General features: G+C 66.8%; 52 protein-coding genes (2 of these 52 only partly in view). 22 read left to right on the forward strand and 30 right to left on the reverse strand.

Features of this window, described 5'->3' with window-relative positions; translation table 11 throughout:
• On the reverse strand, nt 1–1,289 hold the 5' portion of the coding sequence (locus I6J77_RS11975) for a serine hydrolase (RefSeq protein WP_204109164.1). Its footprint begins 229 nt before the window's first position; 1,289 of the gene's 1,518 nt are visible here — the first part of the coding sequence; the start codon lies at nt 1,287–1,289; its stop codon lies beyond the left edge, outside the window.
• 245 nt (nt 1,290–1,534) lie between these two features.
• Between I6J77_RS11975 and I6J77_RS11980 the strand changes: the two genes are divergently transcribed.
• Entirely contained in the window at nt 1,535–2,698 is a 1,164-nt protein-coding gene (locus I6J77_RS11980; protein ID WP_204109165.1) for an epoxide hydrolase family protein, read from the forward strand.
• Nucleotides 2,699–2,845: 147 nt separating this feature from the next.
• On the opposite strand, the gene I6J77_RS11985 is transcribed toward I6J77_RS11980, so the two are convergent.
• Together I6J77_RS11985 and bla are read right to left on the reverse strand one after the other, a co-directional pair.
• Nucleotides 2,846–3,316, reverse strand: a complete 471-nt coding sequence (locus tag I6J77_RS11985; RefSeq protein WP_204109166.1) for a hypothetical protein — start codon at nt 3,314–3,316, stop codon at nt 2,846–2,848.
• 243 nt (nt 3,317–3,559) lie between these two features.
• Complete coding sequence (gene bla, locus I6J77_RS11990) at nt 3,560–4,417, reverse strand: subclass B3 metallo-beta-lactamase (protein WP_204109167.1); 858 nt, start codon at nt 4,415–4,417, stop codon at nt 3,560–3,562.
• A gap of 449 nt (nt 4,418–4,866) precedes the next feature.
• Between bla and I6J77_RS11995 the strand changes: the two genes are divergently transcribed.
• Complete coding sequence (locus tag I6J77_RS11995) at nt 4,867–5,424, forward strand: cupin domain-containing protein (protein WP_204109168.1); 558 nt, start codon at nt 4,867–4,869, stop codon at nt 5,422–5,424.
• 417 nt (nt 5,425–5,841) lie between these two features.
• Here the strand turns inward: I6J77_RS11995 and I6J77_RS12000 are convergent, their stop codons facing one another.
• Nucleotides 5,842–6,732: a LysR family transcriptional regulator gene (locus tag I6J77_RS12000; protein WP_204109169.1), complete on the reverse strand. Its 891-nt coding sequence runs from the start codon at nt 6,730–6,732 to the stop codon at nt 5,842–5,844.
• Between the two features lie 74 nt (nt 6,733–6,806).
• Between I6J77_RS12000 and I6J77_RS12005 the strand changes: the two genes are divergently transcribed.
• From I6J77_RS12005 to I6J77_RS12020, 4 genes are all read left to right on the forward strand, one after another.
• Nucleotides 6,807–7,535: an NADPH-dependent F420 reductase gene (locus I6J77_RS12005; protein ID WP_239308953.1), complete on the forward strand. Its 729-nt coding sequence runs from the start codon at nt 6,807–6,809 to the stop codon at nt 7,533–7,535.
• 93 nt (nt 7,536–7,628) lie between these two features.
• A complete protein-coding gene (locus I6J77_RS12010; protein ID WP_204109170.1) occupies nt 7,629–8,363 on the forward strand; it encodes an SDR family NAD(P)-dependent oxidoreductase in 735 nt (244 codons plus the stop codon).
• A gap of 61 nt (nt 8,364–8,424) precedes the next feature.
• Entirely contained in the window at nt 8,425–9,057 is a 633-nt protein-coding gene (locus tag I6J77_RS12015; protein WP_204109171.1) for a class I SAM-dependent methyltransferase, read from the forward strand.
• Nucleotides 9,058–9,181: 124 nt separating this feature from the next.
• Nucleotides 9,182–9,937, forward strand: a complete 756-nt coding sequence (locus I6J77_RS12020) for an oxidoreductase (protein ID WP_204109172.1) — start codon at nt 9,182–9,184, stop codon at nt 9,935–9,937.
• Between the two features lie 125 nt (nt 9,938–10,062).
• Here I6J77_RS12020 and I6J77_RS12025 read toward each other — a convergent pair whose 3' ends face one another.
• A complete protein-coding gene (locus I6J77_RS12025) occupies nt 10,063–10,740 on the reverse strand; it encodes a class I SAM-dependent methyltransferase (protein ID WP_204109173.1) in 678 nt (225 codons plus the stop codon).
• A gap of 50 nt (nt 10,741–10,790) precedes the next feature.
• Here I6J77_RS12025 and I6J77_RS12030 point away from each other — a divergent pair, with 50 nt between their 5' ends.
• Together I6J77_RS12030 and I6J77_RS12035 are read left to right on the forward strand one after the other, a co-directional pair.
• Entirely contained in the window at nt 10,791–11,243 is a 453-nt protein-coding gene (locus I6J77_RS12030) for an Rrf2 family transcriptional regulator (protein WP_204109174.1), read from the forward strand.
• On the forward strand, nt 11,233–12,120 hold the full coding sequence (locus tag I6J77_RS12035) for an NAD(P)/FAD-dependent oxidoreductase (RefSeq protein WP_204109175.1): 888 nt from the start codon (nt 11,233–11,235) through the stop codon (nt 12,118–12,120). Before I6J77_RS12030 ends, I6J77_RS12035 begins: the two co-directional genes overlap by 11 nt.
• Nucleotides 12,121–12,214: 94 nt before the next feature.
• Here the strand turns inward: I6J77_RS12035 and I6J77_RS12040 are convergent, their stop codons facing one another.
• Together I6J77_RS12040 and I6J77_RS12045 are read right to left on the reverse strand one after the other, a co-directional pair.
• A complete protein-coding gene (locus I6J77_RS12040; protein ID WP_204109176.1) occupies nt 12,215–12,877 on the reverse strand; it encodes an N-methyl-D-aspartate receptor NMDAR2C subunit in 663 nt (220 codons plus the stop codon).
• Nucleotides 12,874–13,482: a TetR/AcrR family transcriptional regulator gene (locus I6J77_RS12045; protein WP_204109177.1), complete on the reverse strand. Its 609-nt coding sequence runs from the start codon at nt 13,480–13,482 to the stop codon at nt 12,874–12,876. The genes I6J77_RS12040 and I6J77_RS12045 overlap by 4 nt, the downstream gene beginning before the upstream one ends.
• A 105-nt stretch (nt 13,483–13,587) precedes the next feature.
• On the opposite strand from I6J77_RS12045, the gene I6J77_RS12050 reads away from it, so the two are divergent.
• Nucleotides 13,588–15,093, forward strand: a complete 1,506-nt coding sequence (locus I6J77_RS12050) for a 2OG-Fe(II) oxygenase (RefSeq protein ID WP_204109178.1) — start codon at nt 13,588–13,590, stop codon at nt 15,091–15,093.
• Between the two features lie 80 nt (nt 15,094–15,173).
• Here the strand turns inward: I6J77_RS12050 and I6J77_RS12055 are convergent, their stop codons facing one another.
• From I6J77_RS12055 to I6J77_RS12090, 8 genes are all read right to left on the reverse strand, one after another.
• Entirely contained in the window at nt 15,174–15,989 is an 816-nt protein-coding gene (locus tag I6J77_RS12055; RefSeq protein ID WP_204109179.1) for an inositol monophosphatase family protein, read from the reverse strand.
• Between the two features lie 4 nt (nt 15,990–15,993).
• Nucleotides 15,994–17,340: an MFS transporter gene (locus tag I6J77_RS12060; RefSeq protein ID WP_204109180.1), complete on the reverse strand. Its 1,347-nt coding sequence runs from the start codon at nt 17,338–17,340 to the stop codon at nt 15,994–15,996.
• Between the two features lie 152 nt (nt 17,341–17,492).
• A complete protein-coding gene (locus I6J77_RS12065; protein WP_204109181.1) occupies nt 17,493–18,989 on the reverse strand; it encodes a CoA-acylating methylmalonate-semialdehyde dehydrogenase in 1,497 nt (498 codons plus the stop codon).
• Nucleotides 18,990–19,147: 158 nt separating this feature from the next.
• Nucleotides 19,148–19,960 (reverse strand): 5-deoxy-glucuronate isomerase, encoded by an 813-nt coding sequence (gene iolB, locus I6J77_RS12070; protein ID WP_204109182.1) that lies wholly within the window; start codon nt 19,958–19,960, stop codon nt 19,148–19,150.
• Nucleotides 19,960–20,850: a myo-inosose-2 dehydratase gene (iolE, locus tag I6J77_RS12075; protein WP_204109183.1), complete on the reverse strand. Its 891-nt coding sequence runs from the start codon at nt 20,848–20,850 to the stop codon at nt 19,960–19,962. Before iolE ends, iolB begins: the two co-directional genes overlap by 1 nt.
• Nucleotides 20,847–22,679, reverse strand: coding sequence for a 3D-(3,5/4)-trihydroxycyclohexane-1,2-dione acylhydrolase (decyclizing) (iolD, locus tag I6J77_RS12080; RefSeq protein WP_204109184.1), 1,833 nt, complete (start codon nt 22,677–22,679; stop codon nt 20,847–20,849). The genes iolE and iolD overlap by 4 nt, the downstream gene beginning before the upstream one ends.
• Before the next feature lies 1 nt (nt 22,680).
• Entirely contained in the window at nt 22,681–24,618 is a 1,938-nt protein-coding gene (iolC, locus tag I6J77_RS12085; RefSeq protein ID WP_204109185.1) for a 5-dehydro-2-deoxygluconokinase, read from the reverse strand.
• A gap of 87 nt (nt 24,619–24,705) precedes the next feature.
• Nucleotides 24,706–25,596 (reverse strand): MurR/RpiR family transcriptional regulator, encoded by an 891-nt coding sequence (locus I6J77_RS12090; protein ID WP_056716346.1) that lies wholly within the window; start codon nt 25,594–25,596, stop codon nt 24,706–24,708.
• A 146-nt stretch (nt 25,597–25,742) separates the two neighbouring features.
• Between I6J77_RS12090 and iolG (I6J77_RS12095) the strand changes: the two genes are divergently transcribed.
• On the forward strand, nt 25,743–26,726 hold the full coding sequence (gene iolG, locus I6J77_RS12095; protein WP_204109186.1) for an inositol 2-dehydrogenase: 984 nt from the start codon (nt 25,743–25,745) through the stop codon (nt 26,724–26,726).
• Between the two features lie 13 nt (nt 26,727–26,739).
• On the forward strand, nt 26,740–27,717 hold the full coding sequence (gene iolG, locus I6J77_RS12100; protein ID WP_204109187.1) for an inositol 2-dehydrogenase: 978 nt from the start codon (nt 26,740–26,742) through the stop codon (nt 27,715–27,717).
• 57 nt (nt 27,718–27,774) lie between these two features.
• On the opposite strand, the gene I6J77_RS12105 is transcribed toward iolG (I6J77_RS12100), so the two are convergent.
• Together I6J77_RS12105 and I6J77_RS12110 are read right to left on the reverse strand one after the other, a co-directional pair.
• On the reverse strand, nt 27,775–29,094 hold the full coding sequence (locus I6J77_RS12105; RefSeq protein ID WP_204109188.1) for a histidine-type phosphatase: 1,320 nt from the start codon (nt 29,092–29,094) through the stop codon (nt 27,775–27,777).
• 103 nt (nt 29,095–29,197) lie between these two features.
• Nucleotides 29,198–31,603: a TonB-dependent siderophore receptor gene (locus tag I6J77_RS12110; RefSeq protein WP_204109189.1), complete on the reverse strand. Its 2,406-nt coding sequence runs from the start codon at nt 31,601–31,603 to the stop codon at nt 29,198–29,200.
• 258 nt (nt 31,604–31,861) lie between these two features.
• Between I6J77_RS12110 and I6J77_RS12115 the strand changes: the two genes are divergently transcribed.
• From I6J77_RS12115 to I6J77_RS12135, 5 genes are all read left to right on the forward strand, one after another.
• Nucleotides 31,862–33,922 carry a phytase gene (locus I6J77_RS12115; RefSeq protein WP_204109190.1) on the forward strand — a complete coding sequence of 687 codons (2,061 nt, stop codon included), beginning with the start codon at nt 31,862–31,864 and terminating at the stop codon, nt 33,920–33,922.
• A gap of 98 nt (nt 33,923–34,020) precedes the next feature.
• Nucleotides 34,021–34,311, forward strand: coding sequence for a hypothetical protein (locus I6J77_RS12120; protein ID WP_056716359.1), 291 nt, complete (start codon nt 34,021–34,023; stop codon nt 34,309–34,311).
• On the forward strand, nt 34,308–35,084 hold the full coding sequence (locus I6J77_RS12125) for a biotin/lipoate A/B protein ligase family protein (RefSeq protein WP_204109191.1): 777 nt from the start codon (nt 34,308–34,310) through the stop codon (nt 35,082–35,084). The genes I6J77_RS12120 and I6J77_RS12125 overlap by 4 nt, the downstream gene beginning before the upstream one ends.
• Before the next feature lie 100 nt (nt 35,085–35,184).
• A complete protein-coding gene (locus I6J77_RS12130) occupies nt 35,185–36,567 on the forward strand; it encodes a pitrilysin family protein (RefSeq protein WP_204109192.1) in 1,383 nt (460 codons plus the stop codon).
• 20 nt (nt 36,568–36,587) lie between these two features.
• The gene (locus I6J77_RS12135) at nt 36,588–37,994 is read left to right on the forward strand and encodes a pitrilysin family protein (RefSeq protein ID WP_204109193.1); all 1,407 of its coding nucleotides are present in this window, start codon (nt 36,588–36,590) and stop codon (nt 37,992–37,994) included.
• A gap of 249 nt (nt 37,995–38,243) precedes the next feature.
• Here I6J77_RS12135 and I6J77_RS12140 read toward each other — a convergent pair whose 3' ends face one another.
• Both I6J77_RS12140 and I6J77_RS12145 read right to left on the reverse strand, forming a co-directional pair.
• On the reverse strand, nt 38,244–38,639 hold the full coding sequence (locus I6J77_RS12140; protein WP_204109194.1) for an NUDIX domain-containing protein: 396 nt from the start codon (nt 38,637–38,639) through the stop codon (nt 38,244–38,246).
• On the reverse strand, nt 38,636–39,124 hold the full coding sequence (locus I6J77_RS12145; RefSeq protein ID WP_056767711.1) for an 8-oxo-dGTP diphosphatase: 489 nt from the start codon (nt 39,122–39,124) through the stop codon (nt 38,636–38,638). Before I6J77_RS12145 ends, I6J77_RS12140 begins: the two co-directional genes overlap by 4 nt.
• Before the next feature lie 97 nt (nt 39,125–39,221).
• On the opposite strand from I6J77_RS12145, the gene I6J77_RS12150 reads away from it, so the two are divergent.
• Nucleotides 39,222–40,037 carry a phosphodiester glycosidase family protein gene (locus I6J77_RS12150; RefSeq protein WP_204109195.1) on the forward strand — a complete coding sequence of 272 codons (816 nt, stop codon included), beginning with the start codon at nt 39,222–39,224 and terminating at the stop codon, nt 40,035–40,037.
• Nucleotides 40,034–42,445: a penicillin acylase family protein gene (locus tag I6J77_RS12155; RefSeq protein WP_204109196.1), complete on the forward strand. Its 2,412-nt coding sequence runs from the start codon at nt 40,034–40,036 to the stop codon at nt 42,443–42,445. The genes I6J77_RS12150 and I6J77_RS12155 overlap by 4 nt, the downstream gene beginning before the upstream one ends.
• 39 nt (nt 42,446–42,484) lie before the next feature.
• Here I6J77_RS12155 and I6J77_RS12160 read toward each other — a convergent pair whose 3' ends face one another.
• The 9 genes from I6J77_RS12160 to dapD form a co-directional block, all read right to left on the reverse strand.
• Nucleotides 42,485–42,865, reverse strand: coding sequence for a response regulator (locus I6J77_RS12160; protein ID WP_204109197.1), 381 nt, complete (start codon nt 42,863–42,865; stop codon nt 42,485–42,487).
• Nucleotides 42,865–44,310 (reverse strand): sensor histidine kinase, encoded by a 1,446-nt coding sequence (locus tag I6J77_RS12165; protein WP_204109198.1) that lies wholly within the window; start codon nt 44,308–44,310, stop codon nt 42,865–42,867. Before I6J77_RS12165 ends, I6J77_RS12160 begins: the two co-directional genes overlap by 1 nt.
• A complete protein-coding gene (locus I6J77_RS12170; protein WP_204109199.1) occupies nt 44,307–44,960 on the reverse strand; it encodes a YfiR family protein in 654 nt (217 codons plus the stop codon). Before I6J77_RS12170 ends, I6J77_RS12165 begins: the two co-directional genes overlap by 4 nt.
• A 4-nt stretch (nt 44,961–44,964) precedes the next feature.
• A complete protein-coding gene (locus I6J77_RS12175) occupies nt 44,965–46,899 on the reverse strand; it encodes a TonB-dependent siderophore receptor (protein ID WP_204109200.1) in 1,935 nt (644 codons plus the stop codon).
• 196 nt (nt 46,900–47,095) lie between these two features.
• Nucleotides 47,096–48,229, reverse strand: coding sequence for a succinyl-diaminopimelate desuccinylase (dapE, locus tag I6J77_RS12180; protein ID WP_204109201.1), 1,134 nt, complete (start codon nt 48,227–48,229; stop codon nt 47,096–47,098).
• A gap of 62 nt (nt 48,230–48,291) precedes the next feature.
• Nucleotides 48,292–49,356: a VIT1/CCC1 transporter family protein gene (locus I6J77_RS12185; RefSeq protein ID WP_204109202.1), complete on the reverse strand. Its 1,065-nt coding sequence runs from the start codon at nt 49,354–49,356 to the stop codon at nt 48,292–48,294.
• Between the two features lie 5 nt (nt 49,357–49,361).
• A complete protein-coding gene (locus I6J77_RS12190) occupies nt 49,362–49,859 on the reverse strand; it encodes a DUF2165 family protein (protein ID WP_204109203.1) in 498 nt (165 codons plus the stop codon).
• Nucleotide 49,860: 1 nt separating this feature from the next.
• Nucleotides 49,861–50,223, reverse strand: a complete 363-nt coding sequence (locus I6J77_RS12195; protein ID WP_204109204.1) for a Spx/MgsR family RNA polymerase-binding regulatory protein — start codon at nt 50,221–50,223, stop codon at nt 49,861–49,863.
• Nucleotides 50,224–50,418: 195 nt separating this feature from the next.
• On the reverse strand, nt 50,419–51,252 hold the full coding sequence (dapD, locus tag I6J77_RS12200) for a 2,3,4,5-tetrahydropyridine-2,6-dicarboxylate N-succinyltransferase (protein WP_204109205.1): 834 nt from the start codon (nt 51,250–51,252) through the stop codon (nt 50,419–50,421).
• 143 nt (nt 51,253–51,395) lie between these two features.
• Between dapD and I6J77_RS12205 the strand changes: the two genes are divergently transcribed.
• The 4 genes from I6J77_RS12205 to tssA all read left to right on the forward strand — a co-directional run bounded on the left by I6J77_RS12205 (nt 51,396) and on the right by tssA (nt 54,078).
• Nucleotides 51,396–51,950, forward strand: coding sequence for an NADPH-dependent FMN reductase (locus I6J77_RS12205; protein ID WP_056716402.1), 555 nt, complete (start codon nt 51,396–51,398; stop codon nt 51,948–51,950).
• 225 nt (nt 51,951–52,175) lie between these two features.
• Nucleotides 52,176–52,460 (forward strand): hypothetical protein, encoded by a 285-nt coding sequence (locus tag I6J77_RS12210; RefSeq protein WP_056716405.1) that lies wholly within the window; start codon nt 52,176–52,178, stop codon nt 52,458–52,460.
• Between the two features lie 88 nt (nt 52,461–52,548).
• Nucleotides 52,549–52,866 carry a hypothetical protein gene (locus tag I6J77_RS12215; RefSeq protein WP_204109206.1) on the forward strand — a complete coding sequence of 106 codons (318 nt, stop codon included), beginning with the start codon at nt 52,549–52,551 and terminating at the stop codon, nt 52,864–52,866.
• A 174-nt stretch (nt 52,867–53,040) separates the two neighbouring features.
• Nucleotides 53,041–54,078 (forward strand): type VI secretion system protein TssA, encoded by a 1,038-nt coding sequence (gene tssA / locus I6J77_RS12220; protein ID WP_204111478.1) that lies wholly within the window; start codon nt 53,041–53,043, stop codon nt 54,076–54,078.
• Nucleotides 54,079–54,144: 66 nt separating this feature from the next.
• Here the strand turns inward: tssA and I6J77_RS12225 are convergent, their stop codons facing one another.
• On the reverse strand, nt 54,145–55,257 hold the full coding sequence (locus I6J77_RS12225) for a hypothetical protein (protein ID WP_204109207.1): 1,113 nt from the start codon (nt 55,255–55,257) through the stop codon (nt 54,145–54,147).
• A protein-coding gene (locus I6J77_RS12230) for a filamentous hemagglutinin N-terminal domain-containing protein (RefSeq protein ID WP_204109208.1) crosses the window boundary here: on the reverse strand, nt 55,254–56,849 show its 3' end. Its footprint extends 8,874 nt past the window's final position; only the last 1,596 of its 10,470 coding nucleotides appear in the window; its start codon lies off the right edge, out of view — the gene reads right to left on this strand; it ends in the stop codon at nt 55,254–55,256. Before I6J77_RS12230 ends, I6J77_RS12225 begins: the two co-directional genes overlap by 4 nt.

Below are 56,849 nucleotides of genomic sequence, written 5' to 3' on the forward strand. Positions count from 1 at the left end.
TCCTCCTTGCCGGGCGTCCACGACCAGCCTCCCCAGGACGGATCGGCGCGCGATCCGGCCATGGCGCGTGCACGTTTATCCACCGTCTTGGCCAGACGTGACGGGAAAGCCGCCACCACCGCATCGAGCCGCGCGGCTTCTCCATCCTGTCCCGTGGCCAAGCCGATGAACGCCTTCATGACCTCAAGTTCAAAGCCTTCCATCGCGCTATCGCTGTTCACCACCAGCGCAAGGCCGGCATGCGCGGATGGCACCAGTACCGTGACGGAAACCGTGCCCACGTAGCTGCCGGGGTGCATCAGCGCCTGCTGGCCCTTGTAGCTGCAGCTGTACCAGCCCAGGCTGTAACCGTCGCAGTTGATCTGGCCATCGGACATGTGCGCGACGGCGACGGATTGCTGGGCACGCGCGAAATCGGAGGGATCAAGCGCCCCACCGGCGCCGGCGGACCCCAGGTTCGCCTGCATCCAGGTCGCCATGGCTTTTCCGGACGCGAACAGGCCACCCGCGGCGTGCATCAAGGCGTCCGGCTTGGGCGCAAGCGCGTGCCACGCCTTTCCATCCCACTGATGGTTCCATGCGAAGCGTCCGGGCGACATGCGCGATGGTCGCGAGGTGATGCCATGGTCCAGCCGTAGTGGCTGCAACACTTCCGCGTCCAGCCAATCGTGCCAGTTGCGGCCGGTACGCGTTTCGAGTGCCGCGCCATAGATCAGGTCACCCAGATTGGCGTAACGGAAGCCCGGGTCGCGCGTACCGGTTTCGGTTTCCAGCCAGTGCGGATACTCCGCGGCCGGAATATCGCGCACGTAGGCCGTGACGTTGTTGAGCGTGTCGGTGGTCAGCCCCTCCTGGTGCGACAGAAGATCGGCCATGGTGATGCGGTGCGGGTCTGCCGGTGCCGGCAGACGCAGCTGTGGCCAGATCCCGGACAGCGTGGTGTCGAGTGGCAGTACGCCCTTCCGGTCGAGCACCGCTCCGAGCAGGCCCATGAACGACTTGGTCTGCGAGGCCATGTAGAACAGCGTGTCGGCGTCGGCCTCGGCAGCCTGATCCGCCTTCAGCCGGCCACGGATATGTATCCAGGGCGCCGCGTTGCCCTGCACGATCACCGCGGAAACCGCAGGGTATGCGCCAGGCACGGCCTGCAACTTGTCGACGGCCTGCTGGATGGGGTCGGTCAACTCGGTCGAGACCTTGGCCGGCGCAACGGTCCCCTGCGTTGCCAGAACGGGATGGGCAAGCGCAGATACCAAAACGATCATGAAGGTTGTGGCTGGACGAAGCATGGCAGGAACCTGTGTGAGCGAAGTCAATGCCATGGATACGTCTTGCGACAAGGCAGTTGCATTTTCCTGGCGGCACGCTGCTTGAATCCGACCTTGCATGGCTGTCGGCAAGAGCGGGGTCAGGTTCCTCCAGGTTCGGCTGGCAGTGAACCCGGCCCCGTTTTTGGAACGGAGTAGCTTGTACGTCCGTGTGCAGTGCGTAGCGTTGCGCTGTCCAGCGAGGCAAACGCTCAGGAGTACAGGCAATGACCGCATCGACGCCCGCCCCCTCACCTCTCGTCCGTCCATTCACCATCGCGATCCCGGATGCCGAGATCAGCGACTTGAAGCAGCGACTGGCCAGAACGCGTTGGCCGGATGCGGAAACCGTCGCCGACTGGTCGCAAGGCGTCCGCCTGGCCCATGCAAAGTCCCTCATCGACTACTGGGAGCACGAGTACGACTGGCGCCGATTCGAGTCCGAGCTCAATCGTTTCCCGCAATTCCTGACCGCGATCGACGGGCTGGATATTCACTTCATCCACGTCAAGTCGAAAAACCCGAATGCGATGCCGCTCATCCTGACGCACGGGTGGCCCGGCTCGATCGTCGAGTTCCTGAAAGTGATTGGTCCACTGACCGACCCGGAGGCGTTCGGGGGAAACGTCGACGATGCATTCGACGTCGTCATCCCGTCGCTGCCCGGTTTCGGGTTTTCGCAAAAGCCGACTGAAACGGGGTGGTCTGTCTCGCGTATCGCCGCCGCCTGGGTGGAACTCATGAAGCGTCTTGGCTATACGAAATGGGCCGCGCAAGGCGGTGATTGGGGTGCCGTCGTCACCTCCGTCCTCGGGGTCATGCGGCCCGACGGGCTGCTCGGCATCCACTTGAACAGCCAGTACGCCTTTCCCGCGCAGATACCCGACACGCTGTCACCCGAAGAGCAATACGCCGTGGACAGCCTGGCCCTCTACAACGGCGACATGGGCGGCGCAAATCACCTTCAGGGCACGAAGCCGGCGACCATCGGATTCGCCCTGGCGGACTCGCCGGCGGGCCAGGCGGCCTGGATCTACGACAAGTTCCAATCCAAGACAGACAACCACGGACTCGCCGAGGACGCCCTCGGCATCGATGAGATCCTGGACGCGATATCGCTCTACTGGTTCACGAACACGGCCGCGTCGTCCGCGCGCATCTACTGGGAGAACAAGGCCGGCAGCATGGCCGGCCCCAAACTGACGCTGCCGGTCGCGGTGACCGTGTTCCCCCGCGACATCCCGCGCCTGCCCCGAAGCTGGATCGAAGACACCTACACCCACTTGATCCACTACGGCGAGGCCGACAAGGGCGGACACTACGCCGCCTTCGAACAGCCCGAGATCCTGGTCAGCGAAATCCGTGCCGGCCTGAGAAGCCTCCGCTCCTGAAGCGAACGCAAGATGCGGCTTGAAACCGCCAAGCAGCGGTACGACGTGCGGAACGCAGTCACGGTGCTGGCCGGGTTCGGAATTTAATTAGCCACGTCCCCATTGATCCATTGATCGCCGACAGCAGTCCGGGCACCATGACGACGCTCATGGTCGGGGCACATGCTCGAAGGTACGCATGACCATAACCCGGTCATTTTCGTCAGCGAGGGTTCTGATGGCGCTTTCCGCCGAAGCGTATGAACTTTCATGCTGTGCAAGCTCGCCGGCGGCATGCGCCGCGTTGGCGTGGATTGCGTGCGCAAAGGCCAGCTCCCAGTCTGGCGTAGAAGGTTCACTCAAAAAGTACGCACGCATTTCGTTGGCATAGAGCAAGGCACTTGACCCGAAACCGGCAACGGCATGCGCCTGGGCAAGAAGCATGATGGCGCGCTGTTGATTCAGAACGTTTCCGACGGCTTGCCAGTGCCAGGCCGAGGCGTGCGCAGCATTCAGAAGCGCCAAAGCATTTACGCGAGAATGAGACACTTCAGCTAGTGTCCATGCTTCGTTGTTCGCCTGAGCTGCGAAGAATCGATGCCAGCTATCGGAACTTGTGTCTTCTGGCGTCTTCGGCATAGCACTCTCCCATCTCCACGGTGGCTGAGCTTGGTGGCGCGGGTTTTCGCGTGCCCGCTGGAACAGATTGCTGGGCGCGCTATCCGGAACGTAAACCTCCTTGGATAAGTAGCCGGGTATCCCGGGCTCCGACTCTTGCCAGAACCCTCCATTCCCCGACGCGCAACAACCCTCTGCCCACTGTACCGTTGTCGGCGCCAGGAAATTCCAGGTTCCGGATGACCCTGCCGGCGACGACCCGCTCTATCGGCCCGAAATCGGCGGCCGCCGTCGGTTTGTCGAAGCAGCATCCGCACGCTGCTTCACCAGTTGCGTCTCGAAGCTTTCGCGTGCGTCTTTCGCGTAAGCGCGGCACCCCGTGGGGTCTATCAATGCATCCACATCACCCTGCTCATGCTTGGCCACACGCTCCCAGAAATTCACCATGCCTGGATGTGGAGCGAGCGGGATGTCGCAAGGCAAAGCCGCGACCACCGCAAAGCTATGCTCGAAGTCCTTGAGGATGTCTGGGTACTTTGGATTTCCGATCAATGCGAAACCAGGCGCCGACAGGCTGCCGACATCAACCAGATGCAAGCAGTGCGTGCCCTCGCATGACACCCATGTCCAAGTCGTGTTGCCCTTGGTATGCCCTGGTGTCGAGTACGCAGTTAGCAGCAGCCCCCCCAAGTGCAGAACCTCACCGTCGGTCACCGTGCGTGCCACGTGCACCGGCGGAATCGGGAATCTGTCGCCGTATTGCGGATCGTCGCGACCGCCGCGTTCCAGCAACGGGGCATCCGCTGCATTCGCGATCACCTGCGCACCTGTGTCGTGCGCGAGTTGCGCCATGCTTCCTGCATGGTCGGAATGTGCATGCGAATTGAGAATCCATTTGATGTCGTGCAGATCGACGCCTAGATCCCGGATATTCGCTTCGATCAATGGCGCATCACCCGGCACACCACCGTCGATTAGGACATCGCCCGTACGCGCAGTGACAAGGAAGATGCCGAGGCCACGAGGCCCGACATACCACGTGTTGCCATAGATGCGGAACGGCTTCTGCGGGGCCGTCCATGAGGGATTGTCTGCAATGTTCTTTCGCTCGGATGCAGGCATGCGGAACGGCCCTGGCAGCCCCATCCGCGAGGGGCTGCTCACGGTGCTCTTTTGCCCAGGTGCAGGCACCTGCGCGTACGCCCCCTGCACGAGCGAACTACAAAGGAGAATCGCAGCTATCGATAAGCGCATACGTGACTCCGACTTGGGGAAAGCCACAGGATGAACGCCCAACATGACCCGCCGCGGGCGTAACCATGAAGTTTTGCGGGCCGAGGGACTTGACCGCCTCGGCAACGCTGGACACAGTCGCGGAATTTGAATCGCAACAGGCGACTTTTGGCCAATTTCGTCCCCATCAGGCATCGAATTACTGAATGGCCGAAGGAGCCCGATCTCATCGCAATGCTGCCGCGATCTTGCCCGCGTAATGCCACACTTTCATTTTAGTGTCGGGCGGTTCTTGTAGCTCCACCGAGCCACCACTCGCCACTTTCAAGGAGGTCGACGTGAATCCCCATTTCGCAAGTTTGACAATCGTAGGCTTCTTTACTGCTTTTGGACTCGCGCCGCTCAGCCGCACTGCCCCGGATCCTTCGCACCACGCACAGGCAGCGCTCGAGGCTCCCGCACAACCCGACGCGGAGAAAAGTGATATTTCAGGAACGATCGTCGCGCTCACGGGTGGGGGCGGGGCTGCGCACAACCCAACGCCCGCAAAGCCCACCGCAGTTTTGCAACGCGTCGCCATACCCGGGACCAATCGCCAGATGGGTATGGGTATTGCAGAGTTCCCACCAAATGCTTCAAAACCGCTGCACAAGGCAAGCGGGCCCGAAGTCTGCTATGTGCTGGAAGGCGAGGTAACCGTGCAAGTGCGGGGCAAGGCTGCCGCACAGTATCGCCGGGGCGACACTTTCCAGTTTCCGACCGGTGTTGTGCACGTCACCACCGCCGGCCGCCGAGGCGCGAAGGTCCTTGCAGTCTGGGCGTGGGTGCCAGGCGAGCCATTCAATACTCCGGTCGCGGCGACGCCCGCTGCTGAGACGAACAGCTCTGCGAATTGAACACTCTCAGACAAACCACAATGGGCTGACACGCAGCGCGTGTTCAGCCCATCCGGTTCCAACGGGCCACTGGCAGCAATAGCCCACGTACGAATCGTTGGCTTGGATTCCCCACCGTGATCCGGAAATCGGCCAACTAAAGAACTAAAGGGGACGTGGTGGCCAATTAAATGGAAGTTCGACTGCCCTGAAGCGCCAAGAACGGAGTCAGTTCCACTTCGTCAAGCTGGAACTGATCCTGACCCTCCCGGATCTGGGCCGTGAAATGGGGTCAGCCGCGCGGCATGCTGACTGACGAGAAAAAGAGAAAAAGGGGATGCGGCCAATAAAATGGAGCGCGGCTGTCCATCGGCGCCCGAACCGTGGACGTCCATCCAAGAGCAGCAATCCATACGGGCGCCTGCGACTCGCACGAACCTAAGCCTCCCCAAGCAACTCCACCAACCGCGCCTCACACGCCGACAAATCATGCCCCCGCCGCTGTGAAACCACGAACGTCAGCGACCGGATATGCCACGCACGCCGTTCGAGTTCGACGAGCTCCCCGCCGGCCAGATCCTCGACCACAAGATGCCGCGGCAGATGTCCCCACCCGAGCCCGGCTTTCAGCAGATCGCGTTTCGCACCGAGATCGTTGACCAGCCACTGGCGCTTGCCGGCCACGCCCTCCTGGGTCTTGTCCGCGCCGGGCTGGTTGTCGGTGACGATGATCTGGGTGTAGCGGCCGAACTCGTCCACGGGGATGGGTTTGGGGGTTGAGGCGAGCGGATAGGTCGGCGCGCAGACCGTCACCATCTCTTCCTCGCGCAACCAGTGGCGTTCGATGGCTTGCGGGTTCACTTCCGGCACGTCGTTGATGGTGACGGCCAGGGCGCACACTTTTTCGAGCACCAGCTTTTCGCCGCCCTGCATGGTGGTGATGCGCAGGTTGATCGCGGCGGTGGGGCATTCTTCCTGCAGCGTGCGCAGGCAGCCGATCAGGTGGGTGCGCGGAAAGTAGGCATCGACCGCCACCGACACCTGCGGCACGCCGGCCTTGGCGATGGAGCCGGCGCGGTTCTTCATTTCCTCCGTGCGCGAGATCACCGCCCGCGCGTCGGGCAGGAGGCTGCGCCCTGCCGCGGTGAGCTGCGCCTTGCGCGTGTTGCGCTCGAACAGCTCGACGTCGAATGCGCTTTCCAGCGCCTTGATCGCGTGGCTGATGGCCGACTGCGCCCGCGCGAGCTTGCGCGCCGCGCCCGAGAAGCTGCCCTGGTCGCACACCGCCACGAATGCGCGCAGCTGGTTGATGGTGACGTTGTCGAGCATCAGCTATCCAGAAAATAGATCGTATTAAGCGATGTTTCGTCAATTGTGTTGATGCGTCAAGCGACCCAGATTGGTTGGGCAACCGGTTCGAATCGCTCGGCACGCTCAAGTCACTGGATCCCCGCCTTCGCGGGGATGACGGCGACAAGCCAAGCGCCATTCGGGCCAGACCACTCCATCTCCATACTGAAAAGGACAATGCCATGAGCTACGCCATCATCGGTTTCGGTTCCATCGGCCAGGCCCTCGCCCGCGCGTTCGCCCGCAACAACATCGAAGTCACGGTTGCCAGTCGGCGGCCGCCCGAAGCCCTGTTGCCGCAGGCGCAGGCGATCGGGCCCAAGGTCATCCCCAGGACATTGCAGGAAGCCGTCAAGGCGGACGTGATCATCCTGGCGGTGCTGTTCGAGGGACACCGGGACATCGGCAAGCTGATTCCCGACTGGACAGGCAAGACGATCATCGACGCGATGAACACGAATGACCCGGTCGAAACGCTCGACAACCTCCCCTCTTCCGCCTTCGCCGCCAGGTCGTTCCCCGGCGCCAGGTTCGTCAAGGGCTTCAATCACCTGCTGTCGCGCACCCTGGCCACCGACCCCAAGGTCCAGGGCGGCCACCGGGTGGTGTTCCTGTCGAGCGACGACGAAGCGGCCACCGCGCAAGTGGCGGACCTTGCGAAGCGACTCGGCTTCGCCCCCGTCAACCTCGGCAAGTTCGACGAGGGCGGCACCCTGGTGCAGGCACGCGGCCGCGTCTGGGGCCCGCTGATTTTCCAGGACCTGTTCAAGCAGCAGCCCTGAACGCGCACGCCCATCGCGACAAGGATCGCGATCGGAGCGCCATCCCCATCACTGCTTCGGCAGTGGCAACCCCTCCCACCAAGGATTCATGACATGAGCAAGTTGAATGGAAAGACCGCCGTCATCACCGGCGGCGCCACCGGCATCGGCCTCGCAGCGGCCGAGCGCTTCATCGAGGAAGGCGCCTTCGTCTTCATCTACGGCCGTCGGCAGGAAGCGCTCGACGCCGCGCTGGCGAAGCTCGGCCCCAACGCCCGCGCGGTGCAGGGCTCGGTCTCCGACCCGGCCGACCTCGACCGGCTTTACGCGGCGGTGAAGGCCGAACGCGGCACGCTCGACATCGTGTTCGCCAACGCCGGGACCGGCGGCCTGCTTCCGCTCGGCCAGATCACCGCCGAGCACATCGACGAAACCTTCGACACCAACGTGAAGGGCACGATCTTCACGGTGCAGCAGGCGCTGCCGCTGATGGGCCAGGGCGGCTCGATCATCCTGACCGGATCGAGCGCCGGCACCACCGGCGCCCCGGCCTTCGGCGTCTACAGCGCGAGCAAGGCCGCCGTGCGAAACCTCGCCAAGACCTTCGCGGAGGACCTGAAGGGCACCGGCATTCGGGTCAACGTGCTGTCGCCCGGGCCGACCGCGACCGAACTGGCGAAGGCCGCGGTGGGCGAGGAAGGCCTGAAGGCGTTCGCCTCGATGAACCCGTTGCAGCGCATGGCCGAACCGGCGGAGATCGGAGCGGCGGCGGCCTTCCTGGCGTCGTCGGACAGCAGCTTCATGACCGCCAGCGAGCTGGCCGTCGATGGCGGGTTGGCGCAGATCTGACGCGGCACGCCCTTCCGGCTCCGCCACCAGCTTTTCAGAGTCATCCACTTCGGAGGCCACCATGTACCCACACTCCAGACCATCCGGGTTGCTGCGTTTCGCACGAGCCGAGGCCGGCTCGACCGTGATCGACGTGTACCCGGGCGACGGGGACTGGACCGGCCTCTTTTCCGACCTCGTCGGACCCGAGGGACGGGTCTGCAGCTTCGTGCCGGCCGAGGTCGCTCACCTCAACAACGATCCGGTCGGCCGCGCCCGAGCCCTGGCGAAGCAGCCGGGGCGAGAGAATGTGCAGGCCGTCGCGGCGGACCTGATGGCGCTGCCTGAAAGCGTGCCACCGGCGGATGTCGTGTGGCTGCACCTGTTCTATCACGACCTCCACACCGCGCTCATGCAGGCCAGGGGCGCCACCGCGGCCGACTTCAATCGAGCCGTCCATGGGCGGCTCAAGCGTGGCGGCTTCTACGTCATCGTCGACCACGTCGCCGCAGCCGGAACAGGCACGAGCAACGCCGGGTCGCTGCATCGGATCGAGCCGGCGGCGGTGCGCGAAGAGGTGGAAGCGGCGGGCTTTGTGCTGGACGCCGAAAGCAGCCTGCTGGCGAACAACGACGACTCGCACTCCAGCAAGGTTTTCGACCCATCGATCAAGGGCCACACCGATCGCTTCGCCTATCGGTTCGTGAAGGCCTGACAGCGACGCATGCGCCCTGCAAGGCGACCCGCTCCGCGGGCGCAGAACCTTGCCGCGCGCGAAAGCTCGTGATCATCCGGATCACTTCCCAAGAAATGTCGACCAACCACACAGGAACATCATCATGTCCAACCAACCCGATTTACCGAAAGAACTCGCCGGCCGCCGTGCCCTCGTCACCGGAGGCACGCGCGGCATCGGCGCGGCGGTGGCCCAGCGCCTGCTCGATGCCGGCGCCAAGGTCGTTGTCGTCGCGCGCAAAGCCGACAAGGACATGCCCGCGGGCGCCACGTTCGTGTCCGGCGACGTCGCCACGAGCGAAGGCGTGGCGGCCGTCGCGACACAGGCCCTTGCAGCGCTCGGCGGCATCGACATCCTGGTGAACAACGCGGGCGGCGCGCGCGCCTTCCTGGAAGGCTCATGGACGATCCCCGACGAGGCGTGGGCCGACGGCTTCGCACTCAACCTCCAGGCTGCGATCCGCCTTACCAACGCCCTGCTCCCGGCGTTGCGGGAGTCGAAAGCTGCAGCGGTCGTGAACATTTCCTCCGCGGCAGCGGCGATGCCGTTCGCCCCCTTCGTGCATTACGGCGCCGCCAAGGCCGCGCTCGAGTACTACTCGCGCACGCTCGCACTGGAACTCGCGCCGGCAATCCGCGTGAACGTGGTGGCCCCCGGCGTCATCGCGACACCGGGCTCCGATGAGTTCGCCAGGACGACACCGGGATTTTCCACCGACGCGTGGCTGCAGCTCATGCCGCTGGGCCGCATCGGCGCCACCGAGGACATCGCCGAAGTCGTGGCGCTGCTGGTGTCGGATCGCGGCAAGTTCCTGACTGGCGCGAATTACCGCGTGGATGGCGGAATGACGGCGCGCTGAAGCATGTGGCTTCCAGCCGGATGCGACGCGCTCGCGGCGATCCGGCCGAATGGCTGCCGGCCGGCATCCACGCGGTTCGTCTGTCGCGCAAGCCTTTGCCGATCGAGGGGTGAGGTTGGTGATTTTTACGAAGCCGCATACGCCACCCATCCCTTGAACGTGAAAGCCGCATAGAACAGCTCATGCCGCTCGAAGCCGGCCTGCTCCAGCAAGTCGACCTCGGCTTCGGGAGAAAGCAGCGGGAGGCGGCTGGCCATCGCTTCGATCGTCGTGGCCATGTTCGCAACCGGCATGCCGTTCGAAGCCATGAAGGCCACGTGCCGCCGTAGCCAGCGCAGCTTTTCGTCCGGTGCATCGGGAACGCTGTGATGGGCCATCACCAGCGGGGCGCCGGGTTTCAACCGGCGCCTCAGCTCGCGCAGCGTGTGCAGGCGTTCCCCGATGGACAGGAAGTGCATGGTCAGCAGGCAAACCGCGCCGTCGAATTCGATGGCCGGAGCCGCATCGATGTAGCCCTCCAGCAACTCCACCCGCGGCGCCAGCGGCCCCAGTGTCTGGACGGCCAATTCCAGCATCGGCGCCGACGGGTCGACGCCGAGCAGACGCCAGTGCGGGTAGGTCTCGGCGAAGGCCTTGAGCTCCAGGCCTCCACCGGCGCCCAGCACCAGCACGCGCCCATTGGACGGCACGTGCTCGTGCAGGAGCAGGCCGCTCATCTGGTGGAGCGCATGCAATCCGGGCACCTGGCGCAGCGGCCCGTCCGTGTATCGCGCCACCGCCTGGGGATCGTTGAAAGAAGACATGCCGCCCTCGCCGCTTGACATGGAGGCTCCAACGTAACATCGTTTGTTACATGAAACGAGACAGCCGACTTTCCGCCGTACTCCACGCCTTGCTGCACATGGCCGAGCGCGATACGCCGATGACATCCGATGCGCTGGCGCAGTGCCTGGGCACGCATCCGGTGGTGGTCCGCCGCACCATGGGCCTGCTGCGGGAGGCTGGTTTGGTCACGGCGGATCGCGGACACGCCGGGGGCTGGCGCATTTCGGCGGATCTCAGCAAGGTCACGCTGCGCCAGTTGCATGAAGCGCTGGGCGAGCCCGCGCTGTTCGCCGTGGGCAACCGGAACGAACATCCCGAATGCCTCGTCGAGCAGGCGATCAATGCGGCGCTGGACACCGCTTTCGTCGACGCCGAGGCACTGCTGCTGCAGCGGTTCGAGTCGGTCACCCTGGCCGCGCTGGCCGCGGATTTCGCGCGCCGCCATGGCGCCCATCGATCGAGGCACCGGCATGAAGCATGACGTCATCATCATCGGCGGCAGTTACTCGGGCATGGCCGCGGCCCTGCAGCTGCTACGGGCGCGCCGCAGCGTACTCATCATCGACGGCGGCAAGCGGCGCAATCGCACTGCCAGTCATTCCCACGGATTCCTGGGCCAGGACGGCGTCGATCCCGCCGAGCTGGCCCGTGTCGCCCGCGAGCAACTGCACGCGTACCCCACGCTGACCTGGTTGGATGGCGAGGTCGAGCAAGCAGCGGGCACGATGGACGACTTCCAGGTGGCCTGTGGCGGCACCACGTATTCAGCCAGGCGTTTGCTGCTGGCGATCGGCGTGTCGGATCGGCTGCCCGAAATCTCCGGCCTGGCCGAGCGCTGGGGCAGGAGCATCTTCCACTGCCCGTATTGCCACGGCTATGAACTGGATCAGGGCCGCATCGGCGTCATCGCCACGGGCCCGATGTCGATCCATCAGGCGCAGCTGCTGCCGGAGTGGGGAACCACCACGTTCTTCCTCAACGGCACGTTCGAACTCGACGAGACTGCCGCGGAAGAACTGGCTCGTCGCGGCGTGACGGTCGAAACGACGCGAATCGAGCGGATCGACGGGAATGCGGATGTCGTACTCAGCGACGGGCGATGCATGAGCTTCGCCGGCCTGTTCACCGCGCCGCGGAACGAGCCTTCGACACCGATCGCGGCGCAGCTCGGCTGCGAACTGGTCGAGACGCCGATGGGCACGCAGATATCGACCGGAGAAACCAAGGAGACCACCGTGCCAGGCGTGTTCGCCTGCGGTGACGCCGCCAGGATCCCGCACTCGGTTTCGCTTGCAGTCGGCGACGGCGCCTGGGCTGGTGCGCAGATCCACCGCTCGCTGGTGTGGCCGGCGTCGTAGAGGACGTTGTCCGCGCCTGGCCGAGCGCTGACGTTGACCGAGTCCAAGGGCACCGAGCCGCCCATCCTTGCCTACGGCATGGCCAAGACAAACCTCAGGTCAGAAGATCGATTGCGCGCAGGAGATTCACTCGGGCTTGCCGCTCGAACGCTTCGAAGCAAGGCGCGGTGGCATAGATGCGATCGCGGTCGAGAAAGCCCTGCAACACCTGCCTTCGCTTTCGCCGGTAGAGAAACGCAGGCACATGTTGGTACTCCTGTCGAATCTGATGGTCGTATTCGTCGAACCGTCCGGGGGGAGCGCCGAGGATGGCCAGGTCGGTATCGACGAGCACAGCCTGGTCGAGAGACATGGGAGCTGCATCGTGCCGGGTGACCATCACAAGATCCCGAAGCCGTCGCCGAGTCTCATCGCCAAGGCCGCAGTCGTGCGCGACCTCGTCAAGCCATTTCGCACTGCGCTCCTCATTGTCGTGTCGCGTCGGCTCGTAGATGGCATCGTGGAACCACAGGGCCAGCTCGACCTCAGCCGGCCTGGAGCACGGCGTGCGGAACCGTTGGCGCAGTTCGAGACACTCCGTCAGGTGCCGGAGTGTGTGATACGCCCGGTGCGGCTCGGAATAGCGCCTGATGAGTTCCGCGTGGAGCGCTCGAGGCGCCTCAGCCACGCCAAGCTGGTCCCAGACGTTTTGCCACGCGGCGAACTCGACGAACCCGCCCGGCGACACCGGAACATTCCCTTCGGCGGACGGGCTCATCGCTCGTCCTCGGCATCCATGTAGCGTTGCAGCCACAGGGTCAGCATGGGGGCGGCGAAACCCGCCGGCAGCAAGGGACGGGCCGTGGTCGAGAGGGTGAATGCGCCCTGGATAAACGCGCTCACCGCCGCCACGAGATGATCGAGCCGCCTGGCCCGGCGTCCCCGTTCGGCGAACACCTTCCGAAGGATCGACTTCAACACCTTCATCTGTGCGCCGAGCGCGGCTTGGTATACCTCCCGCACGTCCGCATCGTGCGCGGCCTGCTCCCCTACCATGACCCATGCGGCAACCGCATCGGGTTGCGCGTCGGCGCCGTAGGCAAGGTACGCGGCGATATAGGCATCCAGTTTTTGCCAGGCCGTCCCGCACGCCCTCGCCCGGGATTCGTAACGATCTTGCGCATAGCCGGCAAGCGCATCGACCAGCGCGACCAGGATCTCCCGCTTGTCGCGAAAGTGATAGTGAATCAACCCCGGCGCCAGGCCAGCGTGCCGGGCAACCTCCGCCACCGTCGCGCCCGCATAACCCGACCGGGCCATCACCATCTGAAGTGCTGAAACGATCTGCGCGCGTCGCTCGTCACTGTTCGGTCGCCGTCCCATTCAACTCTCCAAATTTGGTCGCACAACCAGTTTAGCATTGACAGCGGACGAATCCACGCCTAACGTCACGCATTATTGGTTGAGTGACCAAATATGGAGAGCAGCATGGATGTGTGGACCGACCTGCTGGATGCGATGGAGGCGCCTTTTCCTGCGGCAGTGGAGTTCCCGCTTGGCCCCGGGGAGCCATGCGTGCTGGTCCATGGGTTTCTTTCGGCGCATGAATGCGACGCGCTTATACAGGCAACGGAACAGCGTGGGTTCACGGGTGCGGGACCGGACTACCCACCCTCCTATCGTGACAATGACCGACTGGTGGCTGATGACCCAGGCCTGGCTGCCCAGCTGTTCGAACGCCTGCTCGGGGGTGCGGCCCGCTCTGCAGAAATGGCGGGCATCATGAGCGAGGCCGGCTGGACCATCACCGGCGTCAATGAACGCCTGCGGTTCTGCCGCTATCGTCCGGGCACACAGTTCCGTGCGCACCAGGACGGCGTTCACCATCGTTCGTGCAGCCAGTCGCGCCTGACCTTCATGGTCTATCTCAACGACGACACATTCACGGGCGGCGACACCTTGTTCTTTGAAGGCCGTTCCTCAGCCATGGAGGGTCGGGACCCCGTCCCGCTGCGCCCACGCAAGGGCAGCCTGATCCTGTTTTCCCACTCGTTGTGGCACGCAGGCGCTCGCGTGCATACAGGCGTGAAGTACGTCATGCGTAGCGACCTGATGTACCGGCCGGAGCATCCCGCCGAGCCTGATGGAGCATTCCAGCCGGGCCATCGCGGCTATGTCTGGGCACTTGCCGCGTTACGCGACTTCGGGATAGCCAGCGGTGGTCGCGACTCCACCATCAGGCTGTGGGATGACGAGGGCGCCCCGCTGGGAACGCTGGACGGTCACACACAATCGGTGCTCGGTCTCGTCGAGATGGCACCTGGCCAACTCGTTTCCCATTCGCGCGATCGCACGATCAGGCAGTGGAGTCTGGCAACGGGCGCCTCCACGATAGTCGGCACCTCCGATTCGGCCGTGTTGTCGGCTGCCCGGCTGGATCGCGAGCGACTCGTCACTGGAGACGCCAGCGGGAAACTTGCAGTCTGGAACCTGACCACTGGCACAGCGGAAACCTGGCGTGCTCACGACTCCTGGGTCTGGGCCATAGCGCCCTTGCGGGACGGCGATTTCGCGACCGCTTCGGAAGACGGCCTGATCAGGCTCTGGCGTTCTGTGGACCGCTGCGCGATGGCGGCAGCGAATCCGGGGTATCCCCTCAGAGCAATGGCAAGCCTCGTAACGCGCGACGTCGCGATGCTGGCAGCGGGCGACGTCAAGGGCACCGTGCACCTGCTGGGTGCGGGGCAGGAGCTGGAGCGCCTGGGGAGCTTTACCGCGCACGACGGACCAGTCCGGCGAGTGCGCTTCGAAAGCGAACACATGTTGCTCACGTGCGGTGAAGACAGGTTCGTTCGACGATGGGATCTTCGTACACGGCAATGCACCGTCGTCGCCGCCCACACCAACTTCGCCACTGACGTGCTCTGCACCGGGCCGGGCCGCTGGATCAGTTGTGGTTACGACGGCCGTATAGAGGCGCATGGCCCTCCATGAGAACGGCGGAAACGGGGTCACGCCTGCTAAAGCCTCTTTCCCGCTCGTCCCCGGATCGAACCCTGAGCATTGCGCCTTGCTCACTGCGTTGACGATGTCTCCAGCGCCCGATTGAGTCGTTCCACCAGCGCAGCCTGGATGTGCCCGTTGGACACGCAGACATTGCCGCCATGCACGTCCACCGGGCCACCGGTGACCGAGCTGGCCACGCCGCCGGCTTCGCGCACCAGGATGATGCCCGGCGCCATGTCCCAGGCACACAGCGAGCGTTCCCAGTAGGCGTCCCAGCGTCCGGCCGCGACGTAGGCCATGTCGACCGAGCACGCGCCGGTGCGACGGATGCCGGCGACTTCGCCGGACAGCAGCGCCATCTCGCGGGCGAACACCGGGTGATCGGGCTTGCCGGCGAACGGGATGCCGCAGCCGAGCACGCTGTCGACCAGGCGGTTGCGGATGGAGACGCGGATCGGCTCGCTGTTGAGCCAGGCACCCTCGCCTTTCGCCGCCACGAACATTTCCCGCAACACCGGCAACCAGGTCACGCCGGCCACCACCTCGCCCTCGCGCGCGAGCGCGATGTTGACGCCCCACAGCGGCGTGCCGAACAGGAAGTTGGTGGTGCCGTCCAGCGGGTCGACGATCCAGCTCTGCGCATCGTCGCTGCCGCCGGTGGTGCCGCCCTCTTCGCCGATGAAGCCGAACGATGGCTGCGCCTTGCCGAGGATTTCGCGGGTGCTGCGCTCGGCTTCCTCGTCGGCGATCGAGACCAGGTCGGCCGGGCCGGACTTGGTGCGCGCCACCAGTTCCCCGAGCTGGCCGAAGCGCTGCAGCAGGCCGTCGCCGGCTACCTGGGCGGCCTTGATCATCGCCTTGAGTTCGGGGGAAGCGCGCAACATGGTTTCAGTCCCTGCGTCGTGTGCGCCACAGGCTCAGCGCCAGCAGCATGGAGAGCACCGACGAGCCGATCCAGAACGCGATCGCCGGGCCGAAATTGTAGTGGCGCACGCCATCGACCAAGGTCATGCCGTGCTGGATCAGCGTGCCGGACACCTGCTCCTGCACGCCGGCGCCGATGTAGCTGCAGATGCCGATCACGCCCATCGCCGCGCCGGCCACGCGCTTGGGCGCGATGTCCACCGCGAACAAGCCGCCCAGCGAGGTGACCAGGCCGGTCAGGCCCATGCCGAACAGCACCATCGCGATGATCAGCGACCACAGGTGATTGGGGCCATAGAAGAACAGCAGCAGGCCAGCCAGTTCCAGCAGCGCGAAGATCAGGTTCACCGGCGGGCGGTGCGCGTCGAACAGCTTGTCGGAAATGAAGCCGAACGCGATGGCACCAGCCATGCCGGCCAGGGTGCTGATCATCAGCAGGGTGCCGGCCATGGTCAGCGAGTAACCGTGGATCTCCTGCAGGTACAGCACGCCCCAGGAATTGATCGCGTAGCGCGTCACGTAGGTGGTGGCCGAGGCCAGGCACAGCACCCAGATCGCGGGCATCTTCAGGATCGACAGCTGCAGCTTCAGCACCGAGGCGATCTTCGGTTTCGACGCCTCGCCGAAGTTGTCGTTCTTCCAGTCGTTGACCGCGGGCAGGCCCAGGGTGGGTGGGCGATCCTGCAGCAGCAGATAGGCGCCGATCGCGGTGGCCACGCCGATCATGCCCGGCCCCCAGAAACCGAAGCGCCAGCCGAAGGTGGCCACGGTGGCGCCGACCACGAGAAAGGTCAGGCCTTCGCCGATCGAGTGCGCGGTGCTCCAGATGCCGTAGGTGCGCCCGCGCTCGCGGTTGGAAAACCACGCCGTCATCGCCACCACGCCGCCCGGCGCGCCGAAGCTCTGGAACCAGCCGTTGAGCCCCCACAGGATCACCGCCAGCCACACCGTGGTGACGAAGCCCATCGCCAGGTTGCACACCGCCGTGGTGAGGAAGGCGAAGGCCAGGAAGCGCTTCATGTTCGCGTGATCGGCGAGGAAGCCGTTGGTGAGCTTGCCGATCGCGTAGGTATAAAAAAGTGCCGAACCGATCATGCCCAGTTCGGCGGGAGTAAAGATGCCGGCGTCGATGATCGGTTTCTTGACCACCCCGAGCGCCAGGCGGCAGGTGTAGATCAGGCCGTAGCCCAGCGTTATCGCAAGCATCACGCGCAGGCGATGCTTGCGATATTGCCGGTCGATGACGTCCCTGTCGGTGATCTCGGGCTGGTCAGCTCCGGTTGCGAAAAACGCCAGCCATCCACGCGCCATCGGACTCCCCCCTCAGCGGCCGGCGCAGCAGGCACCGGCCTCGTTGCAATCAGACTATTTCATATTTGAACAAATTGGAAGAATTATTCCATATACACCGAAACGCCTTGCTTCCCCCGCTGCGCGGAGGAAGGATCGTTCGTGTCACGCCGTCACAAGGTCGGGATCACGAAGCTCTGTTCGATCGCTTCGCCGCCCCTGGGCCAGCGCTGGGTCACCGTCTTGGTGCGGGTGTAGAAGCGCACGCCGTCCATGCCGTACTGGTTGAGGTCGGCGAAGCCCGAGCGCTTCCAGCCGCCGAAGCTGTGGTACGCCACCGGCACCGGGATCGGCACGTTGATGCCGACCATGCCCACCTCGACGCGGTCGGCGAACTCGCGCGCCGCGTCGCCGCTGCGGGTGAAGATGCTGACGCCGTTGCCGTAGGGATGCTGCGACGGCAGCGCCAGCGCTTCCTCGAAGCTGTGCGCACGCACGATCTGCAGCACCGGGCCGAAGATTTCGTCCTGGTAGGTCTTCATCGTGGGCTTCACGTGATCGAACAGCGTGGGCGCGAGGAAGAAGCCGCCCTCGTGGCCGGGCACCTTGAGGCCGCGGCCGTCGACCACCAGTTCCGCGCCCTCGTCCACGCCGAGCTGGATATAGCCCTCGATCCGCGCCTTGTGCGCCGCCGACACCACCGGGCCGTAGTGCGCATCGGGATTGCCGGAGACGCCCACCTGCAGCGCGGCGATCGCCGGCAGCAGTTTCGCGCGCAGCGCCTCGGCGGTCGCCTCGCCCACCGGCACCACCACCGGCAGCGCCATGCAGCGTTCGCCGGCCGAACCGTAGGCGGCGCCCATCAGGTCGGCGACGACCTGGTCGAGGTCCGCATCCGGCAGCACGATGCCGTGGTTCTTGGCGCCGCCCATGCACTGCACGCGCTTGCCGTGGGCCGCGCCGGCCGCGTACACCGATTGCGCCACGTCGGACGAGCCGACGAAGCTGACCGCCTTGATCGTCGGATGCGCCACGATCGCGTCGACGATCTCCTTGTCGCCGTGCACCACGTTGAGGATGCCAGGCGGCAGGCCGGCCTCGATCATCAGCTCGGCCAGCCGCACCGGCACCGACGGGTCGCGTTCGGACGGCTTGAGGATGAATGCGTTGCCGGTGGCGATCGCCGGGCCGAACATCCACATCGGGATCATCGCGGGGAAGTTGAACGGCGTGACGCCGGCCACCACGCCTAGCGGCTGCATCGCCGAATAGACGTCTATCCGCGGGCCGGCGCCCTGGGTGTACTCGCCCTTCAGCAGGTGCGGGATGCCACAGGCGAACTCGATCACCTCCAGTCCGCGCAGCACGTCGCCGTGCGCATCGGACACCACCTTGCCGTGCTCGCTGGCCAGCAGCTCGGCCAGCTCCTGCTTGTGCGCGTTGAGCAGGCGCACGAACTCGAACATCACCCGCGCGCGGCGCTGCGGATTCACCGCGGCCCACGCCGGCTGCGCCTCGGCGGCGTTGCGCACCGCGCGATCAAGCTCCGCGGCGTTGGCCAGCGACACCTTCGCCTGCACCTGGCCGCTGTTCGGATCGAAGACGTCGCTGTGGCGACCGGAGGTGCCGACGACGGTCTGGCCGCCGATGAAATGTTCGATGTTGCGCATGACTCACTCCTGGATGATGTTTTCTGGTGGGCGCCGGATGGCCGGCCCGATGACCGTTCCCCCGTGAGGTCTGGAATCTTTCGCTTCCCCCGCCGGCAGCGGGGGAAGGAGACCCGCCCCTCCGGCCCGCCTTTGGTGCCCGCGTGTGGAAACCGGGGTTAGCCGGGCGGACGCCGCGCGATCCAGTCGTGGGCCGGGTCGTTGCGGAAAATCCATTGGCGATGCGGGCCCGCCATCACGTTGAGGTAGTACAGGTCGTAGCCGTGCGCCGTGCCGACCGGGTGGTAGCCGCGCGGCACCATCACCACGTCGCCGTCTTCCACGCAGACGGTTTCATCGAGCGAGCGGTCGTCGGTGTAGACGCGCTGGAAGGCGAAGCCCTGCGGCGGGTTGAGCCGGTGGTAGTAGGTTTCCTCCAGCGCGGTTTCCGCGCCCGCCTCGGCGGTGTCGTGCTTGTGCGGCGGGTAGCTGGACCAGTGCCCGCCGGGCGTGATCACTTCCACCACCAGCAGGCTGTCGGCCGGCTCGGTCTGCGGCAGGATGTTGCGCACGTGGCGGGTGTTGGTGCCCGCGCCGCGCACTTCGCGGCTCATCGCGGACTCGGCGATCAGCCGCGGTTCGCCCTGCGCCGTGCCGGGCGCGGTACAGACGGCCAATTCGATCGGGCCGCTGGCGACGACTTCATAGGCGACGCCCGCGGGCACGTAGACGGCACCGGGCGCGCGATCCTCGAACGGGTTGCTGCGACCACCGACGTGCGCGAAGTGCAGTCCGCCCGCATCAACGTCGGCCATGCCGGCAACGATCACCAGGCAGGCCTCGCGGCCGGCCTCGCCGCCGGCGAACCGCTCACCGGCCGCCAGTTTCACCAGGCGGAAGCCGACATGTTTCCAGCCGGCGCTGGCCGGAGTCACCTCCAACACGGTACCCGTGGCGTCGGGCGCATGGGGGCGGACGCGCAGGCCGGCCATCACTGCAACCCCGCGGCGGCGGCGCGCTCCCGCAGCGTGCCGAGGCCGAGTTGGGCGTAGGTGCGCGGATCGGCCAGGGCCGGGTCCTGCTCGGCCTCGATCACGATCCAGCCGCTGTAACGGATCTTCGCCAGTGCAGCCATCAGCGCCGCGTAATCCAGGCCGCCGTCGCCGGGCACGGTGAACATGCCGGCCAGCACGCCGTCGAGGAAACTCGACCCGGCTGCGCGCAGTTCGTCGAACACCTCGCGGCGCACGTCCTTGCAATGCACGTGGGCGATGCGCGCAGGGTGCTCGGCGATCAGCTGCAACGCGTCGATGCCGCCCAGCGCGGCGTGGCCGGTGTCCAGGGTCAGCCCCACCGATGCGCCGGTGTGGCGCAGGAAGGCCTGCAGGTCCGACGCGCGCTCGACCACGGTGCCCAGGTGATGGTGGTAGGCGAAGCGGATGCCCTGGGCCTGGATGTAATCGGCCACCTCGGTCAGGCGCTGGCCGAACACGGCCCACTCGTCCGGGCCGAGTTGCGGCGTGTCCTGCATGGCCTGGTCGCGCTGGCCATGGATCGCATTGCTGGTTTCGGCGAACACGAACACCGTGCTGCCCATCGCCTTGAGCAGTTCCAGATGCGGCTGCAGCGCCACGATCTCGTCGTGGGCGGACTGCGTCAGCAGCGAGCCGCTGTACCAGCCGCCGATCAGGTCGAGCTGGTAGCGCGCCAGCAGCGGCTTCAGCGCGGCCGCCTGGCGCGGGAACTTGCCGCCCAGCTCGACGCCTTCGAAGCCCAGCTCCTGGATGTCGCGCAGGATGCTTTCCAGCGGCGTGTCGCCGCCCAGCTCGGGCATGTCGTCGTTGGCCCAGGCGATCGGGCTGACGCCGAAACGGATGCTCATGACAAATCCTTCTTCTGTCGGATGCCCTGCTCGTAGGCGCGCCGCGCGGCCTCGACTTCAGGGCGTTCGGAAACTTCCGGGACCGCCACGTCCCACCACCAGCCACCGGCTTCGGTGCTCTTCAGCGGATCGGTGTCGATCACCACCACGTAGCTGCGCGTGGCGGCGCGTGCACGCACCAGCGCGGCTTCCAGTTCGCCCAGCGTCGCGACGTGTTCGGACAGCGCGCCCAGGCTCGCCGCGTGGGCGGCGAAGTCGATCGACGGCAGCACGTCGTGCGCGGCATCGGCCAGCAGGTTGTTGAAGCCGGCGCCGCCAGTGGCGTGCTGCAGGCGGTTGATGCAGCCGTAGCCCCGGTTGTCCAGCAGCACCACGATCAGCTTGCGGCCCAGCATCACCGAGCTGGCCAGTTCGGAATTCATCATCAGGTAGCTGCCGTCGCCGACCATCACCACCACCTCGCGACCGGGCGCCGCCATCTTCACGCCGAGGCCGCCGGCGATCTCGTAGCCCATGCACGAATAGCCGTACTCGACGTGGTAGCCGTCGCTGCGCACGGTGCGCCACAGCTTGTGCAATTCGCCCGGCAGGCCGCCGGCCGCGCACACCACGATGGCGTTCTCGTCCACGCTGCGCTGCACCGCGCCGATCACCTGGGCATCGCTGGGCAGGACCTGTGCGGCGGCGCCGGCGGTGGCCGCATCGACGGCCGCATTCCACGCCCGCACCTCGCCCGCATCGATGGCGGGCGCGCGCCAGCCGGCCAGCTCCGCGGACAATGCCTGCAGCACCGTGCGTGCATCGCCGAGCACGGCCTGTGCATCGTGCTTGTGCGCATCGAACGGCTGCACGTTGATCTGGAACTTCCGCGCCTGCTCGAACAGGCTGCGCGAGCCGGTGGTGAAATCCGCCAGCCGCGTGCCGATGCCGACGACGAGATCGGCACGCGCGGCCGCCGCGTTCGCCGCGCTCGATCCGGTGACGCCGATCGAGCCGAGCGAGCAGGAATGATTCCACGGCAACGCGCCCTTGCCGGCCTGGGTCTCGGCCACGGCCAGGCCGGTGGCTTCGACCAGGGCGGCCAGCGCCGTTTCGGCGCCGCTGTACAACACGCCGCCACCGGCGATCAGCAGCGGATGCCGCGCCGCCTTCAGCGCGCTCACCAGCGCCGCGAATCCGGCGGGGTCGGCACCGGGCCGGCGCTCTCGCCACAAGCGTCGCGCGAAGAATGTTTCGGGATAGTCGAACGCCTCGGCCTGCACGTCCTGGCAGAACGCGATGGTGGCCGGGCCGCAGCTGGCCGGGTCGAGCATCGTGGCGAGCGCCTTGGGCAGCGCGTCGATGATCTGTTCGGGCCGGGTGATCCGCTCGAAATGGCGCGACACCGGACGGAAGCAGTCGTTGGCCGTGACCGTGGCGTCAGCGAAGTCCTCGACCTGCTGCAGCACCGGATCGGGCTGGTGGCTGGCGAACACGTCGCCGGGCAGCAGCAGCACCGGCAGGCGGTTGACGTGGGCCAGCGCCGCCGCGGTGACCATGTTGGTGGCGCCCGGGCCGATCGAGCTGGTGCAGACCATCGCGCGGCGGCGACGCATCTGTTTCGCGTACGCGATCGCGGCGTGGGCCATGCCCTGCTCGTTGTGCGCGCGCCAAGTGGGAAACGTGTCGCGCACGGCGTGCAGCGCCTCGCCGAAACCGGCCACGTTGCCATGGCCGAAGATCGCCCAGGCGCCGGCGAAGTACGGCACTTCCTCGCCGTCGACGATCACGTATTGCGCCGCCAGCCAGCGTACCGTTGCCTGTGCTGCGGTCAGTCGCACGATGGCCATCTCACACCGCCTCGCTGCGGCAGGCCAGAGCCGCTGCGCGGGCCTCGCGCCACGCTTCGACCAGCACGGCGAAGCGCGCGCAGAGATCGGCGATCGCCGCCTCGTCATCGAAGCTGCCGGACAACCAGCGTGCCGCGGCATCCGCGAAAATCGTGCGCCCCACCGCGAAGCCCTTGACGATGGGACTGGCCGCGGCGCTGCGGAACGAATCGGCGAGCACTTCGCTGGGCGCCTGCAGACCCAGCAGCAGGACGCCGTGGCAAAGCGGATCGTTGCGTCGAATGGCGCGCTCGATATGGCCCCAGGTGGCGCCGTCGGCGGCCGGTTCGAGTTTCCACCAGTCCGGTTTCATGCCCCGATCATAGAGACACTGGATCGCCCGCGCCGCGGTGTACTGGTCGACCGGTCCATGGCGCGAGGCGATCACTTCCAGCAGCAGCTCGTGGCGGGTCTTGCGGCAGGCGTCCTGCAGGCGCAGCAGCTGGCGTTCCTGCTGTTCGCACAACTCGCGCGGGTCGTCCGGGTGATAGAACACCAGGCACTTCACCACGTGGTTGTACGGCCAGGTGGCCAGCTCGGTGGCCACGTCGGCGGAGCTTTCGAACACCAGCGGGCGCGAACCGGGCAGCTCGATCGGACGGCCGATCCAGTACGGACGATCGGCGGCGGCTTCCAGCGCGCGCATGCCGTAGCGGCCATCCAGCAACACGCCGAAACGGTCGTCGCCACGCGCCAGCCGGTCGACCGCCTGCAACACCAGCGCCTTGAACGCGGGGATGCGGGCCGGGTCCGCCCCGGTCTCGCGGCAGATGTCCTCGAACTGGCTGCGATGATCGACCGCCAGCACGGTGAGGTCCTCGTGCACGCGGGCCCGCGTGGTCGCCCAGTGCAGCTGTTCCAGCGCGGCATCGTCGCGCAGCCGGAACGGTCGTTCGCCGCCACCGAGGAATGCCTGCAGTTCGTCCCAGGTCGGCATCGCGGGCGCGCAGCCGTGGCGCGAGACCACGATGGCGCCGCAGGCGTTGGCGTATTCGCAACACGTCGACAACGGCTCGTCGCGCAGCCAGCCGCGCAGGAAGCCGGCCATGAATGCATCGCCGGCGCCCAGCACGTTGAATACCTCGACCTGGAAACCGCGGCCGACCACGCCGTCGTCGAGGCGGTCGGGGATCGCGGCGGGGAACGCCGAGCAACCCAGCGCGCCGCGCTTGCACACCAGCAACGCGTCGCTGCGCGCGCGGATCGCCCGCAGCGCGGCGATGGTGTCGGTGCTGCCGCCGAGGATGTGGATCTCCTCCTCGGTGCCCACGATCAGGTCGCACAGCGGCAGCACCTGCTGCAGCCGCGCGGTGACTTCGGCGTCGGCGACGAAGCGGTTCTCGCCCATGTCCCTGCCGGTCAGCCCCCACAGCACGGGCCGGTAATCGATGTCGAACACCACCCTGGCGCCGGCGGCGCGGGCCAGTTCGCAGGCGTGCACGGAGGCGTCGAACACGTTCGGCCGCGACAGGTGCGTGCCGTTGATCAGCACGGAGCGCGCGGACTGCACCAGCTCCACGTCGATGTCCGATACGCCCAGCGCCATGTCGGCGCAGTTCTCGCGATAGAAGATCAGCGGGAACGTGTCCGGGTCGCGGATGCCCAGGAAGACCAGCGCGGTGAGCCGCTCGCGGTCGGTGACCAAGCCATCGACGCAGACGCCTTCGCGCCGCAGCTGCTCGTGGATGAAGCGGCCGAAATGATCGGCGCCCACGCGGGTGACCAGGGCGCTGCGCAAGCCGAGTCGCGAGGCGCCGACGGCGGTGTTGGTCGGACTGCCGCCGATGTACTTCGCGAAAGAGGTCATGTCCTCCAGGCGACCACCGGTCTGCTCGCCGTACAAGTCGATGCAGGATCGTCCGATGGTTACAAGGTCAAGCTGACGCTTTGCCCCTTCCATATGCACTTCTCTCACGGGTCTCCGGCGCCCACCGCTCCGGATGCACGTAATATATATTCTATTTTCTATTTTTTAGCAACAGATGTTTCATTTCTTGGCGGACCTGGAAGACGGCAGCCGCGAACTGTTGCGCCGGGGCGTGCTGCTGGCGAAGGCGTAGGAGATCACCAGCGCCTGGGCCAGGCACATGGAAGCGGACAGCGAGCGGAACTTGCGCACTTCGGCCTCGCGCACCTGCAGCACCACGGTGGCGGGCTTGGCCACCGGGCTGACCAGGCTGTCGCTGATCGACAGCACCTTGCAGTGGTTCTCCGCAGCGGCATCGATCATCTGCACCGCCTCTTCCGCATACGGGTGGTAGCTCACCGCGATCAGCAGGTCGCGGCGGGTGATCGCGTGGATCTGCTGGCGGGTCATGCCGCCGATGCTGTCGATGAAGACGGTCTTCTTGTCCACCTGGTGCAGCGAGTAGGCCAGGTAGGCGGCGACCGGGAAGGAACGGCGGAAGCCGGCCACGTAGACGGTGTCGGCCTCCTCGATCAGTTTCACCGCGGCCGCCAGGTTCTTGCGGCCCACCGCGTCGGCGAGGTTGTGCAGGGCCAGCACGTTGCCCTCGACGAACTCGGCCAGCACCTGCACCGGGTCGCCCACCGACTTGCCGTCGACGTTCTGGCTGAACTGCCGCACGCGCTCGCCGTAACCCAGCGCGGCGTTGCCCGACAGCAGGCCGTCACGGAACAGCCGCTGCATCTGGCTGGCGCCCTCGAAGCCGAACGACTTGGCGAAGCGCACGATCGCCGACGGCTGCACGCTGCAGCGCTCGGCCAGCACGGCCAGCGTTTCCAGCGCCACCGCGTTGGGTTCGTCGAGCACGTAGCGGGCGATCTGCTGCAGGCGTTTGCTGAGCGATTCGTAGCGATCGAGGATGGCGGAGCGCAGTTCTTCGGCGCTGGCGGGCGGCACGTCCATTTCGACCATGGGGCTTTCCTTCGTGTTTCGCCGGGCTGCACGCGCAACACCGGCCTTTGTTGAAATATGGCGCAACTTTCCAGAAATTCTATTACACTCAAAAACAGAATATCAGTTCTATTTTTTTCGGCAACTCAGCTCGGGGGAGTCTACTCTTGGACAGAATCGACGTTGTCTTGATCGGCGCGGGCCGCATGGGCCAGGTGCACGGGCCCAATGCCGCCCGTCACCCGGGCCTGCGCCTGAAGTACGTGGTGGATCCCCGCGTCGAGGCCGCGGGCTTCGCCGCCCTGCACGGCGCCAGCATGGTCAGCCTGGAACAGGCGCTGGCCGATCCCTCGATCGGCGGCGTGCTGATCTGCAGCTCGACCGACCAGCACCTGGGCCACGCGCTGGCGGCGGTCGAGGCGGGCAAGGCGGTGTTCTGCGAGAAGCCGATCGATCTGGATCTGGAAAAGGTGCGGGCGGCGCAGTCGCGCTTCGCCGGCGCCCGCTTCCTGCTCGGCTTCAACCGGCGCTTCGATCCGCAGTTTGCGCGACTGAAGCAGCAGCTGGACGCGGGCGCGATCGGCCGGTTGGAAACCCTGCACCTGGTCAACCACGACCCGGCCTCGCCGCCGGCGGGCTTCATTCCCACCAGCGGCGGCCTGTTCAAGGACTTCACCATCCACGACCTGGACATGGCGCGCTGGCTGATGGGCGAGGAGCCGGTCGAAGTGTTCGCCAGCGCCAGTTGCCTGGTCGACCCGGAGATCGGCCGCCAGGGCGACGTCGACACCGCCCGCTGCGTGCTGAAGACCGCCAGCGGCCGGCTGTGCGTGATCTCCAACACGCGCCGCAGCGGTTACGGTTACGACCAGCGCATCGAGGCGTTCGGCTCGACCGGCATGATCCGCGCCGACAACGTGGCGCAGGACACCGTGCACACGCTGACCGAGGCCGGCAGCTGCGGTGCGCCGATCATGCCCGCCTTCGCCGAGCGCTACCGCGAGGCCTATCGCGCCCAGATCGACCACTTCGCCGACGTGGTGCACGGCCGTGCCGTTTCGCGCACCGATTATGCCGACGGCGTGGCCGCGCTGATCCTGGCCGAGGCCTGCGCATGGTCCGCGCAGCACGAACAAGTCTTCACCCTCTGAGCGAGACACGATCATGCACAAAGTCGTCATAGTCGGAGCCGGCCGCATCGGTCGCATCCATGCCCGCAACGCCGCCCTGCATCCACGCATCGAACTGGCCGGCGTGATCGACGCGATCGACGCGTCGGCGCAGGCGCTTGCCGCGGAGTGGAATGCCCCGGTCACCACCCTCGACGCCGCGCTGGCCGATGCATCGGTCCGCGGCGTGATCATCGCCAGCTCCACCGACACCCACCTGGACTACTGCGTGCGCGCTGCCGCCGCCGGCAAGGCGATCTTCTGCGAGAAACCCATCGACCAGGACCTGGCCCGCGCCCGCGGCGCGGCGGCGAAGCTGTCCGGCGCCAACCTGCTGCTGGCCTTCAACCGGCGTTTCGATCCGAACTTCCGGGCATTGAAGGCGCGCCTGGACAGCGGCCGGATCGGCACGATCGAAAGCCTGCAGATCACCTCGAACGATCCCGCGCCGCCGCCGCCGTCCTACGTCGCCGTGTCCGGCGGCCTGTTCAAGGACATGGCGATCCACGACTTCGACATGGCCCGCTGGCTGCTCGGCGAGGAACCGGTCCAGGTCTATGCCGCCGGCAGTTGCCTGGTCGACCCGGTGATCGGCGAACTGGGCGACGTGGACACCGCGCGCACGCTGCTGAAAACCGCCTCGGGCAGGCTCTGCGTGATCTCCAACAGCCGCCGCAGCGGTTTCGGCTACGACCAGCGCATCGAGGCCTTCGCCTCCGGCGGCATGGTGCGGGCGGACAACGTGCTGGAGAGCACCACCCAGGTCTGCACCGAGGCCGGCGTCGCCAGCGACCGCCTGCAGAATTTCTTTCTCGACCGCTACGCCGAGGCCTATCGCAGCGAGATGGAGCACTTCGCCGACATGCTGGACGGCACGCGTGCCGCGGTCGGCTATGCCGACGGCGTGGCGGCGCTGGCGCTGGCCGAGGCGGCCAGTGAATCGGTACGCTCGGGCGCGCCGGTCAGGCTCTGAATGAAGCGATGGCGGCGACCATCACGGTCGCCGCCATCATGTTCCAGGCGGTCTTGATCAGGGCAGCACGGGGCGGCGCAGCACCGGGACCAGCTTGTCCTTCACGATCTTCTCGAAATCCGCCAGCGGGCAGCGCTCCGCGCACCCCGGAATCGGGATGTACTGGTACGAGGCCGGATTGCCGGCGTCGAGCTTCTGCAGCTCGCGCACCTGGTCCATCGTCTGCGAGCGGTAGAACGCACGGACGAACTGCGCGCCCGACGGATCGGCCAGCACCTCGAAACCGATCGCGCCGCCCGGCGGCGGATCGTCGCTGGGATAGCTGGGCACCTGCCAGTGCAGGTCGAGCATGCCGCCCAGGTCGGCAATGTTGGTGTCGTGCCCCACCAGCACCGTCAGCTTCGCGCCGTGCTCCACCGCCGCCAGCATGCGTGCGGCCAATGGCGTGGCGGCGCGGGCCGCCACGTAGGGCGCGCGGCCTTCGTAGCGGAATTTCAGCGCGTGGAATTTCAGCAGGGTGGAAATCTGCTCACGGGTGAGGTGCCCCCAGGCGACGTCCTTCATCGGCTTCCCTTCGAGGTATTCGAGCAGGAAGGTCTGGCTGGCGGTGGAGGCGACGCCGAACGGATTGCCCACGCCGGGGCGATCACCGTCCTTGTGCTCCAGCCCGGCCGGCATCTTCGAGATGTCGCAAGCTGCGGCGGGCGCGCAGCCCATCGCCTGGTTGAGCAGGGCGAACAACGGCGCCTGCGCCTGCACTTCCGCCGCCATGCCACCGGCGGGCATCAGCGCCTGCACGGCCTTCAGCGCGGCATCGGCATCGATCGCCACCGCCCGCGTATCCAGCGGATGGAATTCCACGTCGTCGCGCTTGTCGGCCGGGAACGCGACGTTGATGCCGCAATCGGGAGCCATGCCTTCGACCAGCGCCCGTGCGGTGGCCTGGGTGCGCGACTTCGCGCTGGCGGCGACCTCGACGTCTCCGTTCGCCGGACAGCCGGTGGCCGGCAGCAGGCCGCGGGCGGCCCAGTTGATGCGATCCCACTGGCCGAGCAGGCGCACCGCGTCGCGGCCGTGCCCGGTCAGCTCGCCGAAGTCGACGTCCCATTGCGGCCACGGCGACGGGTTGGTGCCGGCCGGTGTGACCTGCTGCTTGGTCGGCGGCCTGACGCCGTGGCGCATCAGCATCACCACCCGTTGCAGCTTCAGCTCGACTGGCTGCGCGACGGCCGATGTCGCGGCCGACGCCGGCGTGGACGACTGCGCGTCCGATGCGCGCGTGCACCCGCCCATGCTCATCGAGAACACCGCCAGCGGAATGCCGGCGAGCAGCCTCAGCGCAAGCGCGGATGAATTTCTGGAGTGCTTCAGTTGCATGTTCATTGCTCCTCGCAAACCGGACCTTGCCATGTTGCTCAAAAAAACGGCGATCCCGGGGAGAGGATCGCCGCCAGACACCGTGGGGACGGAATTCGAAGGCTCAGAACACGGCGCGCAGCGTGAGCGACCAGCGTGGCGACGAGCACTCGCGCTCGAGCTCCATGAAGTCGACGTTGTACGCCCGGTTGTTGGCCATCATCTCGGTGGCGTCGTCACCGGCGAAATCCTGTTCCAGCTGTTCGCTGCACGAGTCGAGCAGGTTGTTGCCGGTCAGGCGCAGCACGAACGACTTGCCGAGGCGCTTTTCCAGGAACACCTCCAGATTGCCGCCGTAGCTGGTGCTCTGCATTTCGCCGGGCGAATTGTGCTGGTAGGACGGCCCCTGCTTCTGGTAGCTGGCGCCGAAGCTGGCCTTCCACGCGGGAATGTCCTGGGTCACGCCGACGTTGTAGACGAACGACGGCTGGTCGTCGACGGTCACGTCGCGGCCGGTGATCGGGTTGAGCCGCTTGGAGAACAGCCGGGTGTAGTTGCCGAAGATGCCGGTGTTGGGCATGCCCAGCGCGCTCAGCGGCATCGACATGTCGAACTCCACGCCGCGGACCTTGGCGCTGCCGATGTTCTGGAACGTGTACAGGCCACCGGGGAAATCGTCCGGGTCCTGGCCGGCATCGGTGACCGGTCGCGTGGTGCGGACCATGCCGATCAGGTCGGAGATGTTGCGCTGGAACAGGTTGACGCCAACGATGCCGCTCTTGCCGATGCTGTGCTCGTAACCCAGGTCGAAGCCCAGCGAGCGCTCCATCTTCAGGTCCGGGTTGCCGATCGTCACGTCCCACTCGCCCGGCGATTCCAGGGTCACCGACGGCACCAGCTGCTCGACGCTGGGACGACGCACGGTGCGCGCCACGCTGAAACGCAGCTGGTCGGCATCGGTCAGTTTCCACTGCAGGTGCGACGACGGGTTGAGCATGAACTCGTGGCTGTCGGCGTGACCGGTGGTCTGCGCGTCCTGCACGTAGTTGACGTAGTTGGTGGTGACGTAGTCCTGCTTCGTCCGGGTCTTTTCGCCGCGCACGCCGGTAGTGAGGGTGAACGTCGGGCTGAATTCCCAGTCCACCGTGGCGTAGGTGTCGAAGCGGTCTTCCTTGTAATCGAACCGCCCTTCGGTGCCCTTCTGGGTCGACTTGCTCAGGCCCGAGAGCTCCGATTCGGTATAGGTGCGGTCCTTGTTCTTGACCTGCACGCCCACCTTCAGCGTCGCCGCGTCGAGACCCATCGAGCTGGCAAGATCCGGCATGCGCCGCGTGATGGAGGCATCGGCCATCCAGTTCTTGTCATCGGCCGCCGTGCCCTTGTTCTTGTCCCGGGTATCCGGCGTGTCCTTGAAGTAGTGCTTGACCTCGCTGCCCTTGGTGCTGTTGCGGCCCAGGTAGGCCTCGAAATCGGTGCGGTCGTTGAACGAGGTGTTGAACAGCGCGGACAGGCCGTAGCTGTCCTCGTCGATCGGCGTGTTCTCGAACTTCAGTTCCGGATTGGCCAGGTCGAGGCCGCCGACGCTGCCATCGCCCTCGTAGGTCCGGGTGTTCTCGTATTCGGTGCGGCGGGTCTTGATCGCGAAGGCATCCAGCCGCAGGCTGGAGACATCGGACATGCGCCAGGTCACGTCGCCGTTGAAGGACAAGTCCTTCGACTCGCGCTCGTCGCCCTGCTCTTCGCGCCCGGTCGCCCGCGACTTGCTGATGTCGTCCCAGCTCTGCAGGCCGCGACCGTTGCTGCCGGCGGCTACCGCATCGCTGAAGCCGACCGTGTCGCCGTCGACCACTTCCTGGATCGCATGCTTCTCGTTGAAGCGCTTCTGCGCATCCACGGTCAGCGAATAGAACACCGTGTTCGCGTCGTTGCGGCCGGACCAGGACACGGCCGCATTCGGGCGGATCCGGCCGGTCTTCTTGTCCCAGGTTTCGCCGACGCGGACGATGACGCCGGGCGGCAAGGTCGCGCCGTCCTTGAGGATGATGTTGATGGTGCCGCCCACGCCCTGGCTGTCGAAGTCGGCCGATGGCGAACGGACGATCTCGATGCGATCGATGATCTCGGCGGGGATGCGGTCGACGGCGACCGAACGGTCATTGCCGATGCCGGGCACGGCGCGGCCGTTGACCAGGATCTGCGTATAGCCGTTGCCCAGGCCGCGCATTTCCGGCGCCACCGATTCACCGACGTCGCCGACGAAGGCCACGCCCGGTACGCGACGCAGCTGGTCGCCCACCGAGACCGGCTCGAACTTGGCGAAGAACTGCTGGTCGTAGACCAGCACCGGCGCCGGCACATCGATGTGGCTGCGATAACCGATGTTGCCGGTGACCACCATCGCCTGCAGGTCGATGGCCTCCTGCTTCTTCTTGTCATCCGCCTGCGCGGCGGCCTGATCGCCACCGCCAGCCTGGACGCCCGTAGCCGGCTGGGCGGCCTCCTGCGCAAACACCAGGCTCGGCGTAGCCAAGGCGCAACCGCTCAACAGTAGTGCCGCCTGCAACGCATTTCGACGAAAAGTGTGCATGGATCATCTACCCCCAAAGATTTGGCCACCCTCCCCTGCGACCCCCGCGGCGAAGTGCTGGCAATCCGAGAATACGAACAAACATTCTAAAATGCAACACGTTTAGAATGTTTCGTGCAAAAAAGTTTTTGATGCCGTATGGTGGCCGCACGACAGCCAAGACACCGCGCGGGCGCAGCGGCCATCCGAGGAGAAAGGGGAATGAAAACACTGCTTCTTTACAGCGTCGCGACATCGCTTGCCCTGCTGCCGGCAACCGGAACCGGCAAGTCCGCCGCACGCGACGCCGCCGCGCCGGTGGTGCAGGCAAGCCTGCAGACCCAGGCCACCAGGAGCGGCAAGACCGACGCCAGCGTGATCGTCACCGGCACATCGCCTTCGGCGGTGCCACACGTGGTCGCCACCGCGGCGCTGGGCGGGCTGGAGGTCTATGGCGTCGATGGCCAGCGCCAGGCCAGCGTGCCCGCCGGCGAAGTGGCCGGTGTCGATGTCAGCTACGACTTTCCGATCGCGGGCAGGCCGCGCACGGTGCTTGCCGCGGTCGACGCCACCGGCAACCGCCTGCGCCTGTTCACCATGGACGGCGGCGTGCCGGTCGAAGCGGGCGCACGCGCGATCCCGCTCGGCTTCGCGGTCGAAGGCGTGTGCCTGTTCCGCCAGCGGCTGGACGACGCGCTCTACGCCGTTGCGGTGGGCGACGGCGGCGAAGTGGATCAGCAGATGATCTACGCCACCGCCGAGGGCAAGCTCGATGCACGCCAGGTGCGGCGGATCAGCCTTCCCTCCAAGCTGAAGCAGTGCACTGCCGACGGCGACGGCAACCTGTATGTCGCCGAGCAGGCCGTCGGCATCTGGCACCTCGACGGCAATCCCGAGGCCGACCTGTCCGCCACCCTGGTCGATGCGCCGCGACTGGGCCACCTCGGCAAGAAGGTCGAAGGCGTGGCCTTGTACGACGGCGGCAAGGGCAGCCGGTGGCTGCTCGCCGCGGACACCTCCGAAGGACGCATCAATCTCTACGACCGCGCCGATCACGATGCCTACCTGGGCAGCTTCGCCGTCACGGCACAGGGCAAGCCGCTGGACGGTCCCGGCCCGCTGTTCGCCACCAGCGTGGCGCTGGGCGCGAAGCTTCCCCACGGCGTGCTGCTGATCAGCGACGAGGACGGCGGTGCCAACCACAAGGGCGTGTCGATGGCCGACGTCGCCCGCGCGCTCAAGCTGCAGCCGGGCACGCCGCAGGACCCGCGCGCAGCGGCGAAGCCGCCATTGGCAACCGTCACCGCCCTGGTGGAAACCGTGCCGGTGGCGAGCTTCGGCGACGCGGCCGACGACCCGGCGATCTGGGCGCATCCCACCGATCCGGCAAAAAGCCTGATCGTGGCCACCGACAAGAAAGCCGGCATGTTCGTCTACGACATGCAGGGCAAGGTGGTGCAGTTCCGTCCCGACGGCAAGATGAACAACACCGACCTGCGCGACGGCTTTCCGCTGGGCGGCGACAAGGTGACCCTGGTCACCGCCAGCGACCGCACGCACAAGTCGGTGGCGATCTACCGGCTCGATCCCGACCGGCGCGAACTGGTGGACGTCGCCGACGGCGTGCAGGCCACCGGCATGGCCGATCCCTACGGCCTGTGCATGTATCGCAGCCCGAAGAGCGCGAAGACCTACGTGTTCATCAACACCGGCGACGGCCTGATGCGCCAGTGGGAATTGCTCGACGCCGGCAACGGCCGCGTGCGCATCAAGCAGGTGCGCGAGTTCCGCATGGCCAGCCAGGCCGAGGGCTGCGTCGCCGACGATGCCAGCGGCGCGCTCTACGTCGGCGAGGAAGACGTGGCCTTGTGGAAGATGGACGCCGAACCGGATGGCGGCAACGCGATGACGGCGATCGACCGCGTCGCCGACAACAAGGCGATCAGGGACGACCTCGAAGGCGTCGGCATCTACGACCTGGGCGGCGGCCGCGGCTACATCGTGGTTTCCAGCCAGGGCAACAACACCTATGCGGTGTACCGCCGCGAGGGCGATCATGCCTACCTGGGTTCGTTCGCCGTGGTGGCCGATGGTGCCCGCGGCATCGACGGCATCTCCGAGACCGACGGTCTGGAGGTCACCAGCCGCAACCTCGGCCCCGGCTTCGAGCACGGCGCGATGATCGCCCAGGACGGCCGCAACGTGCTGCCCACGCAGAACCAGAACTACAAATACGTTCCCTGGGAGTCGATCGCCCGGGCGCTGAAGCTGGAAATGCGCTGAAACTCACAAAGACGGCGGCCTGAGGCCGCCGTCTTTGGCATCGGTGCCGCCAACGAGGCAAACTGCGCGTCTGTCCAGACGACACGCGGAACGCGCCCATGCACGGCGAATACAAGATGCCCGGCGGCAAGCTGGTGGTGATCGACTTGGAGTTGCATGGCGATCACCTGGCCAAGGTGCAGCTGAGCGGCGACTTCTTCCTGGAGCCGGACGGCGCGCTCGACCTCATCAATCGCGCGCTGGAAGGCCAGCCCGCGGCGGCCACGGAAGCGGAACTGGCCCGCGCCATCGCCGGCCCGCTCGACAGTGACGTGATGATGTACGGCATTTCGCCCGAGGCGATCGCGGTCGCCGTGCGCCGCGCCCTGCACAAGGAATCTGCAGCATGATCCGCACCGACTGGCGCGACCACGACTGGCAGCTGATCCACACCACGCCGCAATCGCCCACCCTGCACATGGCGCTGGACGACGTGCTGACCCACGAGGTCGGCGCGGGCCGCCGCGCACCCACCCTGCGCATCTGGGAATGGGCTTCGCCCGCGGTGGTGATCGGTCGTTTCCAGTCGCTGCGCAACGAGGTCGACGCCGAAGCGGCGCAGCGTCACGGCATCGAGGTGGTGCGCCGGGTTTCCGGCGGCGGCGCGATGTTCATCGAGCCCGGCAACACCATCACCTATTCGATCTACGCGCCGAAGTCGCTGGTCAAGGACCTGTCGTTCCAGGAGGCCTATGCCTTCCTCGACGAATGGGTGCTCGAAGCGCTGGCCGAGCTGGGCATCAAGGCCTGGTACCAGCCGCTCAACGACATCACCTCCGAAGGTGGCAAGATCGCCGGCGCGGCCCAGGTGCATCGCGGCGGCGCGGTGCTGCACCACGTCACCATGGCCTACGACATCGACGCGGCGAAGATGCTGGACGTGCTGCGCATCGGCCGCGAGAAACTGTCCGACAAGGGCACCACCAGCGCGGCCAAGCGGGTCGATCCGCTGCGCAGCCAGACCGGCCTGCCCCGCGAGGCGGTGATCGAGCACATGATCGCCACCTTCCGCCGACTGCACGGCCTCGGCGACGGCATGCTGCGGATGGATGAACTGACCCAGGCCGAGACCCTGGCGCAGTCCAAGTTCGGCAGCCGCGAATGGACGGCCGACGTGGCCTGAGCAGCTGCGCGGCAGGACCATACCTGCCATTCGTCACTTGTCAGCCGCGGTTCGCGAGGCAGAGGATCGGGCTTCCGTTCGCGCTGACAAGGAGAAGTAGATGCGTGCTTCACGACTATCCGTCCTGGTCGCCGGGCTCTGCCTGGCCTTCGCCGCCCACGCCGCCGACACCGACACCTGGAAGCTCCCGGTCGCGGTGAAGAAGCTCGACAACGGCCTCACCGTGGTGGTCTCCGAAGACCACAGCTCGCCCACCGTCGGCATCAGCATGGTCTACCACGTCGGCATGCGGCTGGAGCCGCAGAATCGCACCGGCTTCGCCCACCTGTTCGAGCACCTGATGTTCGAGGGCACGCCGGACGCGCCCAAGGGCACCTTCGAGCGGGTGATCCAGGGTGGCGGCGGCGTGTTCAACGGCTCCACCCGCGCCGACTACACCAACTACATCGCGTCGGCACCCTCGTCGGCGCTGGCGCCGATCCTGTGGATGGAGGCCGACCGCATGAAGTCGCTGGACTTCAGCGCGAAGAACCTCGCCAACCAGCAGAACGTGGTGAAGGAGGAGATCCGCGTCAACGTGAAGAACCAGCCCTATGGCCTGTTCTACTGGACCGATCTCAACCGTCTCGCGTTCGACAAGTGGGCCAACAACCACGACGGCTACGGCTCGTTCAAGGACCTGGACCACGCCAGCATAGCCGACGTGAAGACCTTCCACGACACCTTCTACCAGCCGGCCAATGCGGTGCTCGGCATCGCCGGCGACGTCACCCCGGCGCAGGCCTTCGCGCTGGCGCAGAAATACTTCGGCCAGCTGCCCGCCCGTGCGTTGCCGCGGCGTCCCGACGTCACCGAGCCGCTGAACACCAAGCCGCGCCACGAAGAGCAGACCGACGCGCTGGCCAAGGTGCCGGCGCTGGCGATCGGCTGGAAGATGCCCGCCCGCGGCAGCAAGGACCAGGTGCCGATGATGGTGCTGTCGCAGCTGCTGGTGGGCGACGATGCCTCACGCTTCTACCAGGGCCTGGTCAAGGGCCGCGAGCTGCTGCTCAACATCAACGGCGGCGTGAACTTCCCGCTCGGCGACGGCAGCGACTACGCCGGTCCGACCCTGCTGGGACTGTTCGCGCTGTACAAGCCCAACGCCACGCCGGACCAGGTGCTGGCCGCGATCGACGAGGAGATCAGCAAGGTCGCCAGCGACGGCGTCGACGACGCCACCCTGGCGCGGCTGAAGACCAAGATGCTGTCGGACTGGTATGGCGGGCTGGAGTCCTTCCTCGGCCGCGCCGACACGCTGGCCAAGCTGCAGACCTTGTGGGGTGACGCCAACGTGGCCAACCGGATGCCGGGCTGGATCGAGGCGGTGAGTTCGGATGACATCAGGCGCGTGGCCCGCGCCTATCTCACCGACGCCAACCGCAGCGTGATCGTGCGCCGCCCGGCGGCTGCTGCCGCTCCCGCCACCAAGACCGCCAAGTGAGGACCGCCATGAAGACGAACATGACATTCAGGACGCTCGCCATCGCGCTTGGCCTGGCACTGGCCGGCATGGCGCAGGCCTCCACCACTGCGCTGCCGAAGGACCTGCCCGCCTACGGCCCGGACAAGCCGCTGCCGGTGCCGCAGATCGCCCAGCGCACCCTGCCGAACGGGCTCACCGTGTGGGTGGTGCCGCGCGAGGGCCTGCCCAAGGTCAACGTGGCGCTGTCCGTGCTCGGCGGCACCGCGGCCGACGATGCCGCCACGCCGGCGATGTCGCAGATGATGGCGCGCCTGCTCGACGAAGGCACCGCCAGCCGCAGCTCGCGCGACATCGCCGAGGCGCTGCAGGCGATCGGCGGCGACTACGGCGCCGGCGCCGACGACGATGCGATCGGCATCCGCGCCAGCGCGCTGGCCTCGCACGCCTCACAGTTGCTGGCGCTGGTGGCGGACACCGCGCTGCATCCCAGCTTCCCCGCCAACGAAGTCGCCCTGGCGAAAGCCAATGCGCTGCAGGGCCTGAAGGTGCAGGAAGCCGACCCGGACTGGCAGGCAGGCCGTGCTTTCAGCCACGCGGTCTACGGCGATCATCCGTACGCGCGGGATTCGCTGGTCGAAGCCACCGTGCAGGCCACTTCCAGCGACTCGCTGCGCGCGCTGCACGACGCCCGCTTCCGGCCCGATCGTGCCCTGCTGGTGATCGTCGGGCGCATCGACGCGGACGCGGCGTTCAAGCTGGCCGAACAGCAGTTCGGCAGCTGGAAGGCCGACGGCAAGGCCCTGCCCGACACTGCGCCGGCACCGCGTGAAGCAGCGCCCCAGCGGCTGCTGGTATCGCGCGACGGCGCCGTGCAGAGCAACATCCGTTATGGCCGTCCAGCCGTCCCCGCCAGCGACCCGGACTACATCCCGCTGACCGTGGCCAACACCATCCTGGGCGGCGGCTTCACCAGCCGCATCACCCAGGACATCCGCGAGGACAAGGGCTACTCGTACAGTCCGTGGTCGCGCTTCAGCGCCAGCCGCGTGGGCGGCAGCACGGTGGCCACCGTCGACGTGCGCAACGAGGTCACTGGCGCCACCCTGGCCGAACTGTCCAGGCTGTTCGACAGCATGGCCAGCCAGCCGGCCAGTGCGGAAGAACTCAACGGCGCCAAGCGCCTGGTCGGCGGCATCTACCTGCTGCGCAACCAGATCCAGGGCTCGCTGACCGGCACGCTGGCGAACTACTGGGTGGACGGCCTGCCGCCGAGTTTCCTCGGCAGCTACGTGGCCGAGGCGAACAAGGTCACCGCCGCGCAGGTGCAGGCGATGGGCCGCAAGTATTTCGCCGCGAAGGACCAGAGCATCGTGATCGTGGGCGATCCCAAGGCGATCGATGCGCAGCTGAAGCCATACGGGACGTTTGCGGCGTTCAAGCCCTGAAAAGCGACCCCACCCCAACCCTCCCCTGCACGCAGGGGAGGGAGCAAGGACGCGCATTCGCGCTCATCTCCTGCATGACAGGGCAGGAGCAAAACCGCACGCTCGATCCCTCCCCCTGCGCAGCAGGGGGAGGTCAGGAGGGGGTGGCTTTTGACTTTGCGGCGAAGAGCGGCCCCACCCCGGCCCTTCCCTGCACGCAGGAGAGGGAGCAAGGCTGCGCGCCAGGCTTTACCCATACAAGAAGCAGGCTCACAACAGCGGCAGGATGTGCTCGCGGCTGAGCTGGGCTACCGGCACGTCGGGCTGGGCCGGATCGATCCAGCGCAGTTCGGCGATCTCGGCCTGGGCCGTAATCGTGCCGCGCACTGCCACCGCGTAGACGGCCGCCTCGACCACGTGGCCCGGCTCGTTCGCCGCCGGCGCGCGGCAATGGCACAGCAGGCGGGCCGAGTCGCGCAGCAGTTCGCAACCCAGTTCCTCGCGCAGCTCGCGAGCCAGTGTGGCCAGTTCGTCGAGATCGTCCGGATCGCGCTTGCCGCCGGGCTGCTGGAACACCGTGGCGCCGTGCTTGCGCACCAGCAGGCTGCGCCCCGCCGCATCGCGGATCACTGCAGCGACAATGCGGATGACCGGTTCCGCACTCACAGCCGCGTGTACGACCACGACTGCATGCGACCGTCCTTGTATGGCATCACGCCGTGGAACGGGCGCGGGTCGGCGTCGAACACCAGCGGCAGGAAGTGGCGGTCGCCTTCCCACATCGGCAGGGTCAGCAGGCGCTCCAGCGCGACCCATTCCAGGGTGCCTTCGGGATTGACCATGAACGGCGTGCCCGCGTAGCGGTCGATCACGAAGATGAAGCCGAGCCAGTCCTCGCCCTGCTTGCCGAAGCCGGGCCAGTTCAGCGTGCCGCGCAACTGCATCGACTCGCAGGTGATGCCGGCCTCCTCCAGGATCTCGCGCTGCATGCAGGCGGCGATGTCCTCGCCCGGTTCCATCTTGCCGCCCAGGCCGTTGTACTTGCCCAGGTGCTGGTCGTCCGGGCGGGCGTTGCGATGGATCATCAGCACTTCGCTGCGATCGGGCGACAACACGTAACCGAGGGTTGCCACTATCGGCGTATAGGGCATGGGCGGGCACCGGGGAAAAGCGCAAGTTTAACGGCAGCCGGGCCTCGGCGCAGGCGGCGGACTTGCACGCGCAACGCAGGGCGGCGACCATCGACGCATGGCTTCTTCTCCCCCGCTCCACTCCCGCCCCCGCCATTCCCGATGGCAGCGCGCGCTGTTGCCCCTGTTGCTGCTGCTCGGCGCACCCGGTTGCGCGCCCACGGCGCAGGCACTGGCCAGCGGCGAGATCGCCTTCGAAGGACAGAACTACCGGATCGTGCACGTCGACCTCAGGCGCGAGACCCTGTCCCTGCACTGGCGCGACCCGCAGAGCGGCCAGCCCTTCAGCAGTATCGAGACGCTGCGCCAGTGGGGCGAGCAGCACGGCCGGCACCTGCTGTTCGCCGCCAACGCCGGCATCTACGACCACAAGTTCGCACCGCTCGGCCTGTACGTGGAAAACGGCAAGACCGTGGTGCCGCTGAACCTGGCCCACGGCAACCCGGCCTCGGGCAATTTCTCGCTGCTGCCGAACGGCGTGTTCGCGGTGTATCCGGACGGCCACGCCGCGGTGCGCACCAGCGCCGCGTTCAAGGCCGACGGCAAGAGTGCGAAGTGGGCCACCCAGTCCGGCCCGATGCTGCTGATCGACGGCAAGCTCAACGAGCAGTTCGTCGACGATTCGTCCAGCCTGAAATGGCGCAGCGGCGTCTGCGTGAAAACCCCGACCGAAGTGGTCTTTGCCGTGAGCGAGGCGCCGGTGAACTTCCATACGTTTGGACGTCTGTTCCGCGACAAGCTGGGCTGCCGCGACGCGCTGTACCTCGATGGCAGCATCTCGCAGCTGTACGTCGACGGCGAAGGCTACGCCGGCGCGCCGGCGTTCATGGTCAAGCCGTACGCGGGCATCTTCGCGGTGTTCGCCAAGCCATGACGACGCGTCGTCGCCGCATCCTGCGCATCGCGCTGCCGAGCCTGCTGGCGCTGCTGCTGGCCGCCTTCCTCGTCGGCTGGTACCTGTTCGCCGGCAGCCGCGCCCGGCTCGACGGCACGCGCCAGACCACCGGCCTGTCCGCTCCGGTAAGCATCCGTCGCGATGCGCTGGGCACGGTCACCATCGAGGGGAAGAATCGCACCGACATCAGCTATGCACTGGGCTACGTGCATGCACAGGAGCGCTTCTTCGCGATGGACCTGATGCGCCGCGTGAGCGCCGGCGAACTGTCCGCGCTGGTCGGGCCGGCCGCGCTGAAGGTCGACCTCAACCACCGTCGCCATCGGCTGCGCGCCGTGGTCGAGGCCGCCTATGCGCAGATGGCTCCCGCCGCGAAGCACGAACTCGACCGCTATCGCGACGGCGTCAACGCCGGGCTTGCCGACCTGCGGGTGAAGCCGTGGGAATACCTGCTGCTGGGCAGCCAGCCGCAACCGTGGCGCTCGGAAGACAGCGCGCTGGTGATCGCCGCGATGTACCTGGACCTCAACAGCGACGGCCGCAACGAACGCGAGCTGCGCATGGCGCAGATGCGCGCGGTGCTGCCCGGCCCGCTGGTGGATTTCCTGCTCGCGCCCGACCCCGACTGGGAAGCCCCGCTGAGCGGTCGGCTGTCGCGCACGCCGGTGCTGCCCGCCGCCAGCGTGTTCGACCTGCGCCAGCTCGCGCCGACTGCAGCGTCGACGGCGCTGGCCGCCGCGCTGGCACCGGCGCTGGATGCACCGCGCCCCGGCAGCAACAACTTCGCCGTGGCCGGCACGCTCACCGGCAACGGCGCGGCGATGCTGGCCAACGACATGCACCTGGGCCTGCGCGTGCCGAACATCTGGTTCCGCACCCGCCTGCGCTACCCCGATTCCGGCGCGCCGAATGGCCAGCGCGACGTCAACGGCGTCAGCCTGCCCGGCACGCCGGCGGTCATCGTCGGTTCCAACGGCCAGATCGCCTGGGGCTTCACCAACAGCTACGGCGACTGGCAGGACTGGGTGCGCGTGCTGCGCGATCCGGCCGACCCGACGCGCTACAAGGTGCCGGACGGCTGGGCGAACATCGAAACCCACGACGAGCACATCCGGGTCAAGGGTCGTCCCGACACCATCCTCAAGGTCGAGGACACCCGCTGGGGCCCGATCATGGGCCAGGACGCCGACGGCACGCCGCTGGCGCTGGCGTGGATCGCCGGCCGGCCGCACGGCTACAACCTCGACCTGATGCAGCTGGAGCACACGCCCGACGTGGCTGCGGCGCTAAACCTGGCGCCGCATCTCGGCATGCCGCCGCAGAACCTGCTGGTCGCCGACAGCCACGGCAACATCGGCTGGACCCTCGCCGGCAACAGCATCCCGCTGCGCGCGGGGATCGACCCGCTGCTGCCGTCGGACTGGTCGAAACCCGGCAGTGGCTGGCAGGGCTGGGCCGCACCCGAGCGTTACCCGCGCATCGAGAATCCCGCCGATGGGCGACTGTGGACGGCCAACAACCGCACCGTCGACGGCGACGCGCTGGCCCTGCTCGGCAACGGCGGCCACGACCTCGGAGCCCGCGCCCAGCAGATCCGCGACGACTTGCGCGCCCGCCCCAGTTTCACCCCGGGCAACCTGCTCGACATCCAGCTGGACAACCGCGCGGTGTTCCTCGCGCGCTGGCAGCGCCTGCTGCAGGACACCCTGGCCGGCAGCACCGACCCGGCGCTGCAGCAACTGCGCCAGCTCACCGCCACCTGGCGCGGCCGCGCCGCGGTGGACAGCGTCGACTACCGGCTGGTGCGCGCGTTCCGCAACCAGGTCAGCGAGGCCGTGCTGGCGCCGTTCGCCGCCCGCGTCAAACAGCGTTACCCAGACTTCAGCTGGCCCAGCGAAAACAGCGCCGAAGCCGCCGTGTGGACGCTGATCCACGCGCGGCCGCCGCAACTGCTCGACCCGCGATATCCCGACTGGCGCGCCCTGCTCGTCGACGCCGCGAAACAGGTGACGACCGAACTCGGCGGGCAACCGGGTGGCCTCGCCGCCCGCAGCTGGGGCGAGCACAACCGCGCCGACATCCGCCACCCGCTATCCGCCGCGTTGCCGCGCTGGCTGGGCCGCCACATCGACATGCCCGACCAGCCGATTCCCGGCGACAACAACATGCCCCATGTCGCCGCGCCCGGCTTCGGCGCATCCGAGCACCTGGACGTCGCGCCCGGCCACGAAGCCGACGCCATCCTCAACATGCCCGGCGGCCAGAGCGACCACCCGCTGTCGCCGTATTTCGGCGCGGGCCACGAAGACTGGGTCGCGGGACGACCCACGCCGCTGCTGCCCGGCGCCACCGCGCACACGCTGATCCTGCAGCCCGCCACGCGCTGACCGTCATCGGAGATCGCGGCTGGCGAGCGCTTCGAAGGCTCACGCCTCCAGCGCGGCAGCCACCGTCTCAGGCAAGGTGTTCAGTGAGAACGGCTTCTGCAGCACGCGATAGACCAGCGCCTGCAGCGCTGGCGGCAGCGGCGATGGCGCGTAACCGGTCATCAGGATCACCTTCAGTTCCGGACGCAGCGTCTTGCCGATCCGGGCGACCGTACAGCCGTCGATGTCGGGCAGCTTGATGTCGCTCAGCAGCACGTCGATGCGCTGGTCGGATTTCAGGGCCTCGACCCCGCTGCTGCCATCGCTGGCTTCGACGACGCCGTAACCTGCGTCCTGCAGGTTTTCCATGACCAGTTCGCGCAGGAAGGTCTCGTCTTCGACAAGCAGGATGCATGGTGCGGAGGGATCGGGGGAAGACATTACGCTACCTCGAAAGTCGCTTCGCCGGCGACGTGCGGCAAGACGATGTGGATGGTGGTGCCGCGGCCGGGCTCGCTGTCGATGCTGGCCAGTCCGCGGGACTGCACGATGAAACCGAAGATGGTGCTGAGGCCCAGGCCGGTGCCCTTGCCGACCGGCTTGGTGGTGAAGAATGGCTCGAAGGCCTTGCGGCGAACTTCCTCGCTCATGCCGATGCCGTTGTCGATCACTCGCAGATGCACGTAGTCGCCGTCCGGCAGGCCTTGCATGGGGTGATCGGCATCGATGTGCAGGTCGTCCACGCCGATGACGATGCGCCCACCGTCAGGCATCGCATCGCGCGCGTTGACGACCAGGTTCAATATCGTGTTTTCCATCTGGTTCGCGTCGCACAGCACGGGCCGACGCGAGTCGAGCCGGTAATCGATTTCCACGCCGCTGCCCACCGAATGCTCCAGCAGCGGGTGGATGTCGCGAACCAGCACATCCAGCCGGAGCGACCGGGGCGACAGCGGCTGTTGCCGCGCGAAGCTGAGCAGGCGCTGGGTCAGGCTGGCGGCCCGACCGATGCCGTCCTGCGCCACGTCGAGGTAGTGCCTGATCCGCTGTTCCCGCGCTTCGTGGCCATCGTGTGACTCGCGCTCGCGCGGCGGCGAGGCGGGCGTGCCATTCGCCGACGGGTCACCCTGCAGCAGCTTCTGTTGCAGCAGGGTGAGACTGCTCTTGATGATCATCAGCAGATTGTTGAAGTCGTGCGCGATGCCGCCGGAAAGCTGGCCGATGGCTTCCATCTTCTGGCTCTGCCGCAGCGCCTCCTCGGTCCGTGCCCGCTGCGCCATCTCGATGTTGAGTCGCTCGTTGGCGTCGGCCAGTTCGGTGGCGCGCCGATGCAGCGCATCGTTGGCGCGGGTCAGCACGCCCTGCGCCACCGCCAGCACGGCAAGCATCAGCACCGCCATGATGGTCAAGAGCGCCACGCCGCTGTAGCGAGTCAGTTGCACCATCAGCGGCGTGTCTGCGGCGCGCAGATATACCCGGCCGACCGTGGTGGCACCCTGGCGCGCCGGCACTTCCACCAGTTGCCGCTGCTGCGGCGCGCGGTCGTCGGCGGCCAGGCTGTCCGCGATCGGCTCGCTGCCCGCCCGCTGGAAGCCGGCCACCTGGCGGTGCGCCTCGTTGTACACCGCCGCCGCATCCAGCCGGGGGTCGAGCATCAGGGCGTTCACGTATTCCTGTGCGGCCGCGCGGTCATCGAACGCGATCGCCGCGGTCACGCTGGCGGCCAGGATGTTGGCCTGGGTGATCAGCTGGTGTCGCCGCTCGACCCGCGCCGAATGGTATTGGTAGGCAGCGGCAAGCGCGCCGGCGATCAGCAGCATGCCGGCCGCGACCAGCAGCATCACGGGCCGGAACGTGTAGGGCCGGCGGTCCGCGCGTGCCTTCATCGCGAATTGACCTTCAGGGCCAAGCTCAACAGCTTCGAACTGATCGTGAGATGGTTGCGTGCGGCGGCGGCGATATTGATCTCGAAGCCGACCCGGCCCCGGCGTATCACGAACTGCACGATGCCCCGCTCATCCGGCGCGGCGGAGTCGACCACGGTCAGCACCGGCTTGCCGTCCACCGCAGCCAGCGCCTGCCGCGTGGTCTGCGCCGGCAACTGGCCGATGAAGGCGATCTGGCAACCCGCGTCGGCCGTCAGCGCATCCAGCCGGAGCACTTCAAAGGCATGCGTGCCGAAGCGACGCCCGACCACCGCGTCGGCGAGAAAGCCGCGGAACGGATCGTCGCCGACCACGCAGATCCTGAAAGGCACATCGGGGCTGGCGAACTCCCCTGGCGGCCAGTTGACGAAGGGCGCCAGCTTGTAGAGATACGTCGCCTTGACCGCGTACTCCAGCGAGATCGCCGCTGGCGCCGGCGACGCCTGTCGTGGCAATTGCACCGCGTTCGCCGCCGCCACACCCGCCGCGTACAGCAGCAGGACGACCAGACAGGCCGGGCCGCGGGCATGCACTGCGCGCCATCCCGTGCGCAACGCGGCCACGGCACGCAGGGCGTGTCCGGACGCGGCGCGATGGGGCGGGATCGGCATGTGCTCAGAATTTCAGGCGGGCATCGAACAGCACGCTGCGTCCGATGCGGTCGCTGTCCGGGAACACGTATTCCTGATGCCACGAGTGCAGCAGGCTGGAGCCGGACAAGGCGAGATCCAGTTTCTCATTCACCCGCCAGGCCAGTCGCGCGTCGAGCTCCACGTAGCCGGGCACCTTCGGGTCCGGCAAGGCGCTGACCCCGCGCAGTTCGGCCACCAGGGTCCAGCGATCCGAGAGGTTCATCACCGAGCGGATGAAACCGTGACGCTCGGGGTCATCGCCAGCCTGCGACAGGCCCAGCAGGCCGCTCGCACCCGGCTTGAAGCGCAGCCGTTGCCGCTGCGTGGCGAAGCCCGCGCCCAGACGCCAGGAGTCGCCGATCGCGTAGCTGCCCCAGGCTTCCAGCCCCCAGGTATGGCCTTCCATGCCATTGCCCCACAGCAAGGGAAGCAGCGTGGGGGAATACTCGATGGTCCGCAGGTCGTCGTAGACGTTGTAGTACATCGAAACCGATACGGTCGCCCGGGTGGCCACCTGTGCCCGCCAGCCGGCTTCGTAGGCGGTCAGCTGCTCGCGCCTGAAATCCGGATTGCCGACCAGGAAGGTGGTCGAGCCGAGTTTCTCGATGACATCCTGGTCGAACGGCGTGGGCGTGCGCACCGCGCGCGAAGCGGCCGCCCACAGCAGCACGTTCCCGCCCGGCTTCCATGACAGTTTTCCACTGGGCATCAGCGACACGCCCGAGTAGGGATCGTCCTCGGCCTTGAGGCCCAGCGTCAGCTGCACGCGCGGGCCCAGTCCGATCTGGTCCTGCACGAACGCGTTCGCCAGGTTCTGCGTGTTCACCGCCGGGTCCCACAGCAGTGAACTGGCCGGACTGATCCGCGGCTTGATGTCGTAGCGGTAGTTCCGGTTGCCGGCGCCCCAGACGACCTGGTTGTGTTCGCCCAGCGCGAAGTTGTGCTGTAGCTCGATGTCCCAGGTGTCGAGCGCGAAGCCGTCTCCAGTGGCGTCGTTGCGACGATGCACATGGTCGTAATAAGCCTGCACCTGGAAGCTCGAGGTGTCGCTGATCGCGTGCTGCCAGCGCGCCAGCACGTCGCCTTCGGTGCTGCGCGAATCGGCCGCGCCGGCCTGCTCGACGCGGCCATCGTGCAGGTCGCCCTGCAGCATGACGGCATCTGCCGCGCCGGCATCCCAGTCCAGCCGGAAACCGACCTGCGGATTGCTCCAGCCGTTGCGCGCGTCGTGCCCGGCGCTGTTGTCGAACGAATCCCGGCGAAAGTCCCGTGCGTAGACGCGGTAATGCGCGTGTTGTCCCAGCACGCCGCCATATTGCACGGACGCCTCACGCTGCAGGTTGCCCACGCCCACGTGCAGCACCCCGCCCCGGGTATCGGCAGCCTTGCGGGTGATGATGTTGATCACGCCGTTGACGGCGTTGGCGCCCCACAGCGCACCACCGGGACCGCTGATGACCTCGATGCGCTCGATGTTCTCGGGCAGCACGTACTGATCATCCCAGTACATGCCGGAGAAGATCGGCGAATACACGCTGCGGCCGTCGATCAGCACCAGCAGCTTGTTGGGGAAATTCTGCGCGGCGTTGTTGCCGCTGAAACCTCGCGCGGTGATCACGTAGTTGCTGGGGCTGGTCTGGAAGACCGCCAGGTTGGGCGCGAGCCGCAGGATGTCCGGCAGGTTGGTGGCGCCCGATCGCAGGATGTCGTCGTGGCCGATCACGTACACCGCTGCCGCGGCATCGCCCAGCGGCTCGGGGGTCTTCGCCACCGAGGAGACCACCACCTTGCCCAGATCCTCCAGCGAAAGATGGCTGAGATCCTGCGGCAGTGACACGGCGCCGGCCACGTCGACCGACAGCGCCAACAGGCCCAGCGCGACCACGCCGGGCCGACACGCGCGCATCGCCGTGCTCATGTCGCGATCCTTACGCAAGCGCTACCCGAACAGCACATGAAAGCCCCCTGGCACGACCTGGCACGCCCCGGATGCCGGCATCGGGCGATATTATGCCGCCGATGCTCATGGCGACATGTCTAGGGCTTCTTCACATTTCGCAGTGGCGCCTGCCCACGCCTTGTGTCAGGCGCTGTGTCAGGCGCTCGCCCCGCGCCTATCCCAGCAGGCGTTCGCACACCGCCCGATACAGCGCCGGAAGCGCGTCCAGATCGGCCACGTCCACGCATTCGTCCACCTTGTGGATGGTGGCGTTGACCGGGCCGAGCTCGACGACTTCGGCACCCATCGGGGCGACGAAGCGACCGTCGGAGGTACCGCCCCCGGTGCTCTGCTCGGGATCGATGCCGCACAGCTCGCGGCAGACCGCCACCACGGTTTCGCGCAGGACACCGCCGGCTGGCGTGAGGAAGGGTTCGCCGGAGAGGTTCCAGTCCAGCGCGAAGTCCAGGCCGTGTCGTTGCAGGATCGCCTCAGTGCGGGCACGCAGATCCTCGGCGCGGCTGGCGGTGCAGTAGCGGAAGTTGATCAGCGCGGTGAGTTCGCCGGGGATCACGTTGGTGGCGCCGGTGCCGGCGTTGAGATTGGAGAACTGGAACGAGGTGGGCGGGAAGTCGCCATTGCCTTCGTCCCAGCGTTCGGCAGCCAGTTCGGCCAGCGCGGGGGCAAATGCATGGATCGGGTTCAGCGCCTTCTCCGGATACGCCACGTGGCCCTGCACGCCCCGCACCACCAGCGTGCCGGACAGCGATCCGCGGCGGCCCACGCGAATCAGGTCGCCCAGCCGTTCCTTCGAGGACGGTTCGCCCACCACGCACCAGTCGATGCGTTCGCCGCGTTCGCGAAAGTGTTCGACCACCCGCCGCACGCCGTCGAGATTGGTCGGACCTTCCTCGTCGCTGGTCAGCAGCAGGCCGACGCGGCCACCATGCGCGGGATGCGCCGCCACGAACTGCTCAAGCGCCACCACCATCGCGGCAACCGAGCCCTTCATGTCGGCCGCGCCTCGGCCGTATAGACGTCCGTTCCGGACGGTCGGCTCGAACGGCGGACTTTGCCAGGAGGCTTCCGGGCCGCTGGGCACCACGTCGGTGTGGCCGAGGAACGCCAGCGTCGGGCCGGCGTCGCCATGGGTGGCCCACAGGTTGTCGACTTCACCGTAGCGCAGGTGCTCGACGCGAAAACCCGCACGCGCCAGCCGTTCGCCGATCAGCGGCAGGCAACCGGCATCTTCCGGCGTTACCGAACGGCGGCGGATCAGCTCACAGGCAAGCTCGAAGACGTCGGACATGGGCACTCGCGATAGTCACGCAGGGCAATACCGCAGCATACCAAGCGCGCCCTGCCCGGGGCTCAACCGGTCAACACCACGCCCAGCAGATGGCCCACCCCGTAGGTGATCGCGGCGGCCGCGGCGGTGATGCCGAACTGGCGGGCGATCGAGAACAGCATGCTGCGCCCGGTGAACAGCGAGGTGCCGATGCCGATCAGGGCCAGCCCGGCGGCGGTGGAGCACGCGCTGGCCAGCATGGCGACATCGCCGCCGAGGAAGAAGTACGGCGCCACCGGAAACAGCGCGCCACAGGCGAACAGGCAGAACGAGGAGATCGCCGCGCCCCAGGCCGAGCCGCCCAGTTCAGCCGGGTCGACGCCCAGGTCTTCGCGCACCAGCATGTCCAGCGCCGCGCGCGGCGTTTCGGCCACGTGCCCGGCCAGGTGTTCGGCCGCCGCCGGTTCCAGTCCCTTGTCGCGATAGATGCCGGCGATGTGTGCCAGGCCGTCTTCCGGCGCCACTGCCAGGCGCTCGGCGCGCTCGGTGATCTGCGCCTGGTAGAACTCGCGCGAACTGTTGACCGACAGCCATTCGCCCAGCGCCATCGAGCATGCCCCGGCGACCAGTCCGGCCAGACCGGCCAGCAGCACGGCGCGATCACCCGAGGCGGCACCGGCCATGCCCATCACCAGGCTGACGTTGGAAACCAGTCCGTCGTTGGCGCCGAGCACGGCGGCACGCAAGGTGTTGCCGCTCTGGGCGCGATGGCGCAAGCCGTGCGGACCGGCCGGCTGCGGCAACGGGAAATGGTCGCGATGGCCGCTGCGGTCGACCGGCGTAACGGCATGGTCGGCGTGTTCCAGCCGCACCACGGTCGGCATCACGAACTCGGTGCCGAAGCGCTGCGCGAACCAGCTCAGCGTGCGCACGCGCAAGCCGATCCGCGGCGACGGCACGGCCTCGCCCAGTTCGCGCAGGCGCTCCTCCCAGAACTGCGCATTGGCCCGCTCGCCCGCCGCGATGCGTCGATAGGCCTGGCCCAGTCGCGCATCATCGGCCAGCTCGGCCAGCCGCGCGTACAGTGCGGCGTTGTCGCGCTCGATGCGAAGGTTGCTGCGGAAGCGGCGGATGCGGTGCGTACTCATCGTGGTCAGTCGTCGAGCCCGTCGTCGCGCTGGCCCAGGTAGACCAGCGCCAGCAGCAGCACCACGACGAAACGGAACGCGCTGGCCAGTCCGTTCCACTGGCTGGACATCCACATGCCAAACCATTCGCCGCCGATCGCCATGAAACCGCCCAGCCACAGCAGCACCCCGACGCCGAGGCCGGCCACGGCGAGGCGCTTGGCACGATGGAACTGCGCGGCCGGTGAACGGCGTGCGCGCCACAGGCGCCACGTCCCCAATCCGCACAGCACGGCGGCCAATGTTTCGGTGGCGATGATCAGCACGTAGGCCGCATGCTGCAGCAGCGGCGCTTGGATCGCGCGGTAGTGGATGGTGGCGTCGGGGAAGATCGAGTCCATCGCCAGCACGTGCTGCACGAAGACCAGGTTGCTGCCGTAGTCGGTGAGGTTGCCGAATGCGACCAGAGCCAGCCACAGCGCGATCGTCGCCATCAGCCCGATCTTCGAAAGCCGCGTCGGCATGTCAGCGGCCGAACAGTTTCTTGAAGCCGTTGTCGCTGAAGCCCACGCTCACCGTGCCGTCGGGCTGTACCACTACCGGGCGGCGGATCAGCGCGGGATATTCCTTCAGCAGCAGCGTCCACTCCGGATCGCTGCCGGGGTTCTTGCGCTGCGGCAGCAGGTTGCGCCAGGTGGTCGAGGACTTGTTGACCAGCTTCTCCCAGCCGCCGAGCTGCGCGGCCCAGTCTTTCAGCGTCGCCGCCGGCACCGGATTGGTGCGGTAGTCGACGAAGTCGTGCGCCACCTCGAAACGGGCCAGCCAGTTGCGCGCCTTGCGGCAGGTGTCGCAGGTGGGGAGGCCGTAGAGGGTCGTGAGCTGGGTCATGTTCTTGTCGAGAAGTAAGTGGAGAGGAGTGAGAAGTGAGAGAGAGCCTGGTGACACCTGCTGGAAACGTCGCGTCTGCGACAGCCATGTTTTACACGACGGAAGGCGCTGGATTCCCGCTTTCGCAGGAATGACGGATCAAGGGCGAGTCGTGAGCTCTGCCGTGCCGCGCTCTCACTTCTCACCCCTCTCCACTCACTCCTCGCCATACCGTCGCAGCAACTCGTTGATGCTGGTCTTGCCACGGGTCTTCTCGTCCACCTGCTTGACGATGATCGCGGCGTACAGGCTGTGGCTGCCGTCCTTTGCGGGCAGGCTGCCGGCCACCACCACGCTGCCGGCCGGCACGCGACCGTAACTCACCTCGCCGGTGGCGCGGTTGTAGATGCGGGTGGACTGCCCCAGGAACACGCCCATGCCGATCACGCTGCCCTTCTCCACCACCACGCCTTCGACCACTTCGGAGCGCGCACCGATGAAGCAGCCGTCCTCGATGATGGTGGGGTTGGCCTGCAGCGGCTCCAGCACGCCGCCGATGCCGACGCCGCCGGACAGGTGCACGCCGGCGCCGATCTGCGCGCAGGAGCCTACCGTGGCCCAGGTGTCGATCATGCTGCCGGCACCGACATGGGCGCCGATGTTGACGTAGCTGGGCATCAGTACGGCGTCTCTGGCGATGTGCGCGCCGCGGCGCACCAGCGCCCCGGGTACCACGCGTGCACCGAGCTGCTCCAGCTCGGTGTCATCGCCGTGGGCGAAGCGCAGCGGAACCTTGTCGAAGGCCTGGGCCGGACCACCGTCGACCACGCGGTTGTCGTTGATGCGGAAGTACAGCAGCACCGCCTTCTTGATCCACTGGTTCACCGTCCAGCCGCCGTGGCCGTCCGGCTCGGCCACCCGGCGCTCGCCGGATTCCAGCAGGTCGAGGACCTGGCCGATCGCCGGACGCAGACGGGTCTCGATCTCGGCCGGGTTCAGCGTGTTGCGACGTTCAAAGGCTTCGTCGATCAGGGTTTCGATGGCTTGCATGGGGTTCATTCGCAGAAGATGATGATGACGGTCGGCCGGTGCGGCCACCAAGAATACAGGCCGGATCGGCATTTGCCTGCCCGGATTCATCCGTATTTGACGACGGCGCATCCATTGTTTCACAGCACTCAACGGAGTCGGAAATGAACCAGATCAAGATTGGCGTGATGGTGGGAAGCCTGCGCATGGATTCGTTCAATCGCCGACTGGCCCGGGCCGTGGAGAAGCTGGCTCCCGACGATCTCGCCTTCCGGCACATCCAGATCAACGACCTGCCGCTGTACTCGCAGGATTTCGATGCGGCCTACCCCGCTGCCGCCACCCGACTGAAGAAGGACATCGAGTCCGTCGATGCCCTGCTCTTCGCCACGCCCGAATACAACCGCTCGATTCCGGGCGTGCTGAAGAATGCGATCGATATCGCTTCGCGACCCTGGGGCACCAACTCGTTCGCCGGCAAGCCCGCGGCCGTCATCGGCGCCTCGATCGGTTCCACCGGCACCGCCCTGGCGCAGCAGCATCTGCGCAACGTGCTCGCCTACCTGGACATGCCCGTGCTGGCCCAACCGGAGGTGTTCATCCATTTCAAGGAAGATCTTGTCGGCGAGGATGGCAGCATCGGCAATGATGGAACCCGGAAATTCCTGCAGGGCTTTGTCGACAACTATGTCGCCTGGGTCAGGCGATTCGTTCGGTAAGCAAGAAGCGCGACGCGTGCGCTGGTCGCGTCGGCACGGCGCTGCCGGAAACTGTCGCGGCTTCCTGACTTTCGGGTGCTCCGATCAGCGGATCGAACAGGCGATCGGGAGCAACTCCCTTCACCATCACGAGACGTCCTGCGGGTCCATGATGCATCCGTACCCGCACGTGCAACCGGAACGCGCGAGGGGTACCGTTTCGTCATCTCCCCTTGGAGGAAGCCCATGCACGAGCAGATCAGTCAAGGCTCCATGGTTTTCGTCACCGATGGTGCCGACGGCATCGGTGCCGTGCGGGAGATCAGGCGCGGCTTGCCCGAGCTGCTGGTCTACATCGAAAACGCCGGAGACTTCGTGATACCGATATCGGCCGTCAAGGATGTTCATTCCGGCAAGGTCGTGCTGGATTTCGACAGGCTGGATCTGCGCCTGCGCAATGCCATCCGCCATGCGCGCGATGCGGAAGACCGCAATTACGTTGCACCGGCTTCGGGGGAAGAGGAAGAATAGCCGTCGACATGCGCCAGGCCGATCACCCCGCGGCCTGGGGAACGCTTTCCGGCAAGACCTCCGGCTTGTCGACGGAATCCCTCATGGCATGATCAACCGAGACGAAGAACGACTGAACCGCCAGCTGGACCGGTTCGAACGCGAGTTGCCCGCGTCGTTGAGTCGAAGCATGCGCTGGCTGCGCGAACCTTCGTCGCGGTGGATCCGGATTCCGGCCGGTCTGCTGCTGATCGCTGGTGGCATTTTCAGCATCCTGCCCCTGCTGGGCCTGTGGATGCTGCCGCTGGGGCTCCTGCTTCTGGCCCAGGACCTGCCCTTCCTGCGGCGCCCGACGCGGCGCGCCCTGCTGTGGATGGAACGGCGCTGGGTGCGCTGGAAACGGCGGCGGCGCAACAGGCCGGGGTAACCGGAAGACCGGCCTGGCCGATGCCGCCGTGTGGCCCGATCCGCTCGCCCTCGGCAACCACTCCGCGGCCGCCATGAATCGTCGATGCATGGCGTTGGAAAACCGCTGGTGACTGGTTTTGTGTGGATAATTCGTGATAATGGCGTGATCCCACCTGGAAGGCGGTGCAAACCCATGACGCAATATGATCTTGAGTCTTTGTTGGCACCGATCGGAGACGAATCCCCGTCGGGTGACGATCTCGAATACGATCCCGAATTTCTCGCGCTGGAGCGCGCCGCCGCGCCAAAAGCGGAGCGCGCGATCGGCGACAACGTCAAGGCCGCGGAAGAGCCGGACTGGGAAAAGGTCGCCGAACTGGCCGAGGCCCTGCTGCACCGTTCCAAGGACTTGCGTCCAGCCATCCACCTCACCACCGCCTGGATGCGCACCTCGGGCATGCGTGGATGGAGTGCCGGGCTCAGCCTGATCCGCGGGCTGCTTGAACACTTCTGGGACACCGTCTATCCGCAACTGGACGCCGAGGACGACAACGATCCGACCATGCGGGTCAATTCGGTCGTGCCACTCGGTGACCTGCAGGGCGTGCTGCGCTACTTCCGCACCACGCCATTCGTGCAATCGCCGCGGATGGGCCGTTTCGACCTGCGCGACCTGCGCATCGCCAACGGAACGCTGAAGGTCACGACGGAAGGCGAGCCCGGTCCGTCATTGACCGAGATCGAAGCCTGCTGCATGGACTGTTCCGAAGACGACCTGGTGGCGGTCACCGCCGCCATCGGCCAGTCGCTGGAAAGCGCCAAGGCCATCGACAGCATTTTCAACGACCGTATCGGCACCGCCGGCCCGGACCTCAAGAATCTGCTCAGCGATATCTACGAACTGAAGAAGTTCCTGGACCCCCAGCTGGCACGCCGGCTTCCGCAGGAAGGCGCGGGTGGTGAAGGTGAGGCGGGCGAAGGTGGCGGCGAAGGCGGAACCGGCGGCACCCGCGCATCCAACGGCGCCATTTCCGGGCCGCAGGACGTCATGCGGCGGCTGGACGAGTTGTGCGACTACTACTCGCGCAATGAACCGTCGAGCCCGGTGCCGCTGCTGCTGCGGCGTGCCCAACGACTGGTCGGCATGGACTTCATGGACCTGCTGAAGGATCTCGCCCCGGGCGGCATTTCCGAGCTGCGCGTGGTTTCCGGCACGCCCGAAGACGAATAGCCCGAAGACGAATATCCTGAAGACGAACCGGTCGCAGATCCGATCCGGCAGTTGCAGGGGCAGGCTTCAGTAGACGCCCTTGCAGCTGTTCGCGCCGGAACGAACGAAGAGCTGACGCACCGACGGGTCCCAGCTAAGGGTCAGCCCAGCCGGCAGTCCCGCGGTGATGCCGGCCGAAGCGATCTGGCTGATTGGCCCCACCGTGGTGGTGCGGCCATCCGCGAAGGTGACTCCCGCGCTGATCGTGTAGCGCAGCGGATCGGTGCACGCCCCGATGTCCACCTGCCTGGAAACGGTGTTGCCGCCGGAAAAGTCCGGCATGGTGCCGGCAATGGGCGACCCGACCTTCTCGCTGCCATCCCCGGCACGGCACGTGGTGGTCAATACGTAGCTGATCGAAAGTCTCGCCGGGGTGGCCACCTGCACCACGGCCACCGCCTCGGGCTGGGCCCCGCAGCCAAGCAGGAAAGCCTTGCGCCTGGACGCCACGTGGAGCACGTAACTGCCAGGATCGAGCTTGGCCCCTGCGGGCAACTCCAGCTCGATCCGGGCGGGCGAGACCCCGGTCACCTTCGGCTGCACCGCCTGCGGCTTGCCCTGGGCATCGGTGGCTGTGACCTTGGGGTCCTCACACTGCGCATCGAACAGGTTGGCTCCCACCAGCGCGAAGCTGGTCTTGCCCGGGATGTTTCGCAACACGAACAGCGGTCGATGATCGGCAGTCTCGACAGCATCGACGACCGGCGGCAGCTTCGCTCCGTCCGACGCTTCGGCAAGCTGGGCCACCGTCGTCGCCAGCGCATCGGCCATGGCAGTTGCGTCCGTGTCCAGGCAACCCTTGCTGGCTGCCAGAAACGCCTGCACCCGCTGGCTGGCCGCATGGGCACGATAGGCGTTGCTCTTGGGTTTGGCGTCGATGATGTCGATCGGCTTGTCGATGTCCTTGCCCAGCGATTTCCGCAAGGCCTCGCTCATCGTGGCGAGACGCTCGCTGGTCGCCCCCAGGCTGGAGCCCGGCATGCCGGCCGCACGAGCGGACAGCTCATGCTGGGCCGTGCCCAGTTCTTCCAGGATCGCCGTTCCACTCAGTCGCGGCGCAAGCTGCGCCGCGAGTGGCGTAACCCACCCCGGCGCCAGCAATCCGACCAGGACGGCCGCGCCGAGCTTCAGCATGCTCATCGGCGACCATTCATCATGAAGCCCACCATCCCCACGGTGTCGCCTTCCTGGCAATCCTGCTGATCCGGCTGGTCCGGATCGCACCCGCTCTGCTGATCAGCCGGCAAACGCACGCCGGACGGCACGATGCCGTAGGAGCGATAGTTCGCCGTGATCACGCTGGGGTCGATGTAGGAGTCACCGTGATTGCCGTTCTGCGCACTGCCTGCACCGGTTGCGGTCGGCACGTTGATCGCGAAGCCGCCACCCAGCGGCAGCAGGTTGCTGTTGCTGTCGATCGCGTAGAAGTAAGCGGGCGGGAACCCGACATTCGCAATCATCTGCAAGCCGGTACCGACCACGTAGATCGGCGCCGAAGCCTTGCCCATCCGTCCGGTGGAGCCCCAGATACCCGTGCTGTTGTAAAGCGGCGTAGTGCCCAGCTGGAACAGGTCGCCGTTGGTCACCGACAGATAGGTGGCCGCCGTGCCCGCGTTGACCGTGAACGTGCTGCCATCGACCGACGCGAGGGTCAGGGTCTTGTTGTTGGTCATGCTGAAGCCACCCGGCGACGAGAAGTTGCCAAGTGTGTCGACCATGTTGTTGATGCGACCCGAGGCACTGCCCAGGGTGGTGGCGCCCGCCGAGCTTCCACTCAGGGTGCTGGCCGTGATCAGGCCACCGGAGCCTTCGGTGATCGCGCCAGCGGACTTCAGCGTGGTCTTGGTGCCGCTGATCGCCCCGTCGATGGACAGGCCACCGGCGGTCGTGGTCAGGGCCAGGGCGGAGCCGCCGTTGACCGCACCATTGACCGTCAGCGCCTGCGCATTGCTCAGCGCGAAGTTCGCTGCACTGAAGCTGCCCAGGGTACCGACGTGGTTGGCGCCGGTGAGGGTCGTCGCGCCGACGGACTGGCCGCTCAGGGTGCCGGCCGTGATGCTGCCGCCGGCGCCTTCGCTGATCGCACCGGCCGACTTCAGCGTCGTCGTGGCGCCGCTGATGGCACCGTTGATGATCAGGTCACCCGCGGTGGTCGTGAGTGCCACGACCGGGCCGCCATCGAGTGGGCCGACCACCGTCAGCGTCTGCGCATTGGTCAGACTGAAGTCCGCCGTGAAGCTGCCCAGCGTGTTGATGTGGTTGCTGCCGTCCAGCGTCGTATTGCCGGTCGACTGACCCGTCAGCAGATTCGCGGTGATGCTGCCTGCCGCCCCCTCGGTGATCGCACCGGCGGAGTTGAGCGTGGTCGTGGTGCCGCTGACCGCACCGTTGATCGCGAGATCGCCAGCGGTCGTGGTCAACGTGGTACTGGTGCCACCCTGCAGCGGACCACTCACGGTCAGCGAGCGCGCATTGGTCAGGCTGAAGGCCGTCGCGCTGAAATCGCCCAGCGTGGTGATCTTGTTGGCCTGGTTCAGCGTGGTGCTGCCGCTCGAACTGCCGGTCAGCGTGCCGGCGGTGAGGATGCCACCGCCCTGGCTGATGTTGCCGGTGGAGTCCAGGTTCACCGTCGTGCCGGTGACGTTGTTGCCCAACGCCAGATCGCCAGCCGAGGTCAGCGAAACCTGGTCACCCGTGACGGCCGTGTTCACGCTCAGCGCCCCGCTGGTCGT

The sequence above is a fragment of the Rhodanobacter sp. FDAARGOS 1247 genome (assembly GCF_016889805.1).
GTDB lineage: Bacteria > Pseudomonadota > Gammaproteobacteria > Xanthomonadales > Rhodanobacteraceae > Rhodanobacter.

Excerpts from the sequence above, each read along its gene's own strand:
- I6J77_RS12120 (WP_056716359.1), top strand. The coding sequence starts at position 34,021 with ATGCACGGCGAATACAAGATGCCCGGCGGCAAGCTGGTGGTGATCGAC.
- I6J77_RS11980 (WP_204109165.1), top strand. The coding sequence starts at position 1,535 with ATGACCGCATCGACGCCCGCCCCCTCACCTCTCGTCCGTCCATTCACC.
- I6J77_RS12170 (WP_204109199.1), bottom strand. The coding sequence starts at position 44,960 with ATGCCGATCCCGCCCCATCGCGCCGCGTCCGGACACGCCCTGCGTGCC.
- I6J77_RS12090 (WP_056716346.1), bottom strand. The coding sequence starts at position 25,596 with ATGGTCGAAATGGACGTGCCGCCCGCCAGCGCCGAAGAACTGCGCTCC.
- I6J77_RS12030 (WP_204109174.1), top strand. The coding sequence starts at position 10,791 with ATGAAACGAGACAGCCGACTTTCCGCCGTACTCCACGCCTTGCTGCAC.
- I6J77_RS12125 (WP_204109191.1), top strand. The coding sequence starts at position 34,308 with ATGATCCGCACCGACTGGCGCGACCACGACTGGCAGCTGATCCACACC.
- iolB (WP_204109182.1), bottom strand. The coding sequence starts at position 19,960 with ATGGCCGGCCTGCGCGTCCGCCCCCATGCGCCCGACGCCACGGGTACC.
- I6J77_RS12115 (WP_204109190.1), top strand. The coding sequence starts at position 31,862 with ATGAAAACACTGCTTCTTTACAGCGTCGCGACATCGCTTGCCCTGCTG.
- I6J77_RS12175 (WP_204109200.1), bottom strand. The coding sequence starts at position 46,899 with ATGAGCACGGCGATGCGCGCGTGTCGGCCCGGCGTGGTCGCGCTGGGC.
- I6J77_RS12035 (WP_204109175.1), top strand. The coding sequence starts at position 11,233 with ATGAAGCATGACGTCATCATCATCGGCGGCAGTTACTCGGGCATGGCC.
- I6J77_RS12185 (WP_204109202.1), bottom strand. The coding sequence starts at position 49,356 with ATGAGTACGCACCGCATCCGCCGCTTCCGCAGCAACCTTCGCATCGAG.
- I6J77_RS12225 (WP_204109207.1), bottom strand. The coding sequence starts at position 55,257 with ATGAGCATGCTGAAGCTCGGCGCGGCCGTCCTGGTCGGATTGCTGGCG.
- iolE (WP_204109183.1), bottom strand. The coding sequence starts at position 20,850 with ATGAGCATCCGTTTCGGCGTCAGCCCGATCGCCTGGGCCAACGACGAC.
- I6J77_RS12135 (WP_204109193.1), top strand. The coding sequence starts at position 36,588 with ATGACATTCAGGACGCTCGCCATCGCGCTTGGCCTGGCACTGGCCGGC.
- iolG (WP_204109187.1), top strand. The coding sequence starts at position 26,740 with ATGCACAAAGTCGTCATAGTCGGAGCCGGCCGCATCGGTCGCATCCAT.
- I6J77_RS12105 (WP_204109188.1), bottom strand. The coding sequence starts at position 29,094 with ATGCAACTGAAGCACTCCAGAAATTCATCCGCGCTTGCGCTGAGGCTG.
- I6J77_RS12195 (WP_204109204.1), bottom strand. The coding sequence starts at position 50,223 with ATGACCCAGCTCACGACCCTCTACGGCCTCCCCACCTGCGACACCTGC.
- tssA (WP_204111478.1), top strand. The coding sequence starts at position 53,041 with ATGACGCAATATGATCTTGAGTCTTTGTTGGCACCGATCGGAGACGAA.
- I6J77_RS12160 (WP_204109197.1), bottom strand. The coding sequence starts at position 42,865 with ATGTCTTCCCCCGATCCCTCCGCACCATGCATCCTGCTTGTCGAAGAC.
- I6J77_RS12010 (WP_204109170.1), top strand. The coding sequence starts at position 7,629 with ATGAGCAAGTTGAATGGAAAGACCGCCGTCATCACCGGCGGCGCCACC.
- I6J77_RS12205 (WP_056716402.1), top strand. The coding sequence starts at position 51,396 with ATGAACCAGATCAAGATTGGCGTGATGGTGGGAAGCCTGCGCATGGAT.
- iolD (WP_204109184.1), bottom strand. The coding sequence starts at position 22,679 with ATGGCCATCGTGCGACTGACCGCAGCACAGGCAACGGTACGCTGGCTG.
- I6J77_RS12050 (WP_204109178.1), top strand. The coding sequence starts at position 13,588 with ATGGATGTGTGGACCGACCTGCTGGATGCGATGGAGGCGCCTTTTCCT.
- I6J77_RS12040 (WP_204109176.1), bottom strand. The coding sequence starts at position 12,877 with ATGAGCCCGTCCGCCGAAGGGAATGTTCCGGTGTCGCCGGGCGGGTTC.
- I6J77_RS12020 (WP_204109172.1), top strand. The coding sequence starts at position 9,182 with ATGTCCAACCAACCCGATTTACCGAAAGAACTCGCCGGCCGCCGTGCC.
- I6J77_RS12215 (WP_204109206.1), top strand. The coding sequence starts at position 52,549 with ATGATCAACCGAGACGAAGAACGACTGAACCGCCAGCTGGACCGGTTC.
- I6J77_RS12210 (WP_056716405.1), top strand. The coding sequence starts at position 52,176 with ATGCACGAGCAGATCAGTCAAGGCTCCATGGTTTTCGTCACCGATGGT.
- bla (WP_204109167.1), bottom strand. The coding sequence starts at position 4,417 with ATGCCTGCATCCGAGCGAAAGAACATTGCAGACAATCCCTCATGGACG.
- I6J77_RS12190 (WP_204109203.1), bottom strand. The coding sequence starts at position 49,859 with ATGCCGACGCGGCTTTCGAAGATCGGGCTGATGGCGACGATCGCGCTG.
- I6J77_RS12150 (WP_204109195.1), top strand. The coding sequence starts at position 39,222 with ATGGCTTCTTCTCCCCCGCTCCACTCCCGCCCCCGCCATTCCCGATGG.
- I6J77_RS12065 (WP_204109181.1), bottom strand. The coding sequence starts at position 18,989 with ATGCGCAACATCGAACATTTCATCGGCGGCCAGACCGTCGTCGGCACC.
- I6J77_RS12060 (WP_204109180.1), bottom strand. The coding sequence starts at position 17,340 with ATGGCGCGTGGATGGCTGGCGTTTTTCGCAACCGGAGCTGACCAGCCC.
- I6J77_RS12025 (WP_204109173.1), bottom strand. The coding sequence starts at position 10,740 with ATGTCTTCTTTCAACGATCCCCAGGCGGTGGCGCGATACACGGACGGG.
- I6J77_RS12155 (WP_204109196.1), top strand. The coding sequence starts at position 40,034 with ATGACGACGCGTCGTCGCCGCATCCTGCGCATCGCGCTGCCGAGCCTG.
- I6J77_RS12165 (WP_204109198.1), bottom strand. The coding sequence starts at position 44,310 with ATGAAGGCACGCGCGGACCGCCGGCCCTACACGTTCCGGCCCGTGATG.
- I6J77_RS12055 (WP_204109179.1), bottom strand. The coding sequence starts at position 15,989 with ATGTTGCGCGCTTCCCCCGAACTCAAGGCGATGATCAAGGCCGCCCAG.
- I6J77_RS12145 (WP_056767711.1), bottom strand. The coding sequence starts at position 39,124 with ATGCCCTATACGCCGATAGTGGCAACCCTCGGTTACGTGTTGTCGCCC.
- I6J77_RS12000 (WP_204109169.1), bottom strand. The coding sequence starts at position 6,732 with ATGCTCGACAACGTCACCATCAACCAGCTGCGCGCATTCGTGGCGGTG.
- I6J77_RS12015 (WP_204109171.1), top strand. The coding sequence starts at position 8,425 with ATGTACCCACACTCCAGACCATCCGGGTTGCTGCGTTTCGCACGAGCC.
- dapE (WP_204109201.1), bottom strand. The coding sequence starts at position 48,229 with ATGTCCGACGTCTTCGAGCTTGCCTGTGAGCTGATCCGCCGCCGTTCG.
- dapD (WP_204109205.1), bottom strand. The coding sequence starts at position 51,252 with ATGCAAGCCATCGAAACCCTGATCGACGAAGCCTTTGAACGTCGCAAC.
- iolC (WP_204109185.1), bottom strand. The coding sequence starts at position 24,618 with ATGGAAGGGGCAAAGCGTCAGCTTGACCTTGTAACCATCGGACGATCC.
- I6J77_RS11985 (WP_204109166.1), bottom strand. The coding sequence starts at position 3,316 with ATGCCGAAGACGCCAGAAGACACAAGTTCCGATAGCTGGCATCGATTC.
- I6J77_RS12045 (WP_204109177.1), bottom strand. The coding sequence starts at position 13,482 with ATGGGACGGCGACCGAACAGTGACGAGCGACGCGCGCAGATCGTTTCA.
- I6J77_RS12130 (WP_204109192.1), top strand. The coding sequence starts at position 35,185 with ATGCGTGCTTCACGACTATCCGTCCTGGTCGCCGGGCTCTGCCTGGCC.